Raw genomic sequence first — 56489 nt, forward strand, 5'->3', positions numbered from 1 at the left:
GGGGGCGGGGACGAGAGGGCAGGGGCGGGGGCTACTCGCGCCGGAAGACGGCCGGCCGCTTCTCCGCGAAGGCCCGCGCCCCCTCCTTGGCGTCCGCGGTCTCGAAGACGGTCCAGCCGCGCAGCAGTTCCGAGGCCAGGCCTTCCGTCTCCGTCAGCTCGGCGGTCTCGTAGACCGATGCCTTCACGGCCTCGACGGCCAGCGGCCCGCACGCGTTGATCTGCTCCGCGATCTCCAGGGCCTTGGCCAGGGCGCTCCCCTCGGGGACGACCTGTCCGACCAGTCCGATCCGCGCCGCCTCCTGCGCCGAGTACGGCCGGCCGGTGAGCAGCATCTCCAGGGCGTGCGTGCGCGGGATCTGCCGGGGCAGCCGGACCGTCGAGCCGCCGATCGGGAACAGGCCGCGTTTGACCTCGAACAGCCCGAAGGTGGCGCCCGCGCCCGCGACCCGGATGTCGGTGCCCTGCAGGATCTCGGTCCCGCCGGCCACGCAGTACCCCTCCACCGCCGCGATCACCGGCTTGCGCGGCCGGTGGTGGCGGAGCATCGCCTTCCAGTGCAGGTCGGGGTCGGCCTTGAGCCGGTCCCGGTACCGGTCGCCCGCCATCCCCTTCCCGGCCAGGGCCTTGAGGTCCATCCCGGCGCAGAAGTCCCCGCCCGCGCCCGTGAGGACCACCGAGCGGATCGTGTCGTCCGCGTCCGCCTCCAGCCAGCCGTCGTACAGCCCCACCAGCAGCGGCAGCGAAAGCGCGTTCTTCGCCTCCGGCCGGTTCATGGTGAGCACCAGCGTGGCGCCGTGGCGGTCCACGGTCAGGTGTTCCGTCCCACCCATTGCCGTCCTCCCGTCTCAAGACCTAGAACAGGTTGCAGGAGGGCCGGGTGCAGTTCAATAGTTTTCTGACACCCAGTCAGATTTTTTGGAGCGCGCCCTTCCCACTTGGGCTGAGCGGCGCTCTAATGACCGCCGCGGGTCGGCACGGCCATGGCCCGCAACCGGAAACACCGGGGGTGAGGAGGAACGGTGGAGTACAACCTTGCCGACCTGTTCGAGTCGGTCGTCGACGTGGTCCCGGACCGCGAGGCACTCGTGTACGTGGACCACCCCGGCACCGGCGCCGAGCGCCGCCTCACGTACGCGGAGCTGGACACCGCGGCGAACCGCATCGCGCACCACCTGCTGGACAGCGGCCTGAGGGCCGGCGAGCACCTGGGGCTGCACCTCTACAACGGCATCGAGTACCTCCAGACCGTCCTGGCCTGCCTCAAGGCCCGTCTCGTACCGGTGAACGTCAACTACCGGTACGTGGAGGAGGAACTGGTCTACCTGTACAACGACGCCGACCTCGCCGCACTCGTCTTCGAGGGCGAGTTCACCGAACGGGTGGCCGCCGCCCTCCCGCAAACGACGAGACTGCGCCACCTGATCCGGGTCGGGCCCGCCCCCGAGGGCGCACCGGAGCCCTCGATCGCGCCGGTCGCGTACGAGGACGCCGAGGCGGCCGGCTCACCGGGGCGCGGCTTCCCGCCCCGCTCCCCCGACGACCTGTTCATCATCTACACGGGCGGCACGACGGGCATGCCCAAGGGCGTCATGTGGCGCGCGGAGGACCTGTTCTTCGCGGGGCTCTTCGGCGGAGAACCCTCGGGCGAGCCGGTGAAGCGGCCCGAGGAGCTCGCCGAGCGGGTCGCGTCGAAGGGCGCCGGGCTGACCTTCTTCCCCGCGCCCCCGCTGATGCACGGCACCTCGACCCTGACCTCGTTCATCGCCTTCAACTACGGCCAGCGGGTGGTCATCCACCGCAAGTACGCGCCGGAGGAGGTGCTCCGTACGATCGAGAAGGAGAGGGTGTCGAGCGTGTCGCTGGTGGGCGACGCGATGCTCCGCCCGCTCATCGACGCCCTGAAGGGCCCGCTCCGGGGAACCGACCTGTCCTCGCTGTTCAGCGTCTCCTCGTCCGGGGCGATCATGTCGGAAACGGTGCGGGCGGAGTTCCAGCGGCTCGTGCCGAACGTGGTGCTGCTGAACAACTTCGGCTCCTCCGAGTCCGGTTCGAACGGCAGGGCGGCCGAGGACTCCGGCCCCGAGAAGGGGTTCCGGCTCGTGGTCAACGACCGCACCCAGGTGGTGGACCCGGTGACGCACGAGCCGGTTCCCGTGGGCGTGCCGGGGCGGCTCGCGCAGCGCGGCCACGTCCCGCTCGGCTACTACAACGACGCGGCGAAGACCGCCGAGACCTTCTTCCGCAGGGGCTCCGAGCGGTGGGTGCTCCTCGGGGACATGGCGACCGTGGACGAGGAGGGCATCGTCACCGTCCTCGGGCGGGGCTCGCAGTGCATCAACACGGGCGGCGAGAAGGTCTACCCGGAGGAGGTCGAGCAGGCGCTGAAGTCCCATCCGGACGTCTACGACGCCTTGGTCGCCGGGGTGCCCGACCCGAAGTGGGGCAGCCACGTGGCCGCGGTGGTGCAGGTGCGGGCGGGCGCGCCCGAGCCGACCCTGGACGAGATCCAGCGGCACTGCCGGACGCGGCTGGCGGGGTACAAGATCCCGCGCCAGCTGGTCGTGACGCCGGCCATCCAGCGCTCGCCGAGCGGCAAGGCGGACTACCGCTGGGCGAAGTCGGTGGCGACGGAGGCGGACGCGGCGCAGTGACGCGGCGCGGCACGGCACACTGACGGGGCGCGGCGCGACGCACTGACGGGGCGCGGCGCGACGCACTGACGGGGCGCGGCGCGGTCGCGGCGGCCGGGCGGGCGGCCCGGAGCCGGGTCCGCCGGTCAGGACCCGGTGGCCAGGAAGCGCTCCACGCGCGCCGCGAACCACCGCGGGTCGTCCAGCCACGGGAAGTGCGCGCCGCCCGGCTGGACGTCGGCGGTGCCCCGCGGGAAGAGCCCGGCGAGTTCGGCGGTGAGGGCGGCGGTGGGGTAGCTGTCCAGCTCTCCGGCCAGCACCAGCACCTCGCCGGTGAGGCGGCGCAGCGCGGCCCGGGTGGCGGGCGGGTCGAAGGCGCCGGGACCGGCGTAGGCGACGCCCGCCGCCGCGTTCTTCTCGCGGCCGCTCGCGTCGATGTGGGCGCGCACCCCCTCGTCCCAGCGTCCGTACGCGAGGGGCATCGCCCGGGTCCAGTCCGCCGGGGCAGGGGTGCCGCCGGCCGCCAGGACGTCGAGGATCCGCTCGTACGCGGCGATGGCCGTGTCGTACGGCTCGCCGCCGGCGCGTCCGCGGACCACCTCCAGGCGCTGCTCGGGGGTCGAGTCGAGGCCCACGGCCCAGCAGGTCGGGGTGACCAGGGCCAGGCGGCGCAGCCGGGCCGGGTGCGCCGCCGCGTAGAGCAGGGCGAGGTTGCCGGCGGCGGAGTGGGCCAGTACGTCCATGTGCTCCAGGCCGAGGTGGAGGCGCAGGGCCTCGACATCGGCGACCTGGCGGTCGACGCGGTACGTGGACTCGTCGGCCGGAACCTGCGAGTCGCCCGTACCCCGCAGGTCGAGGAGGACCAGCCGGCGTCCGGCGGTCAGCCCCCCGAGGTCGCCCAGGTAGGCGGAGGCTCGCATGGCGCCGCCCGGGAGGCAGACGAGCGGCTCGCCCTCACCCTTGACGTGGTAGGCGAGCTCGGTTCCGTCGTGAGAGGTGAAGATCGGCATGGGGGTCATCCCATCATGCGATCACTCGTTCGAGTCATTGATTTAGCCACCGGGCTGCGGCAATCTACCGAATGATCGGTCGGTTGATTCGCATACGACTTCGGTTCACGGCTCAGGATGAGGTGACGGCATGACGGCGCACGCGGATGTCCACGATGACGGCGAGCGGCTGAGCGGCGACGAGTTGGCCGCGCTCCAGCTGCAGCGGCTTCGCGCCACCCTGCACCACGCCTATGAGCGCGTGCCGCACTACCGGCAGGCCTTCGACAAGGCCGGGGTGCACCCCGACGACTGCCGCTCCCTGGCCGATCTCGCCCTCTTCCCCTTCACCGCCAAGGCCGACCTGCGCGACCAGTACCCCTTCGGCATGTTCGCCGTGCCGCGCTCCGAGGTGCGCCGCATCCACGCCTCCAGCGGCACCACGGGCCGCCCGACCGTCGTCGGGTACACCGACCGGGACCTCTCCACCTGGGCGGACGTGGTGGCCCGCTCCATCCGGGCGGCGGGCGGCAGACCGGGCCAGATGGTGCACGTCGCGTACGGGTACGGCCTGTTCACCGGCGGCCTCGGCGCGCACTACGGCGCGGAGCGGCTCGGCTGTACGGTCGTGCCCGCGTCCGGCGGGATGACCGACCGCCAGGTCCGGCTGATCCAGGACTTCCGGCCGGAGATCATCATGGTCACGCCCTCGTACATGCTCACGCTGCTGGACGAGATGGAGCGCCAGGGCATCGACCCGCGCACCACCTCGCTGCGGACGGGGATATTCGGCGCGGAGCCGTGGACCGAGGAGATGCGCCGGGAGATCGAGCAGCGGCTCGACGTCGACGCGGTGGACATCTACGGCCTGTCCGAGGTGATGGGCCCGGGCGTGGCGCAGGAGTGCGTCGAGACCAAGGACGGGCTGCACATCTGGGAGGACCACTTCTACCCGGAGGTGGTGGACCCGTTCACCGGCGAGGTGCTGCCGGAGGGAGCGTCCGGGGAGCTGGTGTTCACCTCGCTCACCAAGGAGGCCATGCCGATCGTCCGGTACCGGACCCGGGACCTGACCCGGCTGCTGCCGGGTACGGCCCGGCCGGCGTTCCGGCGGATGGAGAAGGTGACCGGCCGCAGCGACGACATGATCATCCTGCGCGGGGTCAACCTCTACCCGACGCAGATCGAGGAGATCCTGCTCCGCACGCCCGCCCTGGCCCCGCACTTCCAGCTGCGGCTGACCCGGGAGGGCCGGATGGACGCGCTGACGGTCCGGGTGGAGGCGCGCCGGGAGGCGGATGCGGGCCGGCGGAAGGCCGCGGCCGCCGCCGTGGTCCGCGCGGTCAAGGACGGCATCGGGGTCTCGGTGGCCGTCGAGGTGGTCGACCCGGAGACCCTGGAGCGGTCGGTGGGCAAGATCAAGCGAGTGACGGACCTCAGGGAGGCGCGGTAGCGGAGCCACCCGGCGAAGCCACCCCTTCGGGCCTACTTCGGGGGAGCCTGCGAGAACCCGCGGGTCCGTCCGGGTAATCCATGAGGCGTGACCTCGTTCTTCCGCCGGCTCCACGAGCGGCTCCACGCCTCTTCGGCCGGGCTGGCGTGGAGCCGGGGGCGGGAGATGGAGCTCATGCACCGGGCCATGGGCTTCGCCGCACTCGGCTTCCTGACCCTGGTGCCGCTGCTGGTGGTCGTCGCGGCCGCCGCCCCCGGCAGCGGCTCCGGTTTCGGGCGCTGGCTCGGCCAGGCCCTCGGCGTCACCGAGTCCTCGCGGGCCCGGGTCGAGATGCTGTTCGGCGCGGCCGACCTGGCGCTGGAGCGGACCACCGCGTTCGGACTCGCGGCCCTCGCCGTCTTCGGCCTGACCTTCGGCTCGGCCGTGCAGACCGGGTACGAGAAGGTCTGGGACCTGCCCACCGCCCGCTGGCACACCATGTGGCGGCACGTCGTCTGGCTGGCCCTGCTGGTCTGCTACCTCGCGCTGCTCGTCGGGATCCCCGCCCCCTCGAACGACGCCGTCGGCACCGTCCTCGGCACCACCGGCGATCTGCTCGGCACCATGCTCTTCTTCTGGGGCTCCCAGCGGCTGCTGCTGGGCGGCCGGGTCCGCTGGCGGGCCCTGCTGCCGGGGGCGGTGGCCACCAGCCTGGGCCTGCTCGGCCTGCGGCTCTTCTCCCAGCTGGTGTTCTCCCCGCTGATCGCGTCCAACGCCGTCACCTACGGCCCCTTCGGCACGCTGCTGGTCGTCCAGTCCTGGCTGGTCGGCGTGGGCTTCGTGGTCTACGGCGGCGCCCTGGTCGGACGCCTGGTCCACGAGCACCTCACCCTCCGCCGCCTCCGGGCCGGCGGCGGCCCGGGCGAATGACCCGCGGGCCCGGGGGCGTCCTGCCGATCAGGCCGGCTGTTCCTCCTGCCCGAAGCGGTCCCGCAGTTCGCGCTTGAGGATCTTGCCGCTGGCGTTGCGCGGGAGGGCGTCCACGAACAGCACCCGCTTCGGCGCCTTGAAGTGGGCCAGCCTCTCCCGGGCGTACGCCAGCAGCTCCGCCTCCGTGACCTCCCCGCGCGGCACCACGATCGCCGTGACCGCCTCGATCCACCGCTCGTCGGGCAGACCCACCACCGCGGCCTCGGCCACTCCCGGGTGGGTGTACAGCGCGTCTTCGACCTGCCGGGAGGCCACCAGCACGCCGCCCGAGTTGATGACGTCCTTCACCCGGTCGACGACGGTGAAGTACCCCTGCTCGTCCCGCACCGCCAGGTCCCCGGAGCGGAACCAGCCGTCCCGGAAGGCCTTCTCCGTCGCCTCCGGGTCGTTCCAGTAGCCGAGGCACAGCTGGGGCGAGCGGTACACCACCTCGCCCGCCGTGCCGTCCGGCACGTCCGCGCCGTCCTCGTCGACGACCTTCGCCTCGACGTGGCGCACGGGCCGCCCGCAGGACTCCATCCGCCCCTCGTGCTCCTCCGGGCCCAGCACGGTGGCCAGCGGTCCGATCTCGCTCTGGCCGAAGCAGTTGTAGAACCCGAGGCCTGGCAGCCGCCCCCGCAGCCGCTCCAGCACGGGCACCGGCATGATCGAGGCCCCGTAGTACGCCTTGCGCAGCGCACCCAGTTCGCGGCGCCCGAATTCCGGGTGGTTCGCGAGCCCGATCCACACCGTGGGCGGCGCGAACAGGCTGTCCGCCCGGCCCGCCTCCACCAGGTCGAAGACCTCCTCGGCGGCCGGGGCGTCCAGGATCGTGTTCCGCGCGCCCACCGCCAGGTACGGCAGCAGGAAGACGTGCATCTGCGCCGAGTGGTAGAGCGGCAGCGAGTGCACCGGCCGGTCCGCTTCGGCCAGGTCCAGCGCCTCGATCGCGCTCTCGTACTCGTGCACCAACGCCTGGTGCGTCATCATCGCGCCCTTGGGCAGGGCGGTGGTACCCGAGGTGTAGAGCAGCTGCGCCAAGGCGCGGGGATCGCGGTCGGCTGCGAAGGGCAGCGGATCGGCCAGCTCCGCCAGGAACGAGCCGGGCGCGTCGCGCAGCGGCCGTACGGCATGGCCCTCGGGGATCCGCGCGGCCAGGTCCGGGTCGGCGAGGACCAGCGCGCTCGTGCAGTCGTCCAGGATGTGCGCGAGGTCCTCGCCGGTCAGGTTCTGGTTGACCGGGACGTGGGTGAGCCCGGCGCGGGCGCAGGCGAGGAAGGCCAGCAGATAGGCGTCCGAGTTGTGGGCGAAGGTCGCGACCCGGTCGCCGTCGGCCAGCCCGTACCGCTCCCGCAGGACGGCGGCCCCGGTGGAGACGGCGGCGTCGAGTTCCGCGTACGTCCACGTCCGTTCGCGGTAGGTGACGGCCTGCCGGTCCGGGACGCGCAGCGCGCTGTCGCGCACCAGCCCGTCGACCGTGTTCCGCCGTACCGCCCGCGCCGCTGTCATGGCGCGATCCTCGTCGCCGGGCACAGCCGCGGTCAATGACCCGGGCCGGCGGGATACCGAACGGCATGCACCGGCTGGTGCCGGGGGGATGGCGGCTCCGGTGCGGCCCCGGACGGCGGTGACACCGGCGGGATCGCGCCCGTCCCCGCCCGCGGGCAGGTGCGCTCCATCGCTACTGCCGACGGTCGATGAATGAGCGTCAATTGCCGTGTCTCCCGGCACAGTTCCCTACGGGGTTGTTTCGAATTCCCGTGCCATTTGTGTCGGCGTGTATCGGGATCTTGTCCTTCCCGTGAAGAGGTGGGCGGCGAATCCGACATGAGCGAACCAACCATCACTTACGCCGCGTGACATGTCCACGGCCGCCTGAGAGTCTCCCTGCTCATCAAGGCATTCCTCCTTGCAGAGGTGGACGGCGATCCCGTCCAACTCCCCACGACCCTCTGGAGAATCCGCATGTTCTCGATCACCACCGCCGGCAGCAGGGCGCGCCGCCTCGCCCTCGTGTCCGGCGCGGCCGTCCTCACCGGCACCCTCCTCGCCGCCGGCACCACCGCCGCTTCGGCGGGTGCCGTCCCGGCGGCCGCCGAAGCCGGCGCCGCTGCGGCCACCGCGGCCTCGCTCGGCCTCGGCGGCGAGGAGCAGTTGATCGTCAAGGACGTCATCAAGGACGCCGACGGCACGGTCCACACCCGCTACGAGCGCACGTACGCCGGCCTTCCCGTCCTCGGAGGCGACCTCGTCGTCCACCGCAACGCCGGCGGTGCCGTCACGTCGGTCACCAAGGCCACCGAGGCCGACATCAAGGTCGCCTCGGTGACCCCGAAGCTGGCCCCGGCCGCCGCCCATTCCGCCGCGGTCCAGGCCGCCGAAGCCGCGAACACCACCGGCGCCTCCGCCGGCGACTCCCCGCGCAAGGTCATCTGGGCCGCCGACGGCAAGCCCGTCCTCGCCTACGAGACCGTCGTCACGGGCGTCCAGCGCGACGGTGTCACCCCGAGCCGACTGCGCGTCATCACCGACGCCGACACCGGCCGGAAACTGCACGAGGCCCAGCTCATCCTCGACATAGCCGGCGGCATCACCGCGAAGAGCGGAGCCGCGGCCGCCAAGCCCAGCGCCGCCGCGCCCGCCGCGGTCGGTACCGGCGCCAGCCAGTACAGCGGCAGCGTCTCCCTCAACACCACCAAGACGTCGTCGGGTTTCTCCCTCGTCGACAGCGTGCGCGGCGGCTCCAGCACCGTCGACCTCAAGCACAAGACGAGCGGCAACGGCACGGTCTTCACCGACGCGGACAACAAGTGGGGGAACGGCCTGCCCGGCAACAACCAGACGGCCGCCGTGGACGCCGCCTACGGCGCCGCCCAGACCTGGGACTTCTACAAGAACGTCCTGCACCGCAACGGCATCAAGAACGACGGGCGGGCTCCGGTCTCCCGGGTCCACTACGGCAGCGCCTACCAGAACGCTTTCTGGGACGACCAGTCCTTCACCATCACCTACGGCGACGGCGCCGGCAACCAGCACGCCCTGACCCAGCTCGACGTGGCCGGCCACGAGTTCAGCCACGGCGTGACCTCGGCCACCGCGGACCTGCAGTACTCCGGTGAGTCCGGCGGCCTGAACGAGGCCACCTCGGACATCTTCGGCACCGCGGTGGAGTGGAACGCGAACAACGCCCAGGACAAGGGCGACTACCTGCTCGGCGAGAAGATCGACATCTTCGGCAACGGCAAGCCGCTGCGCTACCAGGACAAGCCGAGCAAGGACGGCCGGGGCTCGGCCGACTACTGGAGCGCCGGCGTGGGCAACCTCGACGTGCACTACTCCTCCGGCGTCGCCAACCACTTCTTCTACCTGCTGTCCGAGGGCAGCGGCGCGAAGGACATCAACGGCGTGCACTACGACAGCCCGACCGTGGACGGCTCGACGGTCACCGGTATCGGCCGGGACAAGGCGGTCCAGATCTGGTACAAGGCGCTGACCGCGTACTTCACGTCCACCACCGACTACCACGGTGCCCGCGAGGCCACCCTGAAGGCAGCGGCCGACCTGTACGGCGCGAACAGCGCCGAGGCCAAGGCCGTGGCCGCCGCCTGGGCCGGGGTGAACGTCAAGCCCTGACCCCCGCAGCACGCACGGGGCGCCGCACCGAGGTCGAACCGGTGCGGCGCCGCCGTGCCCCGCCGGCGCCGTGCCCCACGGCGCCGGGCCCGCACCCGCACCCGCACCCGCACCCGCACCCGCACCCGCACCCGCACCCGAGGAGCAGTCCCCCATGCCCAGCCGCCGTACCTTCCTGGCCGCTTCGACCGCCACCCTCGGTCTGACCGCCGGCGCCGCCACCGCCGCCGGGTCGGCACAGGCGGTGTCCGCGGTGACGGTCCCGGACACGGCGGACGGCTCCGGCGCCCGGCTGCCGAACTTCGTCGTCGTCCTCGCCGACGACCTCGGCTACGGCGAACTCGGCGCGTACGGGCAGAAACTGATCACCACCCCCCGCCTGGACCGGCTCGCCACCGAGGGGCTCCGCTTCACCGACGCCTACTCCACCGCGGCCGTCTGCGCACCCTCCCGCTGCTCCCTGCTGACCGGACTGCACACCGGCCACGCCACGGTCCGCGCCAACCCTTCCTCCGGCGGTCAGGGCTCGCTCACCGCCACCGACACCACCTTCGCGCAGGTGCTGCGGGCGCGCGGCTACCGGACCGCCGTGGTCGGCAAGTGGGGCTTCGGACCGGAGGCGGCCGGCCAGGACAGCCATCCGGCCGCCCGCGGCTTCGAGGAGTTCCACGGCTACATCGACCACACCCACGCCCACGAGTACTACCCCGAGTACCTCTGGCACAACGCGGTCAAGGAGCCCATCCCCGCCAACGCCGGCGGCGCCAAGGCCGTGTACGCCCCCGACCTCCTCGCACAGCGCGCCCTGGAGTTCATCGACGCCCACGCCGCCGAGCCGTTCCTCCTCCTGCTCACCCCGAACGTCCCGCACGCGCCCAGCGACATCCCCGACACGACGGCCTACGCCGACCGGAGCTGGACGGCCGCGAACAAGGGGCACGCGGCCCAGGTGTCCTACTTCGACTCACTGGTCGGCAAGGTGGTCGACCGGCTGCGCTCCCTCGGCCTGGAGCAGGACACCGTCGTCCTCGTCACCAGCGACAACGGCCCGCACGAGGAGGGCGGGGTGAACCCCGACCTGTTCGACGCCAACGGTCCGCTGCGCGGCTACAAGCGCAACCTCTACGAAGGCGGCGTACGCGTCCCTCTCATCGCCTGGGGTCCCGGCCGGGTCCGGCAGGGCACCAGCGACCGCCCCACCCCCCTGACCGACGTCCTGCCCACCCTCGCCGAGCTCGGCGGTGCCCCCGCCCCCACCGACGTGGACGGGCTCTCCGCCGCTCCCCTGCTCGCCGGCAGCCCCGACTCGGCGCGCCACGGACACCTGTACTGGTTCCGCGACGAGCTGGGGGTCACCAGCCGGGCCGATGCCCAGGACAACAAGCGCGCGACCTGGCTCGCCGAGGCGGTGCGCCGAGAGAATTGGAAGGCCGTGCGCTTCGCCCCCGAGCGCGACCACAACCTTCCCGACGACAAGTGGCAGGTGGAGCTGTACGACCTGGCGGCCGATCCCGGCGAGACCCGCAACGTCCTCGACAAGAACCCCTCCAAGGCCGCGGAACTGGTGGCGCTGATGCGCTCCTCTTGGCGGGACACCTTCGCGCGCACCCCTTTCGGGGCCCGCCTGACCCTGCCCCGCCTGGCCGTCCCCGGCCAGGCGTTCACCGTGACCGCCACCCTGGACAACGGTTCCGCGCGGCCCTGGACCACCGCGTCGCTCGGCCTGCGCGCCCCGGCCGGATGGACCGTGGTCTCCACCTCCCCGACCACGGCGCAGGAGCTCGCCGTCGGCGCCCGGCTCACCGCCTCCTGGCAGGTCACCCCGCCCGCGGACGCTGCCCCCGCCACCCCTTGGAAGCTCACGGCCGAGGGTAGCGCCCTCACTGCGGCCGGCCCGGTCCGCTACGCGGCGGCGGGCACCGTCCCGACCCCGCCCCCCGCCCCCACGCGCGACTCCTACCTTTCCGACCTCACCTGGATCAGTGCCGCCAACGGCTGGGGACCGGTGGAACGCGACGCCTCCAACGGCAAGAACGCCGCCGGTGACGGTCCGCTGATCTCCTTCGGCGGTACGACGTATCCCAAGGGTCTGGGCGTCCACGCTCCCAGTGACATCGCCTACCACCTCGGCGGTGCCGCCGTGCGCTTCACTTCCCTCGTCGGCATCGACGACTTCTCCGCCAGGCAGAGCACCCTCGGCGCCACCCGCGCCAAGGTCTACGGCGACGACCGCCTGATCCTCACCACCCCCACTCTCACGGCGGCCACCGGCCCGGTCCCGGTCGACGTGGACGTACGGGGCGTCCGCGTGCTGCGTCTGGTGGTCGAGGACGCCAACAACCGCACGTCCTTCGACCACACCTCCTGGGCCCTGGCCCGGGTCACCGTGTCCTGACCCGGTCACCGTGTCCTGACCTCCAGCGCCCGGACGACGGACCGAGCTACGGGAGGTCGGCGGCCACACGGAACCCGATGTTGCCGGTCGAGCTGTCGGGCGTGTTCGAGCTGCGGGCCGCGACGCGGTAGCGGTTGCAGTAGGAGTCGTGGCAGAGGTACGAGCCTCCGCGCATGGCGCGGGACGTCTCCTCGCCGGGCGTGAACCAGTCCGCACACCACTCCCAGACGTTGCCGACCGTGTTGTACAGGCCGAAGCTGTTGGGCCGGAAGGATTTCACCGGGGCGGTGGAGACGTAGCCGTCGGCACCGGTGTTGAGTGCGGGGAACTCGCCCTGCCAGATGTTGCACATGTGACGGCCGTCGGGCGTGAGCTCGTCGCCCCAGGGGTATCGGCGCTGCTCCAGGCCGCCGCGTGCCGCGTACTCCCACTCGGCCTCGGTGGGCAGGCGGGTGCCGGACCAGGCGCAGTACGCCTGGGCGTCGTTCCAGGACACATGGACGACGGGGTGGTTCTGCCGGTCGGTGACGTGCGAACCGGGTCCTTCGGGGTGGCGCCAGCAGGCGCCCTCCACCGCCCGCCACCACGGGACGGCCGCCACGGGCGCGGAGACCGCGGCGACCTCGTCGGCGAGGAAGGCACCGAAGGTGAACGAGAAGCCGAAGCGCTCGGCCTCCGTCGTATGGCCGGTGGCCTTGGCGAAGGTGGCGAACTGGGCATTGGTCACGGCCGCGGCCGCGATCCGGAAGGGCTCCACGGCCACCTCGCGAACCGGCCCCTCGGCGTCCGCCGGAAAGCCCTCCGGGTCGTCGGTGCCCATGAGGAACGCGCCACCGGGCAGGGTGATCAGCTGCCGGGCCACCCGGGAGGCCGCGGCCGCAGGGGCCGCCGGGGGCGGTGGCGCGAGGGTGAGCATCGGGGCATGGTCGTGGCCGGGGGTGCAGCAGTCCAACATGGCGGCTCCGTCGGGACGGTGGGCGGCCGGGCGCCCGTACCTCGCGGTGCGGGCGCCCGGCCGGCGGTTCTGTGGGGGTGGGTCAGGCCACGCGGTCGGCGGCGAGCCGGGCGGCCAGGGCGGGGATGCCGAGGGCCTGCTCGTCGGCCGGAGTCGCCTGGTGGAGCTTGTTGGCCAGCTGGTGCGGGTCGTGCACCAGGTCGTAGTACTCGCGGAACTTGACCTGGCCGGTGCCGGACACCGTGCCGTTCGCGTCGGTCGTCAGGTCGTAGTACTCCGTATATTGCTCGTCCTTGGCGACGTACGAGGACCAGGTCGGCACACCGCCGGTGGCCGTGCCCTGCTTCCACCACTCCACCAGCAGGTGGTCGCGGCTGTAGGCGGAGAGCAGGGACCGGCCGTCCTGCGCCGCGGACGGGGTGATGCCGGCCGCGTCGAGGATGGTCGGCGCGATGTCGATGTTCGCGACGATGCGGTGGTCCACGCTCCCCGCCCCACGCCCGCCGGCCGGCCAGGAGAGGTAGAACGGCACCTCGTGAGCCGGCCGGTAGGGCACCGACTTGGCGGTCCAGCCGTGGTCGCCCCAGCTGAAGCCGTTGTCGCCGATGTAGATGACGAGGGTGTTGTCCAGCTGGCCCAAGGCCTGGAGCTTGTCCTTGAATGCCTGCACCGCGTCGTCGACGGAGAGCAGCGTGCGCAGCTGCTCTGCGCGGATGGTCTGGCCGTCGGCGAGGGTGCCGGTGGCGTTCTTGATGTAGGCCGGCTTGTCGCTGCGGTCGTTCTCGGGGACCGAGGGCCGGCCGTTCCAGTCCGGGACGGGGGTGTCCGCGTACTTCGCCTCGGGGGTCCGCGGGCCGTGGGAGGCGTAGGGGGTGACGTACGCGAACCAGGGCCGGGTGTCGGTCGCGGCCTTCTGGAGGAAGTTCAGCGTGCGGTTCTTGATGATGGTGGTGGTGTAGCCGTTGATCGTCTGGACGGTGCCGTTGACGTTCCACTGGGCGTCGACGTATCCGGGCCGCAGGAGAGCGAATTCCTCGAAGTGCGGCGGGTTGTCGGCCAGGGCCCATGAGTTGAGGTACTTGCCGAACAGGCCGGTGCGGTAGCCCGCGTCCCCCAGGTACTTCTGCACGGTGGTGCTCTGGTCGAGCGCGTACGGGGACTGGTTGTTGCGCACGCCGTGGTTGTGGGCGTGCCGGCCGGAGAACACACTCGACCGCGAGGGGGCGCACAAGGGGGTGGCGACGTGGCCGTTCGTGAACTTCACGCCCTGGTCGGCGAGCCAGGCGAGGGTCTTGGGCAGGGCCCATTCGGTCTGCTTCGGCTGGTCGTCGGTGACGATCAGCAGGATGTTCGGGCGGCCCGCGGCAGCGGCGGGGGTGGCTGCTGCGGCCTGCGCGAGGACGGGTACGGCGGTGGCTGCTGCCACGGCTGCGGCGCCGCCGAGGAAGCCGCGGCGGCTCACGGGGTGGCGTCTGTTCTCGGTGTTCTCGCTCGTTTCGCTGTTCTCGCTCATGATGTCCATTCCTCCTGGGCGCGTCGGCGCACGAGGGCATGGCAGACGAGCCGCTTCGAGTCGCCTGCTGTGGTGTGAAAGGGGGAGGAGACGGGAGCCAGGCGGGGCGCCAGGTGGGGATCCCGTGCGGGAGAAAGGCGCGTTCAGCGCGCCGGGGCGACCGTACACAGGGCGCTCGCCATACGCCCTTGGTCGACGTGGCGGCGCGCGCTGAGGATTCCTGCTGCCATGGCGACGAGCGTAGGTGAGGCGGAACCGCCGTTCCATGTACGGCAGATGAAAATGCAGGCGCCCCGATGTCCCGCTGCGACCGCGGCCCCGTCCACCGCCGGTGTGCGCGCAAGCCGCCCCCGGGGCGTCCTCACCTCGCCGCAGCTGAGATGGTCTGGCCGCGCGGGCGCCGCTGAACCGCGCCCTTGCCCGGTGGGGCCGGAAGGGTCCGGCCCCACCGGGGGCGGCTCACGGGCTGACGGCGAGGAAGAGGTACGCGGCGAGCAGGACGAGGTGCACGCCGCCCTGGAGCAGGGTCGCCCGGCCGGGCGCGATGGTGAGGGCGCTGACCACGACGGTCAGGGCGAGCAGCACCATGTGGATCGGCCCGAGGCCGAGCAGGAGCGGACCGGAGAGCCAGACGGTGGCGAGGGCGATGGCCGGGATGGTCAGGCCGATGCTGGCGATGGCGGAGCCGTAGCCCAGGTTGAGGCTGGTCTGGACGCGGTCGCGGCGGGCGGCGCGTACGGCGGCGAGGGTCTCGGGGGCCAGGACCAGCAGGGCGATGATCACACCGACGACGGCGTTGGGCAGGCCGGCGCCGGCGACGGCCCTCTCGATGGTCGGCGAGACGGCCTTGGCGTCGCCGACGACGGCGACGAGCGCGACCAGCAGCAGGCCCAGGCTGACCAGGGCGGCCCGGGAGGTGGGCGGCGCGGCGTGCTCCCCGTCGCCGTCCCGAGCGGCCCCGTCCCCGTCCCCAGCGGCCACGCCGCCGTCGCCGGCGGCCGCACCGCCCCGCCCCGCGGCCCCGTCGCCGCTCCCCACCGCGCCGGCTGCGGCGCCGGCCGCCCGCTCCGTAGCGGCCCCGGTGTCCACCGGCAGGAAGTAGTCCCGGTGACGGACCGTCTGGACGGCGATGAACAGCCCGTACAGGGCGAGCGAGGCGACGGCGGCGAAGGTCAGCTGGGCGGTGGAGAACTCCGGTCCCGGCTTGCTGGTGGTGAACGTCGGCAGGACCAGGCTGAGGACGGCCAGCGTCGCCACGGTGGCCAGGGCCGCGCCGGAGCCCTCCGCGTTGAAGACGGCGACCCGGTTGCGCAGGGCCCCGACGAGCAGGGACAGGCCGACGATGCCGTTGCAGGTGATCATGACGGCGGCGAACACCGTGTCCCGGGCCAGGGAGGCCGTCTTGTCCCCGCCATCGGCCATCAGGGTGACGATGAGGGCCACTTCGATGACGGTGACGGCCACGGCCAGGACCAGCGAGCCGAAGGGCTCGCCCACCCGGTGGGCGACGACCTCGGCGTGGTGCACGGCGGCGAGCACCGCGCCGCCGAGGCAGAGGGCGACCAGGCCCACGGCGAATCCGGGCAGATCGCGCCCCCAGCTGAAGACGAGCGCGAGGAGCGCCACCACGGGGACCACGACGGTCCAGTCGGTCAGGGGGAATCTGCGGGTAGCCGTACTCATATCAGCCAACTTGCCAGAAGTGTCCCCGATGTGCGGCGCAAGGGGCGCATCCGGGGCTCTGACGTGGCACTTCTCACGGAATGTCGGGCGTGGCGGAGCGGGGGCGGCAGCTCGGACCGCGCCGCCCGGACCGCGGGCCCGGATCCCGGTCCGCCACGCCCGGCGCGCTCACACGGCGCGTTCGCGGCCCTCCCAGTACGGATCGCGCAGCCGCCGCTTGTACAGCTTGCCGTTCGGGTCGCGCGGCATCACCTCGATGAAGTCGACCGACTTGGGCCGCTTGAAACCGGCGAGCCGGCGCTCGCAGTGGTGCAGGATCTCCGCGGCGAGGGCGTCCCCGGCGACGAAGCCCTCGGCCGGTTCGACGACCGCCTTGACCTCCTCGCCCCAGTCGGCGTGCGGTATCCCGAAGGCGGCGGCGTCGGCGACCCCCGGATGGGTGAGCAGGGCCGACTCGATCTCCGCCGGGTAGATGTTCACCCCACCCGAGATGATCATGTCGATCTTGCGGTCGCGCAGGAAGAGGTACCCGTCCTCGTCGATCAGCCCGAGGTCGCCCACGGTGAAGAAGTCGCCGATGCGGTTCTTCTTCGTCTTGCCCTCGTCCTTGTGGTAGCTGAAGCCGCCGGTGTTCATCTTCAGGTAGACGGTGCCGAGTTCCCCGGGCGGCAGCCGGTTCCCGTCGTCGTCGAAGACGGCGAGCTCGCTGATCGGCCAGGCCTTGCCGACCGTTCCCGGCTTCTTCAGCCAGTCCTCGGCGGTGGCGAACGCGCCGCCGCCCTCGCTGGCCGCGTAGTACTCCTCCACGCACGTGCCCCACCAGTCGATCATCGCCCGCTTGACGTGGTCCGGGCAGGGCGCGGCCCCGTGGATCGCGTGCCGCATCGAGGAGACGTCGTACGCGTCCTTCGTCTCCTGCGGGAGGGCGAGGAGCCGGTGGAACTGCGTCGGGACCATGTGGGTGTGCGTGCAGGCGTGGTGGTCGATGAGCCGCAGCATCTCCTGCGGGGTCCAGCGGTCCATCAGGACCAACGGGTGCCCGATGTGCAGGGCCGCGCCCGCGAATTGGAGGACGGCCGTGTGGTAGAGCGGCGAACAGACCAGGTGGACGTTGTCGTCGAACGGCCGGATGCCGAAGATCCCGAGGAAGCCGCCGAGGTACGTCTCTTCCGGGAGCTTGCCGGGCAGCGGCCGCCGGATGCCGCGCGGGCGCCCGGTGGTGCCGGAGGTGTAGTTCATGACCCAGCCGAGGGTGCGCCCCTCGGGCGGGGTCGCGGGCCGCCGATCGAGGAGTGCGGCGTACGGAGAGAAGCCCGCGACCTCTCCGACGCAGTAGCGGTGGCTCACGGGCAGGCCGGCCTCGTCGGCCGCGGCGGTGGCGGCCTCGGCGAAGCGCTCGTGGGCGATGAGGACCTTGGCGCCGGAGTCGGAGACGATCCAGGCGATCTCGGGGCCGACGAGGTGGTGGTTGACCGGGACCAGGTAGAAGCCGGCCTGCGAGGCGGCGAGGTAGGCGGTGAGGAACTCGACGCCGTTCGGCAGGACGACGGCGAAGACGTCGCCCTCCTCCAGTCCGGCGGCGCGCAGTCCGTGGACGAGGCGGTTGACGTCGGCGTGCAGCCGCCCGGCGCTCCATTCCTCCCCGTCGGGGGTGATGAGGACGGTGCGCCCGGGGTCGGCTGCGGCCTGCGCCCAGAATCCGTTGGGTCGTTGCTCACTCATGCTGATCACACCTCTCAGGCGCGGCCGGCGATGCGGTTGATGCGGTCGATGGCGCGCTCGAAGCCGCTGGTGAGGTCGTCGAAGACGGCTTGGACGCTGCGTTCGGAGTTCATCCGGCCGACGATCTGGCCGACGGGGGTGCCGAGCAGCGGCTGGACCTCGTACTTCTGGATGCGCGAGACGGCCTCGGCGACGAGCAGGCCCTGGAGCGGCATCGGCAGGGCCCCGGGGCCGGCCGGGTCGTCCCAGGCGTCGGTCCACTCGGTGCGCAGCTGGCGGGCGGGCTTGCCGGTGAGGGCGCGGGAGCGGACGGTGTCGCCCGAGCCGGCGGCCAGCAGTTTGGCGGTGAGGGCGCGGGAGTGCAGGTCGGCCTCGGTGGTGGTGAGCCACAGGGAGCCGAGCCAGGCGCCTTGGGCGCCGAGGGCGAGGCCGGCGGCGATCTGCTCGCCGCTGCCGATTCCGCCGGCGGCGAGCACGGGCAGCGGGGCGACCGCCTCGGCGATCTCGGGGACCAGCACCATCGTGGCGATGTCGCCGGTGTGGCCGCCGGCCTCGTAGCCCTGGGCGACGACGATGTCGATGCCGGCTTCGGCGTGGCGGCGGGCGTGTTTCGCGCTGCCGGCGAGGGCGGCGACGAGGATCCCGTGGTCGTGGGCGCGCCCGATGACGTCGGCGGGCGGGGAACCGAGGGCGTTGGCCAGGAGTTTGATGGGGTAGTCGAAGGCGACGTCGAGCTGGCCGCGGGCGACCTGCTCCATCCACCCGGTGATCCTCCAGCCGGAGGCCTCGCCCTCGGCCAGCTCGGGTACGTGGTGCTTGGCGAGGGTCTCGCGGACGAAGGCGCGGTGGGCGGCCGGGATCATCGCCTCGATGTCGGCCTCGCTGATGCCGTCGACGGCCTTCTTGGCGGGCATGACGACGTCGAGGCCGTACGGCTTGCCGCCGGTGTGCTCCTGCATCCAGTCGAGGTCGCGCTTGAGGTCGTCGGGGGCGGTGTAGCGGACGGCGCCGAGGACGCCGAATCCGCCGGCGTGGGTGATGGCCGCGGCGACCGCCGGAAAGGGCGTGAAGCCGAAGATGGCGTGCTCGACTCCCAGTTTCCTGCTCAGCTCCGTCTCCATGGGCGCCAGCTTGCCGCAGCCCGGCGACCGAGGGAAGAGGTTTCTGATGACTCGTCAGATTCTTTGCGGGCCGGTCGGTGCGGGGCCCGCCGCGCGGGCGGGCAGATACTTCGGGAGGGCGCGGTTCGGCGAACAGGAGGCCGCTGGTGGAGGAGCACACGGGGGACGGCAAGGCGTCCGGCGGCAGCCGGGCCGGGTCGGCGAAGCCGACCGCAGGCGGGGCTTCCGGGGCCGGGCTGAGCCGGCGGCGGCTCGGGGGGCGGCTGCTGGCGTTGGGCGGGGTGCTGCTCCTGCACGCCGCGCTGCCCGGGGCCGCGGGGGCCGCCGGCCATCCGGCCGAACGGCGGGCGCTCCAGGGGCTGCGCCTGCGGTACGGGTCCGCGCGCCAGGCGGGGCTGGTGGACAGGCACCTGGAGGCGGCGGCCGACGAGGCCCGGCGCTTCCTCGGCCCCTCTCCCGAGCACCCCTATTACGCGGGCGCCGTGGTGCTCGCCGGCCGGGGCCGCACGATCGCCCTGCACCGTGCGATGGGCGAGGCCGTGCGGTACGCGGACTACGACGGCCGCACCGACCGGGTGCGGGAGTTCCCCGCGGCGCAGCGCATCCCGATGGCCGAGGACACCGTCTTCGACCTGGCCTCGCTGACCAAGCTGTTCACCTCGCTGCTGGCCGTGCAGCAGATGGAGCGCGGGCGCCTGGAGCTGGAGGCTCCGGTGGACCGGTACCTGCCCGAGTTCACGGGCGGGGGCAAAGAGCTGATCACGGTGCGCCAGCTGCTCACCCACACCTCCGGGCTGCGCTCCTGGGCCCCCTTCTACCAGCAGCCGACGCGCGCGGGGCAGTTGAGGCTGCTGTGCGGGGTGCGCCCGCAGGACACCCCCGGGACGGTGTACCGGTACTCGGACCTCAACCTCATCGCGCTACAACTGCTTCTGGAACGGATCACCGGCCACACTCTGGATCTCCTGCTCCACGACGAGATCACCGCTCCACTCGGGATGCACCGCACGCGGTACAACCCGCCGCGCTCCTGGCGCCGGGTCACCGCCGCCACCGAGATCCAGCGGCCGCCGTGGTCCGGCCTGGACCGCGGGCTGGTCTGGGGCGAGGTCCACGACGAGAACGCGTACGCCCTCGGCGGCGTCGCCGGCCACGCCGGCGTCTTCGGCACCGCGTTCGACCTGGCCGTCCTCGCCCGCACCCTCCTCGACGGCGGGGTCTACGCCGGCAGGCGCATCCTGCGCCCGGCCTCCGTCGAACTGCTCTTCACCGACTTCAACACCGCGTTCCCCGGCGACGACCACGGCCTGGGCTTCGAGCTCTACCAGCACTGGTACATGGGCGCCATGGCCACCCCGCACTCCGCCGGCCACACCGGCTTCACCGGCACCTCCCTCGTCCTGGACCCCTCCACCGACTCCTTCCTCGTCCTGCTCGGCAACTCCGTCCACCCCGTGCGCACCTGGCGGGCCGGCAGCGCGCCGCGCGTCGCCGTCGGCAACCGCTTCGCCCGCGCCGTCCCGGTCCGTACGAAGCACGGCGGCCCTGCCTGGTACTCCGGCATGGAGACCGCCGGCTCCGGCACCCTCACCCTGCCGTCGCTGACCCCGGCGACGGCCTCGGCCCGGCTGCGCTGCGCCCTGTGGTGGGACACGGTCCCCGGCGAAGGCGCCTTCCACCTGGAGGCATCGGCCGACGGGCAGACGTGGGAGCCGCTGCCGTTCAGCACGCTGCGCTCCACGGGGGGAACCCCCGAACAGTGGCCGCACGGCAGCGCCGGCGGCTGGTCCGGCCGCATATGGCACCACCTGGAGGCCCCCCTCACCTCCTGGGCGGGCCGCCCGGTCCACCTCCGCCTGCGCCACTCCGCGACCGGCCGCTACGTCGGCCGCGGGGTGTACGTGGACCTCATCCGCGTGTCGGAGCCCGCCCGGCTCCTCTTCACGGAGGACCGCCCGGCCGACGCCTCCCGCATCCAGGCCACGGGCTGGACCCGCTCTGCGGACTGAGCCGGCCCCGGGGTACGGCAGCGCCCAAGGTGGCAGCGGGCCCGCGTCAGCCCTCGCGGACCAGGCAGAAGGGGTGACCGGCCGGGTCCGCGTACACGCGCCAGTCGTCGGGGACGGCGCCGGTGCGGGCGTCCAGGAGGGTGGCTCCGACGGCCAGCACCTGCTCCTGGGCCCGGTCCGGGTCCGGCACGGCGAAGTCCAGGTGGAACTGCTGCGGATGGGCGGGGTCCGGCCAGCGCGGCGGCCGGTGGCCCGCCACCCGCTGGAACGCGAGCACCTGGCCCGACGGGAGGTGCAGCGTCGCCCAGTGCTCGTCGAGCGACCAGCGCGGGTCCGGCCGGTTGACGGTCCCGCCCACCACCTCCCGGTAGAACTCGGCGAGTCGCAGCGGATCCGGGCAGTCCAGCACCACACACTGAAGTTCGGCGATCATGGCCTGATCTTAGGGGCGTGCCGTCAAAGTCCCCTCCGGTCGGCGCCACTTCGACGGCACTTCCCCGAGCACCTCCCGGCCCGGCACCGGCGCCGGGGGCATAAAACCGTGCCCGCCGCTGTTGGCGCTCGTTGAGTTCCGTTGAGTGTTCAACTCCCTGTTCGTTTTCCCGTTCGACCCCCGGTTCAACTCCCCTCCGACAGCTCGACAGCGAAGGCAGGTACAGGCACATGGCGACCACCGACATCGACTGGGACCACCCGAAGGACCCCAAGCAGGGCACCTGGCAGCTCGACCACGTCAAGCAGTACGTCGCGACGAACGGGGCCGAGGGCCACCACTGGAACGGCACCCAGACCCTGCTGCTCACCACCGTGGGCCGCGTCTCCGGCAATGCCGTGCGCACCCCGCTCATCTACGGCGAGGCCGACGGCCGCTACCTGATCGTCGCCTCCAAGGGCGGCGACGACGAGCACCCGCTCTGGTACAAGAACCTGACGGCCCACCCCGAGGTCCGCATCCAGGTCGGCCCCGAGGTCCTCCAGGGCACGGCCCGCACCGCGACCCCCGAGGAGCGCGCCGCGTACTGGCCGGTCATGGTGGGGCACTGGGCCGACTACGACGAGTACCAGCGCAAGACCGACCGCGAGATCCCGATCGTCGTCATCGAGCCCGCCGGGGCCGCCGCGTAACCGCGGTCAGTGCCCCAGGACGGCCATCGCCGCGTTGTGGCCGGGGACCCCGCTCACGCCGCCTCCGCGCACGGCGCCCGCGCCGCACAGCAGGACGTTGGCGTACGGGGTCCCCACCCCCCAGCGGCCCGCCGCGCCCTGGTCCTGCGCGTACGGCCACGACAGGTCCCGGTGGAAGATGTGCCCGCCGGGCAACCGCAGTTCGCGCTCCAGGTCCAGTGGGGTCTTCGCCTCGATGCAGGGCCGCCCGTCCGCGTCGAAGGCCAGGCAGTCGGTGATCGGCTCGGCCAGGTGCGCGTCCAGCTGTGCAAGCGTCCCGGTCAGCAGCACCTCGCGCGCCCCCTGGTTGTCGTGTCCGAACAGCCGGGCCGGGGTGTGCAGGCCGAACAGGGTCAGCGTCTGGTACCCCTGCGCCACGAGTTCCGGCCCGAGGATCGTCGGATCGGTCAGCGAGTGGCAGTAGATCTCCGAGGGCGGTACGGACGGCAGTTCGCCCGTGGCCGCCTCCGCGTACGCCCGCGCCAGCTCCGCGTAACCCTCCGCGACGTGGAACGTGCCGCCGAAGGCCTCCCGCGGATCCACCGAGGTGTCCCGCAGCCGCGGCAGCCGCCGCAGCAGCATGTTGACCTTGAGCTGCGCGCCTTCGACCGGCGCCGCCGGCCCCGTCTCGCCCAGCAGTTCGCCCAGGGTCCGCGGCGAGGCGTTGACCAGCACCGTCCGCCCGACGACCCGTCCCTCCCCCGTCGCCGTACGAAAGGTCACCTCGGCCGGCGCCCGCCCGTCCGGTTCGATGCGCAGCACCTCGTGCCCGGTCGCGATCTCGGCCCCGGCCGCCCGGGCCGCGGTCGCCAGCGCGTCGGTGAGCGCGCCCATCCCGCCGACCGGAACGTCCCAGTCCCCCGTGCCGCCGCCGATGACGTGGTACAGGAAGCAGCGGTTCTGTACGAGCGAGGCGTCGTGCGCGTCCGCGAACGTGCCGATCAGGGCGTCGGTGAGCACCACGCCCCGCACCAGGTCGTCGGCGAAGTGCTCCTCGACGGCCCGCCCGAGCGGCTCCTCGAACAGCATCCGCCAGGCCGTCTCGTCGTCGATCCGGGCCCGCAGCTCCGCCCGCGTGGGCAGCGGCTCGGTGAGCGTGGGGAAGACCTTCTCGGCAAGGCGCCCGGTCCGCCCGTGGAAGGCGCGCCAGCTCTCGTACTCCCGCTCCGAGCCGGTCAGCCGCGCGAACGACTCACGGGTGCGGGACTCCCCGCCGCCGACGAGGAGCCCGCCGGCCCGCCCGTCGCGCTCGACCGGCGTGTACGAGGAGACCGTCCGCTTGCGGACGGCGAACTCCAGCCCCAGGTCCCGCACGATCTTCGCCGGGAGCAGGGAGACGAGGTACGAGTAGCGCGAGAGCCGGGCGTCGACGCCGACGAAGGGGCGGGTGGAGATCGCGGCTCCGCCGGTGTTCCCGAGCCGCTCCAGGACCAGCACCGAACGGCCCGCCCGGGCCAGGTACGCGGCGGCGACCAGTCCGTTGTGCCCGCCGCCCACGATCACGTCGTCGTATACATCGTGCCCGAAGCTCGTCATGGCTCTTGGTAACACACCTGCCCGAGCCGCTCCAGACAGTGTGCTTCGTCGGCGTGGGCCGCCACCGTGTCCGGATGGTCGTCGCCGAGCGAGCGCTCGCGGATGCCGGAGAGGTCCCGGTAGAGGGGCAGGGCCTCGTCCCAGCGGCCCAGCCGGCCGAGCCCCACCGCGAGTTCGCGGCGGCTGACGAGGGTGTCGGGGTGTTCGGCGCCGAGCGCCGCGGCCCGGGCCGCGGCCACCTGCCGGGCCTCGGCCACCGCCTCCTCCCAGCGCTCCAGCCGGCCCAGGTTGACGCCGAGGACGTGCCGGGCGCGGAGCGTCTCGGGGTCGGCGGCGCCGTACGCGCGGGTGCGGTCGCGGACCAGGCCCCGGAACAGGTCCAGGGCCTGGGCTGCGTGGCCGGTCCGGCCGAGCGCGATGCCGGCCTCGTAGCGGGCGGCGAGGGTGTCCGGATGGTCCCGGCCCAGCACCCGTTCCCGTACGGCGGCGACGTGGCGGAACCCGTCCAGGGCCTCCTGCCAGCGGCCCAGGCGGCCCAGCGCGTACGCGACCTCGTAGCGGGTCAGGAGCGTGTCCGCGTGCTCGGCGCCCAGCACGGCCGCCCGGTCGGAGGCGACCTCGGCCGCCGTGCGGTGGGCTTCGGCGAACCGGCCCAGCGCGCCGAGGGCGCAGGCGAGGCTGTGCCGGCAGCGCAGGGTGCCGGGGTGGAGGGGGCCCGCGGCCCGCTCGCGGGCGACGAGCACCGCGCGGTAGACGTCGTGGGCCTCGCGGTGGCGTCCGAGCCGGCCCAGTTCGTACGCCGCCTCCTCACGGGCCGCGAGGGTGTCGGGGTGGTCGGCCCCGAGGACCCGGGTGCGCCCCTCGACGACGGCTTCGTACAGGGCCAGCGCTTCCTCGGGCCGGTCCGCGCGGCTGAGGGCGAGGGCCCGGGCGTGGTCGGCGGCGAGCGCTTCGGGGCCGGGATCCGTCGCGGGGCCGGGCGCGGCGGAGCGCGGGGCCGGGATCCCGTACGGCGCGGTCAGCCGGGGGTCCTCGGCGGGCGTGGGGCGCTGGATGCGGTGCTCGCCGCCGGGGCGCCCGGCGGTCCAGGAGCCGGTGAGCACGGCCCAGGCGCCGCTCGCGGGGCGGGCCACGGTGCCCGCCTTGCGGCCCGCGGTCATCCCGTGCGCCCACGCCGGGAGGGGCGCCTGGGCGCCGGGCAGGCCGCCGGGGCCGACGCGGCCCTCGACGAGCCGCCGGTGCAGGTGGCGGGCGTCGCCGGGGCGGTCCTCGGGGCGCTTGGCCAGCAGGTCCAGGACCACCCGCTCGAAGTACTCGGGCAGTTCGGGCCGGTGCTCGCGCAGCGGTACGGGCGCGTTGTCGCGATGGCCGACCAGTACCGACCAGGAGTCGCCGAGGTCGAAGGGCGGGGCGCCGGTGGCGATCTCGTAGAGGACGCAGCCGAGGGAGTAGAGGTCGCTGCGGTGGTCGACCTCGCCGCCCGCGATCTGCTCGGGCGACATGTAGTGCGGGGTGCCCATGGCCATGGCGCCGCCGGTGAGTTTGGCGGTGAAGCCGATGTCGTGGGCGAGGCGGGCGATGCCGAAGTCGCAGATCTTCACCGTGCCGTCGGTGAGCCGCATGATGTTGGCGGGTTTCAGATCGCGGTGGACCACGCCCTGGTCGTGGGTGTAGCCGAGGGCGGCGGCCAGTTGTTCGGCGGTGTCGACGACCACGTCCACGGGGAGCGGGCGCGTCTCGTTGTCGTCGAGGAGCTGGCTGAGGTTGCGGCCGTCGAGGAGCTCCATGACGAGGTAGAGGGGACCGCCCGCGGCGCTGTCGTCGCCGAAGTCGTGGACGACGGTGACCCCGCGGTGCTGGAGGGAAGCGGCGACGCGCGCCTCTCGGCGGAAGCGTTCGCGCAGGACCTGGGTGAAGTGGTTGTCCTGTTCGGGCCCGAGCGGTTTGAGGCATTTCACGGCGACCTGCCGGCCGAGCGACTCGTCCCGGGCGCGCCACACCTCGCCCATGCCGCCGCGCCCGATCAGATCGAGTGACCGGTAACGGCCCTGGATCAGTCTGGACTCCGCCATGTCTTAAAGCCGCCCCCGTTGTCGTACTCCGTCCTACGCCCTCCCCGGCCGGTCCAGTATGGCCGCTGGTGTACGCAGTGTGTACGCCGAGGGGCGGCTCCCGGGGCCCATGCGGCGCATCGCTTTCAAGATGTGACCTGGAGGCAGCTGCCACCGCAGACCTGCGGGAATGCTGCGCAGCAGGGTACCGGTGAGGCGCAGGCGACGGGTGATGACGGGCGCCGGCGGCGCCGGCCGCCCGTACAGCCGGTGCGCGTAGCCGGGGAGCGAACCGTAGGCCAGTTCCGCGATCGGGCGCCACAGCAGGTTTCGGCCAGGGACGAGGAGGGCGGGGGTGGGCGGGCTGCGCAGGAAGGCGACCACGGCGCGGGCGTCGGGTCCCGCGCAGAGCTCGGGGCGGACCTTCTCGAAGTACGCGGCGAGGGCGGCGGCGTCGGCCGGGACCTGCGCCGGGTCGAGCCCGACGAGGCGGGCGCCCGCCCGGTTCTCGTCGACGTAGCGGTCGGCCTGGGCGGCGGTGAGGCGGACCCCGGAGCGGCGCAGGACGTGCAGGAAGCTGTCGATCTGCGCGCAGTGCACCCAGAGCAGCAGCCCGGGGTCGTCGACGGGGAAACGTTCGCCGGTGGCGGGGTCGGTGGCGGACAGGGCCCGGTGGATGCGGCGGACGTGGGCGCCGGCGCGCTCGGCGGCCTCGGTGGTGCCGTAGGTGACGGTGCCGACGAAGTCGGCCGTGCGCAGGAGCCGGCCCCAGGCGTCGGAACGGAAGTCGCTGTTCTCCACGACCCCGCGGACCGCGCGGGGATGCAGGGCCTGGAGGTAGAGGGCGCGGACTCCGGCGATCCACATGATCGGGTCGCCGTGGCACTGCCAGGTGACGGAGGCGGGGCCGAAGAGTCCGGGGTCGGGGCCGGGCGGGGGCGGAACGGGTGCGGATGCGGTGTCTCGGGTCGCGGCCATTCCCGTACCTCCCGTAACTCCCCTACGGCTACCGGATCGCCCTCTGCTCCAGCCTACCGAGGGGCGGCGGGCCGGAGCAGGGGCGCGTGCCGGGTCAGCGGCAGCGGTCGACCTTGATCTGATTGGTGATCTTGTTGGCCGACACGAAGCCGCGGACGTAGGCCGGACGGCCCGAGAACGGGTTGTATCCGCCGCCCTCGACGTAGAACCAGCGGTTCGTGCCGTTGGCCCACGCCCCGTCGCGCCAGCAGCGCATGGTCACCGGCCAGCCGCCGAAGATGCCGCCGACGAGAGCCTGCGGGGCGAAGGGGCTGTCGTAGGCGGGCGTCAGGCTGGTGGTCTTGGGCGAGGCCGCGGCCCCGGCCGGAGTGGCGGCGGTCAGGGCCAGCAGGGCGCCGGCCGCGCCGACGGCCGCCGCGCGCCCCCAGCGCCGGAGCCGTCGCTCTTCGAGGATGGACTTCACGTGCGTGATTCCCCCTTGCCGTGGTGATGGTGCGGCGCAGGCCGAAAAGCGCCTGCGGGCGACCGATTCTGTCCTCCGGCCACCGGAGTGTCAGGGGGCCTGACCCCGGCGCGCGGAAGCGCGCCCGCCCCGCGCCGCACCACCGCGCGCGCCCCTCGGGGCGCGGCTACCCGGCCGCCGGCTTGCCGGGCTGGTCGTGCGTCGAGCAGTGGATGCCGCCGCCGCCGGATGCGATGGTGTCGATCTTCACGGGCACGATCTCCCGGTCGGGGAAGTGCTCCCGGAGGATCCCCTTCGCCCGGTCGTCCGCCCCGGCGTCCCCGAACCGCGGCATGAACACCGCGCCGTTGGCCACGTAGAAGTTGGCGTACGTGGACACGAACGCCTCCCCGCGGCCGGTGATCCTGTCGAGGTCGGGCTGGGGAAGGTCGATGACCTCCAGCCGCTTGCCGCGCGCGTCGGTCGCGTCCTTGAACACCGTCCTCGCCTGGTCGGCCGCGCGCGACCACACGTCGGGCGGCGAGCCGGGGAACGCCTGGTCCAGGAGGACGACACCGGGGGCGGCGAACCGCACGAGGCTGTCCACGTGCGCGTCGGTGATGTCCTGGCCGCGCACCCCGGCGAGCCAGATCACCTTCTTGACCCCGAGGGTGCTCTTCAGCTCCGCCTCGATCCGGTCCCGGCTCTTACCGGGGTTGCGGTTCTTGTTGACCACCGAGCTCTCCGTGACCAGCAAGGTGCCCTGGCCGTCAGTCTCGAAGGAGCCGCCCTCGGCGACGAGCGGTGCCTGCACGCGCTCGATGCCGTACCGGGCGAGCAGGACCCGGCCGACCTGGGCGTCGTTGCGGTGCTCCTGCTTGTTGCCCCACCCGCTGAAATTGAAGTCGATCCCGAGCGGCTTGTGCGGCTCCTCGACGAACACCGGCACGGTGTCGCGCGCCCACAGGTCGTCCACCGGGACCGCGATCACCTCGACCTCCGAGCCGCACGCCTTCTGCGCCGCCGCCTGCTGGTCGGGGCGGGCGAGCATCACGACGGGCTCGTACGCGGCGACCGCGCGGGCGACCCGCGCGATGTCCTCCCGTACCGCGGGCAGCTGCTCGTACCAGACCCGGTCCAGCGCGGGCCAGGACATGAAGGTGCGCGCGTGGCTCTCCCATTCGGCGGGGAACCTGCGCCCCGCGGCCGAGATCGTCCCGGGGCCGGGTGTCGTCGAGGCGTCGGTCCCGCCCTCGCCGGAATCGCCCGGGGCGCAGGCACCGGCTCCGAGGGCGAGCGCGCCGCCGATGCCGGCGAAGGTGCGCAGGGCGGTACGACGGGACAGGGAGGAAGAGGAGGTCATGGCTCCACTCTGGCACTGACTGAATATTCAGTCAATCCGCCGGGCGGGTCACCCGTCGCGCCGGTAGTAGTCCACCGACACCGTCACCGGGCCCTCGGCCGGGGCGGCCGTCAGCACGGTCATGATCCCGACGTCCCGGCCGTCCTGGCCGCGTACGCAGAAGGCCCGGCCCGCCCGCAGCGTGGTGAAGGGCAGTGCCGTGACGGGCCGGCTGTCGATGCCCTTGACGCAGTCGGCGAGCCCCCGCCGCCCGGTTGGCATGACGTAGGCGTCACTGCTCTCGGGGACGTAGAACTCGGTGGCGCTCCGGCCGACGTACCAGGAGACGGTCTCCCTGCGGGACGACCCGGCCCGCCTTGACGTCGAACTCGTAGCTCTGGTCGGGCGAGGTGAGTTCGGTGCCGGCGCGGACGGCGGTGTACGCCGGGGCCGCCTCGGACGGGGTCGGGGCCGACGCGGTCGCGGCGGTCGGGGTCGGCGTTGTCGGGGTGGGGGTCCCGGCGACGGCCCCGACCCGGTCGGCGGCGCCGTCGTCCCCTCCGCCGTCGGCGTACGGGTCGATCAGCGCGAGGCCCCCGGCGGCGCCGAGCAGCAGGGCGGCGGCGGCCACTGCCGCCGTACGGCCCCGCCGGCGCCCGGCCTCCGGAGCCCGTCTGCGCCCGCGCGGCCGCAGGTCCGGGGCCGGGCCGGGCGCGGGAACGGGTGCGGCACGCGGGGCGGTCACCGTGTCCGCCGCGTCGAGGGCGGTGGCGGGCGCGGCGCCCGCGCCGTCGGGCGGCGCCGCGGATGGGTAGGCACCGGCGTGGCGGCGGAGCTCGGTGGTGACCTGGTGCGGCAGCCAGTCGTCGCCGAAGCGCAGCTCCCCGCCGACCGCGGGGTGGGCGCGTACCGCCTCGATGACCTGGGCCGTGCTCGGCCGGTGCGCCGGGTCCTTGGCCAGGCAGTGCCACAGCAGCGGCCGCAGCTCGGCCGGGACCGCATCGAGGTCCGCCTCCTCGTGCACCACCCGGTACAGGGCCGCGGGCTCGGGGCCCGCGCCGAAGGGCGGCACGCCCCCGGCCACGTACGCGGCGAGCGCACCCAGTGCGAAGACGTCCGTGGCCGGGCCCGCCGGCCGGCCCAGCGCCTGCTCCGGGGCCATGAAGGCGGGCGTCCCCACGCGCAGTCCGGTGCCGGTCTGCGCGCCGGCGTCCGCGGCGCGCGCGATGCCGAAGTCGATGACGCGCGGTCCGTCCGCGGCGATCAGGACGTTGGCGGGCTTCAGGTCGCGGTGGACCACGCCCGCCCGGTGGATCTCCTGGAGCGCCTCGGCGATGCCGGCGACGAGCAGCAGCACGGTGCGCACGGGCAGCGGGCCGTACGCGTGCACCGCCTGCTGGAGCGAGGGGCCGGGGACGTACGCGGTGGCCAGCCACGGGGTGGGGGCGTCGGCGCCCGAGTCGAGGACCTGGGCGGTGAAGAGCCCGTGGATGCGCTGCGCGCTGGCCACCTCCCGGGCGAACCTGCGGCGGAACTCGGGGTTCCGCGAGTTCGGGCCGGACCACCTTCAGCGCCACCGGGCGGCCGCCGGGGGTGTGGGCGAGGTAGACGCGACCCATCCCGCCGACGCCGAGCCGCGCGACCACGCGGTAGCCGCCCACTTCCCGGGGATCGTCTTCGGCGGGCGCCCGGAGGTGACGCGGGGCGGTACCCGGGGGTGGTGTCGTCATGGTGGCTCTCCCGGGGACGGGGACGGGTGACGGGTGATGGATCGGCTGATGTGCGGTCGCCCGAACAGCCTCGGATGCTACCTGACTGTAATTTCCGTCAGGAATCGCGTCGTAGGTGTCATGCGCACCCAGGTAGGGTGTCGGCGTGGCGGACCGTCGAACAGCAATCATGGAAGGGGCCGCGCGGGTCATCGCCCGACGCGGCGTGCGCGGCCTGCGCGTGGAGGAGCTCGCCGCCGAGGCGGGCGTGTCCACGGCGTTGATCTACTACCACTTCAAGGACCGCGCCGGAATCCTGCGCGCGACCCTGGAGTTCATCAACGACCGGGCCGGACGCTACACCACGGAGCGGGAGCCCGACGCTCCCCCGCTGGACGCCCAGGGCGAGCTGGAGGAGACCCTCCTCCTCGAATTCCAGGACGGCCCCGAGGTACGGGAGAACAGCACGGCCTGGGGAGAGCTGCGGGCGACGGCCGTCTTCGATCCCGACCTGCGCGAGGACCTGGCCCGCGCCACGCTCGTCTGGGTACAGGAGGTGGGCGAGTTGCTGGGCCGGGTCCGGCCCATGGCGGGGGCCGCGGCGCTCGCCGGCGCAGCCGAGCGGCTGACGGCGCTGGTCGAGGGGCTGAGTTCGCGCTGGCTGAGCGGCAGCCTGCCCGTGGCGCACGCGCGCGAGCTGATGAGCACGGCCATCACGGCCGAGCTGCGGAACCTGGCGCAGCCGGGCGGGTGAGCCGCCCCGCCGTCCGAGCCGTCGAGCCCCCGCCTCCGGGCGGGGGCTTCTGTTCGCCCCGCGTCTTGACTGAATTTTCAGTCAATGACAGAGTCGGGCCATGAGCACCTCCCACGACCACAGCCGCTCCCTCCTCAGCCGCCTGTTCGGCTCCGCACAGCCCTCTCGCAGGCGCGTCCTCGGCGCCGCGGGCCTCGGAGCCGCGGGCGTGGCCCTGGGCTCCGTGGCGGCGGCCCCGCAGCGGGCGAGCGCGGCCACGCCGAGCCGCTGGGTGGACCGGGACGACGTACCGCACGCCCGTACCTGGATGTCCTGGCCGTCCCGGTCCTCCATCTGGGGCGGCCGGCGCCTGGCCGGGGTACAGCAGGACATCGCCCTGATCGCCCGGACCGTCGCCCGCTACGAGCCCGTGGTCCTGTGCGCCCCCGACGCGTACACCGCAGCCGGGGCCAGGTCCCTGTGCGGACCGGGGGTCACCGTGATCGACTCCATCCCCACGGACGACCTCTGGATGCGGGACATCGCACCGGTCTTCCGCCGTGACGGCCGCGGCGGGCTCGACGCCCTCGGCCTGGGCTTCAACGGGTGGGGCGGCAAGCAGACGCACGCCTACGACGCCGAGGTCGCCCGGCTCGTCGCCGACGACCTCGGCCTGCGCTTCAGCCGGGCGGAGTTCGTCGGCGAGGGCGGGGCGATCGAGACCGACGGCGACGGCACCGTCATGGCCACGGAGAGCAGCCTGGTCAACAAGAACCGCAACCGGGGCATGAGCAGGGCCGAGATCGAGGACGCCGTCCTGCACGCGTACGGCGCGGACAAGATGATCTGGGTCCCCGGCATAGAGGGCGAGGACATCACGGACGACCACATCGACGTGACCTCGCGCTTCGTGCGCCCGGGTGTGGTGATGGTGCAGGTTCCGCCCGCGGACCGCGACGACGTCTGGGCGCGGGACGCCCGCGAACAGTTCTCGATCCTCTCCCGCGCCACGGACGCCCGGGGGCGGCGGCTGCGGGTGATCCGGGTGGAGGGCCCCGACACGGTCCGCTCCAAGGACTCCCAGTTCGTGGACTCCTACCTCAACTTCCACGTGGTCAACGGAGCCGTCGTCGCGGCCCGGTTCGGTGACGCGGTGAAGGACGCGGCCGCCGTGCGCGCGCTGGCGGAGGCCTTTCCCGGGCGGGAGATCGTCCAGATCGACGTCGACCGGCTGATGGCGGGCGGCGGCGGGATCCACTGCTCCACGATGCACGAGCCGCTCCCGTAAGACCTCCGAGCACGGAAAGGGCGAGGCAGTATGCGACTGACACCGACCGAGCGGGACCGGCTGCTGATCTTCACCGCGGCGGAACCGGCCCGCGCCCGGCGCCGCCGGGGTGTGAAGCTCAACGTCCCCGAAGCGACCGCGCTCATCACGGACACCGTGTGCGAGGCGGCCCGGGACGGCCGCCGCCTCGCGGAGGCGATCGAGGCCGGGCGCGGTGTCCTCGATGCCGACGAGGTGCTGCCCGGCGTACCCGACGTGGTCACGGGCCTCCAGGTCGAGGCGGTGTTCGACGACGGGACGCGCCTGTGCGTCATCGACGACCCGTTCCGGCAGCGGGGTTCACTCGGCCTCGCCGCCCCCGGCGCGACCCTGCCCGGGGGCGGCGAGGGCTGCCGGGCCGCGGAACCGACGCTGCGCGTGCCGGTGCGCAACACCGCGACCGTGCCGATCAGCGTCTCCTCCCATTTCCACTCGCGGTGGAGCCCGCGGTCCTGGTGCTCGACGAGGCGGTGGCCGCGCTGGACGTCTCCGTACAGGCGCAGATCCTGAACCTGCTCGCCGACATCCGCGAACGGACGGGCATCGGCTACCTGTTCATCACGCACGACCTCGGGGTCGTGCGCTGCGTGACCGACGACGTCGTCGTCATGCGGCACGGCCGGATCGTCGAGGCGGGCCCGACCGCGCGGGTCCTGGCCTCGCCGGAGCATCCGTACACCCGGCTGCTGCTGGAGTCGGTGCCCCGGCCGGGCTGGGATCCGCGGGGCATCGCGGCGGCGCGCCGGGCGTTGTGAGGAGCCCGGTTCAGGGGTGGCGGCGTACGGCGGGCCCGGCGAGGCCCGCGACGAGGATGCGCACGGTCGCCTCCGGGTCGACTGCGGGGTCCAGGGACCGGAGCGCGGCGAGTCCGTCGGCGGCGGCCAGGGCCGTGCCCGGCGGGACGGGGTCGAAGGCCCCGGCGTGCTCGTCCGCCGGCACCTGGAACAGCCGTACGAAACACTGCCGCCGGCGCCGGTAGTCCCCGTCGACCGCGGCCCGGACCCGGTCGTCGTTCAGCGCGAACCAGTGGAGGGCGGAGTGCAGGCGTGAGAGGTCCTGGTCCTCGGGCTGCGTGAGGAGTCCGATCACGCGCTCGGCACGCTCGGCGAAGGAGCCGGGGCCGTCGACCGCGGCTTCCATCGGGCCGACCCACTCGGGGGCGATGTCCTCGACCACGCGCGCGCGGCGGGTCGCCGCCGCCCGCACCCTGCTCGCAGGCGAGGGTTTCGCCCGCTTCAGCACCTGCAACGTCAGCGCGCTCTGCGGGATCTCGCACGGAATGTGCCACTACCACTATCCACCCCTGGCCGATCGGAGAACGGTGATGAACGATCACGCTGCACCCAAGGCCCCTTCCCCCGGCAGAGCGCCGCGACGGACCCTGGACCGGCGCGGCTTCCTGACCGCGGCGGGCCTCGCGGCGGCGGGCGGCGAGGCCTTCGCGGCCGCTCGCCCCTCGGCACGGCCTGCGGCATCCGGCGGCTTCGCCGTCCCGCTCGACCCGGTCCGGCACACCCGTACATGGATGGCCTGGCCCGACGGCTCGGCCATCTGGGGACGGCAACTGGCGGGCGTTCAGGCCGACATCGCGCTCATCGCCAGGACCGTCGCCGCGTACGAGCCGGTGGTCGTCTGCGCCAACCCGGCGAGCGTCTCGAAGGCGAAGAGAGCCTGCGGGTCGGACGTCACGGTGATCGGCTCGATCCCCGTCGACGACTGCTGGATGCGCGACAGCGGGCCGGTGTTCCGTACGAACGGCGCGGGCCGACTCGACGCGGTCGGGCTGGGCTTCAACGGCTGGGGCAACCAGCAGACCCATGCGAAGGACGCCCTGGTCGCCTCGCGGATCGCGGCCTACGCCGGGGTCCCGTTCACCACCGCGTCCTTCGCGGGCGAGGGCGGCGCGGTGGAGACCGACGGTGCGGGACGCCAAGTCCACCCTCCAGCGGCTCTTTCCGGGGCGCACGGTCGAGCAGCTCGACATCGACCGCCTCGGCGGGGGCGGCGGCGGGCATCCACTGCGTGACCCAGCAACAGCCCGTGCCGTAACCCCGTCCAGGGCACGAGCCCGGGTGCCCCGGTCAAGAAATCACCGGGGCACCCCGCGGTGGGGCGCCGCACCGCGGCGACAAATCCACCTGCCGTCCCGCGCACCCCTTGTCATACTGCTCCGATGATCAACCTGCCTGCCGCCGCACTGGACTCGCTGTCCGGGCTCGCCTTCGGTGACGCCTTCGGGGACCGCTGGTTCGGGATCCTGCGGCGCGAGGGTCCGCAGGCGCTGGAGTCACGGATCCCGCCCCCGGAGCCGCTGTGGCGGTGGAGCGACGACACCGCTCAGGCGGTCGTCCTCGTACGGGAACTCGCCGAGGGCCGCGGCGCCGTCGACCAGGACCGCCTCGCCCTGCGCCTCGCCGAGGCCTACGCCGGCGACACCCACCGCGGCTACGGAGCCTCGATGCACGACGTGCTGCGCCGCATCGGCGCCGGCGAGCCCTGGCGGGAGGTGGTCGCCGGGCAGTTCGGGGGCCAGGGCTCCTGGGGCAACGGCGCGGCCATGCGCGTCGCCCCGCTCGGCGCCTGGCTCGCCGCCGACCTCGACGCCGTCGCCGAGCAGGCCGCCGCGCAGAGCGCGGTCTCGCACCACCACCCGGAAGCCGTCACCGGGGCCGTCGCGGTCGCCGTGGCCGCGGCACTGGCCGTCCGCAGCCGCGGCGGGGCCGCCCCGGCGCGACCGGAGTTCCTCGGGGCGGTCGCCGAGCGGCTCCCCGAGAGCGATGTCCGGTCCGGGGTGCGGATCGCCGCCCGGATGCGCCCGCACACCTCGGTCCGCCACGCCGCGCAGGTGCTGGGCTCCGGCTACCGGATGTCGGGGCCCGACACCGTCCCGTACGCCCTGTGGTGCGCGGCGGGGCACCTCGACGACCTGCGGGAGGGGCTGTGGCGTACCGTCGCCGGCCGCGGCGACATCGACACCACCTGCGCCATCGCGGGCGGGGTGATCGCCGCCCGCACGGGCGTCACCGGCCTCCCGCCCGCCTGGCGCGCCGCCCGCGAGCCCCTGCCCCCGGACATCCCGGAGCGGGAACCCGCCACGGGGCCGGCCGGCCTCCCGGGCGCGTAGGCCTGCGCCCCGGGGAGCCCGCGGTGCATTGCCCTTCATCCGGCGGGTGATGACCGCCTGCGCATCACCACGGCACCACGCCGGCGTCGTCGAAGAACGCGCCGGTCGGGCCGTCGTCGGGCAGGGTCGCCAGTTCGACGGCGATCGCCGCGCCCTGTTCGGGGGTGCGCACGCCCCGGAAGCCGTTGAGGTCGGTCGCGACGTAGCCGGGACAGGCGGCGTTGATCAGGATGTTCGTGCCGCTCAGCTCCAGGGCGTACTGGAGGGTGACGGCGTTCAGGAACGTCTTCGACGGCGCGTACGCCGCGGCCACCAGACCCGTCGTCCGCTCGGCATCGGCTCCCGACTGCCGGGCGAGGGAGCCGACGCTGCTGGACATGTTCACGATCCGCGGCGAGGCGGAGCGGCGCAGCAGCGGCAACATCGCGTTGGTGACGCGGATGACGCCGATCACGTTGGTCTCCACGACCGTCCGGATGACGGCGGGACCGACCCGGGTGGGGTCCTGCGGCATGGCGCCGGTGATGGCGGCGTTGTTGACGAGCACGTCGAGGCGCCCGGCCCGCTCCTCGACCAACCGTGCGGCGGCGGTGGCGCTCGCGTCGTCGGTCACGTCCAGCGGTACGCCGAACGCGTCGGCGCCGGCCGCGCGCAGTGCGTCCACCGCGGCCTCACGGCGCCGATCGTCGCGGGCGCCGACGCCGACGCTCCAGCCGAGGGCTCCCAGCCCCGCGGCGATCTCGTAGCCGATTCCCTTGTTCGCGCCGGTGACCAGCGCAATCGTCCGTTCGCTCATGGGGACGATGCTGCCCCGGGGACCGGTGGCGGGTCCAACACCCATCGGGTGGGCAGCGATACCGTCAGGGTATGGATCTGGAGTAGCGTGGCCGCATGGAGACGCGGGAACTGCGGTATTTCGTCGCCGTCGCCGAAGAGCTGCACTTCGGGCGCGCCGCGCAGCGGCTCGGGATCGCGCAGCCGCCGCTGTCCCGGGCGATCCGGCAACTCGAACGCCGGCTCAAGGCGGTGTTGCTGGATCGGACCAGCCGCACGGTCACGCTGACCGAGGCCGGCCGTGTGCTGTTGGTCGAGGGCCGGGCGGCCCTCGACGCGGTCGACGCCGCGGAGCGCCGCACCCGCCGCGCCGCCCTTTCCGCGACCGGCCGTCCCGGCCTGGTCCTGGTGACGAAGGCCAGCGCGTCCACGGAGCTGCTGGCGAAGCTGCTCGACGCGTACGCCGCCGAACCCGACGCGGTCCCCGTCGAGGTCATCCTGAGCGGCCCGGCCGAGCAGCGGCGCCTGCTGTGCGAGGGCCGGGCCGACGTGGCGCTGCTGCACCGGCCGTTCGACTCGGCGGCCGGCTTCCACACCGAAGAGCTCACAACGGAGGGCCAGGTCGTGGTCCTGCCGGCCGGGCATCCGCTCGCCGCCCGGGCCCATGTGCACATGGCGGACATCACCGGGCTGCCCGGCCTGCCCCTGCCCCGCTGGCCCGACCCCGACGGCACCTACCCGCCCGGCCCGGGCCCGCAGGTCCGCGATTTCGCCCAGTTGTTGCAGCTCGTCGCGCTCGGCCGTGCTTGCGCGGTCTCCCCGGAGTCGTGCCGGGCCCAACTGCACGGCGACCTCGCCGCCGTGCCCGTGCTGGACGCGCCGACCGTCACCACCGTGATCGCCTGGCCGCCGCACAGCCGGTCCAGAGCCGTAGCCGACCTCGTCCGGACCGCGACACGTCTCTCGTAGTCCCCACATCGAACGCCGGGCCGGGCAGGAGTGACGGTGACGTCGTCGGCCGCACGGTCCTCAGCGGCGGACCCGGGGCATTCCCAGGCCGATCCACGAGATGATCTCGCGCTGGATCTCGTTGTTGCCTCCGCCGAAGGTGAAGATGACCGCGCTGCGGTAGCCGCGTTCGAGTTCGCCGTGCAGGACCGCGCCCGCCGAGCCGTCCTTGAGGGAGCCGGCCGCGCCGACGACCTCCATCAGCCAGGCGTACGCGTCGCGGCGGGCCTCGGAGCCGTAGACCTTGACGGCGGAGGCGTCCTGCGGGGTGAGGGTGCCGTTCTGGACGGCGTTCACCATCTGCCAGTTGAGCAGCTTCATCGCGTCGAGGCGGGCGTGGGTGCGGGCCAGGCGGCCGCGGACCCAGCCGAGGTCGATGACCCGGCGGCCGTCGGCGAGCTTGGTCCGCGCGGCCCAGCGCTGGACGTCGTGCAGGGCCCGGATGGCCATGGTGCCGTGGGCGGCGAGGGTGACGCGCTCGTGGTTGAGCTGGTTGGTGATCAGGCGCCAGCCCTTGTTCTCCCGGCCGACGCGGCGGCTCGCCGGGACGCGGATGTCCTCGTAGTAGCTGGCGGTGGTGTCGTGCGAGGCGAGGGTGTTGATGAGGGTGCAGGAGTAGCCGGGGTCGTCGGTCGGCACGAGGAGCATGGTGATGCCCTTGTGCGCGGGGGCCTGCGGGTCGGTGCGGACGGCGAGCCAGACCCAGTCGGCGGTGTCCCCGTTGGTGGTCCAGATCTTCTGGCCGTTGACCACGTACGTGCCGGTCTCCTCGTCGCCCTCGCGGACGGCCTTGCACTTGAGGGCGGCGAGGTCGGTGCCCGCGTCCGGCTCGCTGTAGCCGATGGCGAAGTCGATCTCGCCGGAGAGGATGCGCGGGAGGAAGTACGCCTTCTGCTCGTCCGTGCCGAACTGCATGATGGTCGGCCCGACCGTGTTGAGCGCCATCAGCGGCAGCGGTACGACGGCCTGCGCGGCCTCGTCGAAGAAGATGAACTGGTCCATGGGCGACATCCCGCGGCCGCCGTACTCCTTCGGCCAGCCGACCCCGAGCCAGCCGTCCGAGCCCAGCTTGCGGATGGTCTCCCGGTAGAAGCGCTTCTGGGCGGCGGGGTCCTCGTAGCGGGCGTAGACGTCCTCCGGCACCAGCTCGGCGAAGTAGGCGCGCAGCTCGGTGCGCAACTGCTGCTGCTCAGGCGTGTATTCGAGGTGCACGGCCCCTCCGGGTGTCTCGCGGTCCAGCCGGTAGCTGTGGTGGCGGCGCACACAGTAGAACGTGTTCCAAGAAGGGGGAAGGGACCGCGGACGGGCGTTTGCGCCGACCGGCGGCGGGGCGGCGGTCCGCGACCCGCCCTCGGTGCGATGCCCTCGGTGCGATGCCCTCGGTCCGGCGCCGCCGTCCCGGCGCCCTCAGTCCAGCGCGGTGATCATCGCCGCGGCCGTCGCCGCCATCGCCGTGCGGGCCGCCGTCAGGTAGGGCCGGGGGTCGGCCGGGGTGAGGTGGGTGCGGATCGCCTCCGTCATGGCCACGTTCAGCGCCGTGCCGATGTTGACCTTGCGGATGCCGCCCGCCACCGCCGCCGCGAGCTCCGCGTCCGGCAGCCCCGAGGAGCCGTGCAGCACGAGCGGCACGTCCACGGTCTTGGCCAGCCTGGCCAGCAGGGCGTGGTCCAGCTCGGCGGTACGGCTGGTCATCGCGTGGCTGCTGCCGACCGCCACGGCCAGGGCGTCGACCCCCGAGTCGGCGACGAACCGCCGGGCCTCGTCCGGGTCCGTACGGGCCCCGGGCGCGTGCGGATCCAGCGGCGCGGCGCCGTTCTTCCCGCCCACCTCGCCGAGCTCCGCCTCGATCCACAGTCCGTTGGCGTGCGCCCAGTCGGCCGCGGAGCGGGTGGCCTCCAGGTTCTCCGCGTACGGGAGCTGTGCGGCGTCGTACATCACCGAGCTGAACCCGGCGTCCGCCGCCCGCCGGAGCAGGTCGGGGCTCTTGACGTGGTCCAGGTGCAGCCCGACCGGGACCGCGGCGGCCTCCGCGCACGCGGCGGCGGCCCGCGAGATGGGCAGCAGCTGCCCGCCGCGGAACTTCACCGCGTTCTCGCTGAGTTGGAGGATGACGGGCAGGCCCACCCGCTCCGCCCCGGCCACCACGGCCTCGGCGTGCTCCAGCGTGATGATGTTGAACGCGGCGACGGCGCGGCCCGCGGCGGCCGCGTCCAGCACGAGCGTGCCGGCGGAGACCAGGCTCATCGGACCGCCTCCTCGCCGGCGGTCAGGATCACCGAGCGGGTCAGGTTGCGCGGCTGGTCCGGATCGAGGTCCTGGTGCGCCGCGACCGCGATCGCCAGCCGGTGGACCCGTACGAGCTCGGCGAGCGGGTCGAGCCGCCCGGCCACCCACTGGCCTCCGGTGGCCCTCACCTGCTCCGCGAGTCCGGCGGGCGCCTCGCCCAGCGACCAGGTGAGGGTGCCGGGCCCGGTGACGCTGATCGGCCCGTGCCGGTACTCCATCGCCGGATACGACTCGGACCAGGACAGGGAGGCCTCGCGCATCTTCAGGGCGGCCTCGTGCGCGAGGCCCACGCTCCATCCCCGGCCCAGGAAGGTGAACTGGCCGCGGTTCGCCGACTGTTCGGGCAGCGGCTCGGTGAGCGCGGTCCGGGCGTCGGCGACGACGGCGGGGGTGTGCAGGCCGAAGTGGGCGCGCAGCAGGGTCAGGGCGGTGGTCGCGAAGCGCGTCTGCACGACGGACTGCTCGTCGGCGAAGTCGAGTACGACGAGTTCGTCGGCGAGGGTCATCACCGGGGTCGCCGGATCCCCGATGACGGCCGTCGTGCGCACCCCCGTGTCCCGCAGCCCTGACAGCAGGTCGAGCACCTCGGTGGTGGTGCCGGAGCGGGTGAGCGCGACGACCCGGTCGTAGCGGCGGTGCAGGGGGAACTCGGAGGCGGGGAAGGCGTCGGTCTCGCCCTGGCCCATCTCCTCGCGCAGGGCGGCGGCCGCCTGGGCCATGTAGTACGAGGTCCCGCACCCGACGATCGCGGTACGCTCCCCCGGCCGCGGCAGCGACGCCTTGTGGGCCGGGGCCAGTTCGGCGGCCCGCTCCCAGCACTCGGGCTGCGTGCCCAACTCGTACGCGACGTGGCTCATACCGGCTCCCTGGCGTGGTGGGTGCAGTTTCCTGCAAGGTATAGGCCCCTTTCACGCAACTTCAAGCACCCGGAGGGGTTGATCTCCTGGGCTAATGTCGACGCGTAGGCCGTTGGAGCACACCCGAGGGGGTCGATCGCCGTGGGGTCCATGACCCGCAAGGAGCGCTGGCAGACACTGCTGGACCTGCTGGTGGAGCGGGGCGAGCTGGAGGTGGAGCCGACGGCGGAGGCGCTCGGCGTGTCCGCCGCGACCATCCGCCGCGACCTCGACCAGCTGGCCGAGCAGCAGCTGCTGGTCCGCACGCGCGGCGGAGCGGTGGTGCACGGGGTCAGTTACGAACTCCCCCTGCGCTACCGCACCTCCCGCCGCGCCGCCGAGAAGCACCGGATCAGCGAGGCGGTGGCGCAGCTGATCGCCCCGGGCGAGGTGATCGGCCTGACGGGCGGTACGACGACCACGGAGGTGGCCCGGGCGCTGGCCGGCCGCCCGGACCTGGCGGCCGGCTCCCCGGCGCTGACGGTGGTCACCAATGCCCTCAACATCGCGGGTGAACTCGTCATCAGACCGCAGTTCAAGATCGTCCTGACGGGCGGGGTGGCCCGTCCCCAGTCGTACGAGCTGACGGGCCCGCTGGCGCAGCAGGTACTGGGACAGCTGACGATGGACACGGCGGTGGTCGGCGTGGACGCCTTCGACCCGGCGGACGGCGCGGCGACCCGCCACGAGGACGAGGCGGCGATGAACCGCCTGCTGTGCGAACGGGCCCGCCGGGGGGTGATCGCGGCGGACTCCAGCAAACTCGCGGTCCGTGCCTTCGCCCGCATCTGCCCGACCCGGTCGGTCGACGTCCTGGTCACGGACACGGGCCTGCCGGACCGGGTCGCGGCCGAGTTCGAGGCGGCAGGGGTGGAGGTACGGCGGGTCTGAGGGCCGGCCCTGGCCGCGTCCCTGCCCGAGACCGCGTCCCTGCCCGAGACCGCGTCCCTGCCCGTGACCGCGTCCCTGCCCGTGGCCGTGACCCCTCGGCCCGAGCCGCCCCTGGCCGTGCCCCTGGCCCTCAGTGCGTCGGAAGCCGCCCCGCCTCCCGCGCCAGGGCCGCCAGGATCGGTGCGATCAGGGGGTGGGACTCCGCCCCGCGGCGGGTGGCCGCGAAGACCCTGCGGGTGGGGGTCGCGCCCGACACCGGGCGGACCTGGACCTCCTTGAGGTCCATGCCGCGCAGCGCCGAACGCGGGACGAGGGCCACCCCCGCCCCGGCGCCCACGAGGGCCGTGACGGCGCGGAAATCGTCCGAGGAGTGCACGAACCGGGGCTGGAAGCCCGCCAGTTCGCAGGCGAGCAGGGTCACGTCGTGGCACGGGTTCCCGGGGTACTGCCCGACCCAGTCCGCGTCGCAGAGGTCCGCGAGCGGGACTTCGGGCAGGTCGGCCAGCGGGTGTCCCGAGGGGAGCACCGCGTCGAAGGGCTCCGCGTACAGCGGGAGCACCGACAGGCGGCCGTCGTCGGCGCCCGGGGCGCCGCGGTACTCGACGGCCAGCGCGAGGTCGGCCTCGCCGTCGAGCAGCAGCGGCAGGCTCTGGTCGCCCTCCGCGTCCCGTACGCGCAGGCGGATGCCGGGATGTTCACCGGCCAGCCGGGCGATCGCGGGGGCGAGCACCTCGGCGATGCCGGTCGCGAAGGCGGCCACCGTCACCTCGCCCGCCGCGCCTCCCGCGTAGGCGGCGAGTTCGGCCTCGGCGCGCTCCAGTTGGGCGAGGACCTCGTGGGCGTGGACGAGCAGGATCTCGCCGGCGGCCGTCAGCCGTACGCCGCGCCCGCTGCGGGTCAGCAGGGCGTGCCCGGTCTCCTGTTCCAGCGCCGCGAGCTGCTGGGAGACGGCGGAGGGGGTGAGGTACAGGGCTGCGGCCGCGGCGGTCACCGTACGGTGGTCCGCCACGGCCCGCAGGATGCGCAGCCGGCGGGGGTCGATCACCCCACCATTCTCGCAGGTGGAGTGAGTCGCCCCGGCCGCCCGGAGCCGCCGGGCGGCCGGGGCACGCCGGGTTCGGCGGCCCTCAGGCCTGCGTCGCCGCCAGGGCCGCACGGGCGTCGGCGAAGGCGGCCACCGCGCGCTCCACGTCCGCCGTCGAGTGGGCCGCCGAGAGCTGCACTCGGATGCGGGCCGCGCCCATCGGGACCACCGGGTAGGAGAAGCCGATCACGTAGACGCCGCGCTCCAGCAGCAGCTCCGCCATCTTCGCCGCCTCCGCCGCGTCGCCGATCATCACCGGGGCGATCGCGTGGTCGCCGGGGAGGATCTCGAAGCCGGCCTCGGTCATCTTCGTGCGGAAGAGCGCGGTGTTGGCGGCGAGCCGCTCGCGCAGGTCGCCCGCCGACTCCAGCAGGTCCAGGACCTTCAGGGAGGCGGCGGCGATGACCGGCGCGAGGGAGTTCGAGAAGAGGTACGGGCGCGAGCGCTGGCGCAGCAGCTCGACGATCTCGGCGCGGGCCGCGACGTAGCCGCCGGAGGCGCCGCCGAGGGCCTTGCCGAGGGTTCCGGTGATGATGTCGACGCGGTCCATGACCCCGTGCAGCTCCGGGGTGCCGCGGCCGCCGGGGCCGACGAAGCCCACCGCGTGCGAGTCGTCGACCATGACCATGGCGTCGTAGCGCTCGGCCAGGTCGCAGATCTCGGCCAGCGGGGCGACGTAGCCGTCCATGGAGAAGACGCCGTCGGTAACGATCAGCTTGCGCCGCGCGCCGCCCTCGGTGGCCTCCTTCAGACGGGCTTCGAGCTCGGCCATGTCGCGGTTGGCGTACCGGAAGCGGCGGGCCTTGCAGAGGCGGATGCCGTCGATGATCGAGGCGTGGTTGAGGGCGTCGGAGATCACCGCGTCCTCGGCGCCGAGCAGGGTCTCGAAGACGCCGCCGTTGGCGTCGAAGCAGGAGGAGTAGAGGATCGTGTCCTCCTGGCCGAGGAACGAGGACAGGCGCGCCTCCAGCTCCTTGTGCACCTCCTGCGTACCGCAGATGAAGCGTACCGAGGCCATGCCGTAGCCCCAGCGGTCGAGCGCGTCCTTCGCCGCGGCGACGACCTCGGGGTGGTCGGCCAGGCCCAGGTAGTTGTTGGCGCAGAAGTTGAGGACCTCACCGGGGGCGCCGCCCGCGGTGACCGCCACGGCCGCGTTCTGCGGGGTGCCGATGACGCGCTCGGGCTTGTGCAGGCCCGCGGCGCGGATCTCGTCGAGGGTGGTGCGGAGGTCTTCGCGTACGGACTCGAACATGGGGTTCGGCTTCTCCTTGTGCGGCGGAGTCGTGCGGCGGACGAAGGGGCCGGGCCCCGCGGAGGGGGGGGAGGGTGGGCGGGGCCCGGCCGGAGGGAGATGGTTCGGTGGGAGGGGGCGGGGGGCGGAGCGCCCTACGCCGTCCAGTCCAGGATGATCTTGCCGCTGCGGGCGGTGGCCGCCTCGTCGAACGCGGCCTCGAAGTCACGGTGCGAGTAGCGGCCGGTGATGACCGGGCTCAGGTCCAGCCCGCCCTCCAGCAGCACCGTCATCGCGTACCAGGTCTCGAACATCTCACGGCCGTAGATGCCCTTGATCGTGATCATCGAGGTGACGACCTTCGCCCAGTCCACCGGGAACTCCTGCGCCGGCAGGCCCAGCATGGCGATCCGCCCGCCGTGCGTCATGTTGTCGATCATGTCGCGCATGGCCTCGCCGCGGCCGGACATCTCCAGGCCGATGTCGAAGCCCTCGCGCAGGCCCAGCTGCGCCTGCGCGTCGGCGATCGTGGCCTTCGAGACGTCGAGTGCGAGCGTGGCGCCGGCCTTGCGGGCGATGTCCAGGCGCTCGGGGCTGACGTCGGTGATGACGACGTTGCGCGCGCCGGCGTGCTTGGCCACGGCCGCCGCCATGATGCCGATGGGGCCCGCGCCGGTGATCAGCACGTCCTCGCCGACCAGCGGGAACGACAGCGCCGTGTGCACGGCGTTGCCGAACGGGTCGAAGATCGCCGCGACGTCCAGGTCCACGGCGGTGCGGTGCACCCACACGTTCTGCGCGGGCAGGACCACGTACTCCGCGAAAGCGCCGTCGCGGCCGACGCCGAGGCCGACCGTGCTGCGGCACAGGTGGCGGCGTCCGGCCAGGCAGTTGCGGCACTTGCCGCACACCAGGTGGCCCTCGCCGCTGACCAGCGCGCCGAGCTCGATGTCCCGTACGTCGGCACCGACCGCGGCGACCTCGCCCACGAACTCGTGGCCGAGCACGAGCGGGGTCTTGACGGCGCCCTGCGCCCAGCCGTCCCAGGAGCGGATGTGCAGGTCAGTGCCGCAGATGCCGGTGCGCAGCACCTTGATCAGCACGTCGCCGGCGCCGTACTCGGGCTCGGGGACGTCCATGAGCCACAGCCCGGGCTCGGCCTTGTGCTTGACGAGTGCCTTCATGGGAGTGGCTCCAGGCATGCGGAGGGGACGCCGCAACCACGGATGCGGGTGCGACGGATCGACAGGCACCAATCTGCCGAGCGCGGAGGTGATCAGTCCATCGAGGATTTCTTAAGCGGGTCGACAGCCCAGCTTCACGCCTATGCTCCTCACGTGAAGGGCTGTGGCCTGGGCAGGGGCCCGCGGCCGGGGCAGGGAATGGGGAGGTGAGGGGCGTGCCGAGTCTGCGCAGCAGGGCGCTGTCGGTCGCGCTGGTCGCGGCGGGGCGGCGAAGACGGTTCGCGACGGCGGAGGCGGTGCGCGCACGGGTGGCGGAGACGGCCCGCCGGCCGGCCTCGCACCTGCCGCCGCGCTCGCTGGGCCGCGTCGCCGACGTCTCGCGCACCTTCGTCGGTGCCTGGCCGGTGTACGACGCCTCGCCGCGCGGGATCGAGCCCGCGGCCCAGGTGCTGTACGTGCACGGCGGCGGGTACATCAACGAACTGGTCCGGCCGCACTGGTCGATGATCCGGACCCTGGTGACGCAGGCGCGGGCCCGCGTCGTCGTACCGGCGTACATCCTGGCCCCGCGGGGAACCGCCGACCGGACGGTTCCGGTGGCCGCGGACCTGCTCAGCGGGCTGATCGCGAGCGGCGGAGCGGGCGGCACGGTCCTCGTCGGGGACGCCGCGGGCGCGGGGCTGGCGCTGGCCGCCGCCCAGCGCCTGCGCGACCGTACCGGGGACCAGCCCTCGCGGATCGTACTGATATCGCCCTGGCTGGACCTGACCATGAGCCACCCCGACCAGGCGGCGATCGAGGCGGCCGACCCGCTCCAGGCCCGGTCGGGGCTGCTGGAGGCGGGCCGCCTGTACGCGGGCACCCTGGCCACCGACGACCCGCGGGTGAGCCCCTTGCACGGATCGTTCGCGGCGCTGGCCCCGATGACCGTGTTCACGGGCACCCGGGACGTGCTGACCACCGACAGCCGGGAGCTGCTGCGCCGGGCCCGCGCGGACGGCGTCGAGGTGGAGTTCCACGAGGAGCCGGGGCTGCCGCACGGGTACCCGCTGCTGCCGGTGCCGGAGGGGCGGGCCGCCCGGGACCGGATCGTCGAGCTGATCAGGTCCGCCGCCGAGGAGTGACGCCGGGCCGCGGTGCCGGGGCGGACGCCGTCATGCCGTGCAGGTCATCAGCGAGCTGATCGGCCAGGCGCGGTACGCCGTCCAGTACGCCTCGTCGCGCGCGCCCTCCGCGGGCGGGGTCCGGTTCGGCTGCCAGCCGACCGTGGAGAACCCCGCCTCGACGGCGGCTTCGGCGAAGTCGGCGTGCGCCCACTCGCGGAACTCGAAGTCGGCCGGGGGCCGGGTCAGGAACTGCGCCTTGAGCAGCGGCGCATCGCCTTCCAGGACGCGGTCGACGATCCGGACCCCGTACGGCGACCAGTCGACGTGCGGGTACGCGCCGGCGTTCGGCACGATGGCCAGCAGCCGGCCGCCCTCGCGCAGGTTGGCGCGGATGGACCGGAACATGGCGTGCAGGACGGACCGGTCGGCGGCCTGGTTGAACAGGTAGACGGCGGTGGCCAGGTCGAAGGGGCCCATCTGCGGCAGCCGGGCCGCGTCGGCGACGACGTACTCGACGGCAGGGGCCGCCCCGGCGCCCTGACCGGCCCCTGATGCCGCGCCCCCGGCATCCCGCACGCCCTCCGTCACCGCCCCGCCCGCCGCACCGGCCGCGTCCGCCGCGCCCACCGGACGTACGGCGCCCACCGCGTCCTCCAGCGCGCCGACGCCGCCCCCGCCGATCACCCCGTGCGCGCGGGCCAGCCGGATCATCTCCTCCGACACGTCCACGCCGACGGCCCGGCGGGCCCCGCCGCGCGCCAGCAGCCGCGTGTTGTAGCCGTATCCGCAGGCCAGGTCGATGGTGTCGAGCCCGTGCACCCCGCCGAGCGCGTCGAGCGCTCCGAGCAGGGTGTGGGTGTCGGCCGCGGCGTAGGCCGCCGCGGTCCTCGCCTCCACGAAGCGCTCGCCGATGGTGTCGTAGTGGAACCGCATGCTCTGCCTTCCGTGGCGGGGTGGGACGCGTGCGTATCGTGCCCCGCACCGCCCCGGCCTGGGCAGGGTGGGACGGCCCGTCCCCCGGACGGGGGCGGCGTTCGGGTCAGTGCGTACGGCGTACGGGGTGCCCGGCGACCGGCGGGAGCAGCTCGCGGGCGCAGCCGCGCAGCCAGGCGTGCGCCGGGTCGGCGTCGTGGCGCGGGTGCCAGGCGAGGCCGAAGGACAGCGTCGGCAGGTCGAGCGGCACCTCGAAGGCCTCCAGCCCCAGCTCGGCGGCGAGCGGCCGCGCCTGGAAGGCGATCAGGCCGACGAGGTCGCTCTCGCGCAGGATGAAGAGGGAGGCGGGGTAGGAGCCGACGGTGCCCACGACCCGCCGGGACAGGCCCTGCCGGGCGAGGGCCGCGTCCACGGGGCCCTCCAGCCGGCCGCGGCGGGAGACGATGAGGTGCTCGGCGGCCGCGAATCGGCGGGCGGTCATCCGGCCGCGCAGCAGCGGGTGACCGGCCCGGGCCACGCCCACCATGCGCTCCTCGAAGAGGCTCTCGACGCGAACCTCGGGGGATCCGCCGTCCACCACGCCGACTTCGAGGTCGGCGACGCCCTCGCGCAGCGCCGGGGTGTCCACGTGGCTCTCCGACAGGAACCGCAGCCGTACGCCGGGCGCCTCCCGGGCGACCCGGGAGAAGAGGGTGGCCCCGAAGGTGGCGGCGAAGGAGTCGTGGGCCAGGACGGTGAAGGTGCGGGTGAGGGTGGGCAGGTCGACCTGGCCGCCGGTGAGGAACAGGGCCCGGGCCCGCTCCACGACGGCGCGGACCTCGCCGTGCACGGCGAGGGCGTGCGGGGTCGGGACCATGGTCCGTCCGGCGCGCACGAGCACGGGGTCGCCCAGAGCCTTGCGGATCCGGCCGAGGGTGCGGCTCATGGCGGGTTCGGAGAGGTGGAGCCGGGCGGCGGCGCGGGACACGCTCGCCTCCTCCAGGAGGACGTCGAGGGCGACGAGGAGATTGAGGTCCAGCCCGGATTGCGTCACACGCATTCATCCCTTGCACAACTTGCACTGGAAAGCAGGTCACCCCAACTCTACGGTGGAGCACGGGGGATGACGCCGACCCGGCCGGCCGACCGCGCTCCCGTCCCCCGTGGGTACCGGCATCACCGCCGGCACCGACACCGACACCCCCGCACCGTCACCGACTCCGAGGAGGAGCCGTGCTCCGCCATGCCCGCAAGCGGGATGCCACCCGGTCCGCCACCCGCCCCACCGACGATCTCGGCGGCGCCACCGCCACCGCCACCGCCACCGCAACCGCCACCGCGGCCCCTGCGCCCGCCGCCCTCACCCGGCCCGCGCTGCTCGTCCTGTGCGCCTGCGTGCTCGTCGCGCAGGCCATGGTGGCCGCCGTCAACCTGCTGATCCCGCAGCTCGCCGCCTCCACCCTGCACCCGACCGCCGGCCAGCTGGTCTGGGCGGTCGACGCCTACGTCATCGTCTTCGCCGCGCTGCTGATCCCGGCCGGGGCCCTCGGCGACCGGTACGGCCGCAAGGGCGCCCTGCTGGCCGGGCTCGGCCTGTTCGCCGCGGGCGCTACGGTCAGCGCGCTCGCCACGGCCCCGGCGGTCCTCATCGCCGGGCGGGGGCTGTGCGGGGCCGGCGCGGCCCTGATCATGCCCGCCACCATGTCCGTGCTCATCCACCTCACCCCGCCCGAGCGCCGCGGCCAGGCCCTGGCCACCTGGACGCTGTCCGCCGGCCTCGGGGGCCTGGCGGGCAACGTCGGGGGCGGTCTGGCCGGGGAGTTCCTGACCTGGCGGGCCCTGTTCTGGGCCGTCGTACCGCTCGGCGCGCTCCTCGCGCTCGCCGTCGCCCGTACGGTCCCCCGCACCGCGGCCCGCTCCGACGCCTCCGTCGACCCCCTGGGCGCGCTGCTGCTCGCCGGGGCACTGCTCGCGGTCGTGTACGGGATCATCGAGGGGCCCTCGTACGGCTGGACCTCGGCGGCGGTACTGACCGCCTTCGCCGCCGGAGCCGCGCTGCTCGCGGCCTTCACCGGTCACGCCCTGCGCGCCGCCCGCCCGCTGCTGGACCCGCGGATCTTCGCCTCGCGCAGGCTGCGGGCCGGCTCGCTCGGCATCGGCGCCGCCTTCTTCGGGCTCTTTTCCCTCTTCTTCGTCAACGCCCAGTACCTCCAGTACGCGAAGGGCTTCTCGCCCGCGCTCACCGGTCTGGCGATCGTCCCGCTGACCGTCGGCATGGCGCTCGTGCCGAAGCTGGGCGCCCGCCTGGCGGACCGGACGGGCCCGCGGCTGCCGGTCGGCGTCGGGCTCGGCCTGATCGGCGCCGGGCTGCTGCTGGTCTCCACCGTCGACGCGGGCACCCCGTACGCCCTGTACGCCTGCCATCTGCTCGTGCTGTCGGTCGGCACCGGCCTGTGCGCGCCCTCGCTGACCCTGACCGTGGTCGCCGAGCTGCCCGCGCACCAGGCCGGGCTGGGCTCCGGGCTGAACACCGCGGCCCGGGAGATCGGCGCCGCGCTGGGAGTGGCGGTGGTCGGCACGGTGCTGGCCTCCCGCTTCCACGGCGATCCGCGGGACGCGGCGCAGATCGGCGCCTTCACGGAGGCGATGGGGGTCGCGCTGCGCACGGTGGCCTCGGTGCTGCTGCTGGGGGCACTCGCGGTGGTGACCGGCTACCGGAAGGGCGCCGGAGCCCGGGATGCAGCGTCCGGCGTCGGCAGTGCATGCTGACTGTGTGACGGCGAGACCGGACAGCGGCTCCGCCACCGACGCCATGGCCCGGGTGCTCGCGCGGACCTGCGTCGATGCGGTGCAGGCCGTCGGTGGGTTTGCGGGCGGGATCTACCTGCGCTCGGGAGTCGAGGGGCTGCTGCTGCTGGCCGTGGTCTCGGGACTGCCCGGGCGGCTGTTCCGTCCCTGGTGGCGGATGCAGGTGAACCGCCCGTACCCGGTCGCCGAGGCCTTCCGCTCCGGACAGTCGGTGCACCTGCCGGACGCCGAGGTGGCCATGCGGCGCTTCCCGCAGCTGATGGCCGGGCTGCCCTTTCCCTTCGGGTCGTTCTACGAGCCGGTCATGGCCGGCCCGGAGCGGTTCGGGGTGCTGTTCGTCCTGCGCCCCGCCACCCCCGGAGTCCCCGTCGACGCCGCCGACCGGGAGCTGCTGCGCAGCGCCGCGGACGGGCTGGCCGGGGAGCTCGCCGCGCTGACCGGGGCCGGGGAGGCGGTGTCCTGGACGGGCGATCCGGTGGGCGTACCGCCCCCGGACACCGCGCAGGGCGCCCGCGAGGCGGTGGAGCGGCTGGCCCTCGCCCTCCTCTCCGTGGACCGCGGGGGCAGGATCCGCTACGTCAACCGGGCCGCCGCCGCGCTGCTGGGCATGGACGCGCCGGAGCTGCGCGGGCGGATGCTGTGGCAGGCCGTGCCCTGGCTCGGGCAGCCGGCGTACGAGGACCACTTCCGCGGGGCGTTCATGTCCGGGGAGCCGGTGCGCTTCCCGGCCCGTCTCGGCCGGCAGCCGGACGCGGGCTGGGTGGCGGTGGAGCTGTACCCGGGCCCGGACGGGGTGACCGTGACGATCGGCACCGCCGAGCCGCCCGGCTGCGCGCCGGAGACGGGGGCGCCCTCGCGGGCCGGGCCGGGCTCACCGGCCGACCGGGCCTCGGCGCTGTACCGGCCGGTGGCCCTGGCGATCGCGCTGACGGAGGCGGTCACGGCGCGGCAGGTGTCCGCGGTGGTCACGCAGGAGCTGCTTCCCGCCTTCGGTGGCCGTCAGCTGGCGATCTACCTGCTCAACGAGCGGCATCTGCACCTGGCGTGGGAGACCGGGTTCCCGCAGGGCTTCCTCGACCGCTTCGACGGGGTCGGGCTCGACGTGCGGCTGCCGGGTGTGGAGACGTTGACCAGCGGCCGGCCGATGTTCTTCGAGTCCATGGAGCACCTGGCCAAGGCCTATCCGGGGATCCCGCTGGACGCCCACGTCGGGGCCCGCGCCTTCCTGCCGCTGATCGCCTCGGGCCGGCCGGTGGGCTCCTGCATCCTCGGCTTCGACGCGCCGCGCGGGTTCAGCCCGGAGGAGCGCACGGTGCTGACCGCGCTGGCCGGGCTGATCGCGCAGGCGCTGGAGCGGGCGCAGCGCTACGACACCGAGGCGGCGCTCGCCCGCGGGCTGCAGGCGGCGCTGCTGCCGCACCGGCTGCCGGTGCGCGGGAACGTGGAGACGGTCGGCCGGTACCTGCCCGGCACCCAGGGCATGGACGTGGGGGGCGACTGGTACGACGTGGTCGAGACGGGCGACGGCTTGCTCGCGCTGGTGATCGGGGACGTCCAGGGCCACGGGGTGGCGGCCGCCGCCACGATGGGCCAACTGCGCAGCGCGGTACGGGCCTTCACGCTCGGCGGCAGTGCCCCGGAGCAGGTGGTGGCGGGCACCAACCGGCTGCTGATCGGCCTGGACCCCGGTCAGTTCGCCAGCTGCTGCTACGTACTGCTCGACCCGGTGTCGGGCCGGGCGCGGGCCGTCCGGGCGGGGCATCCCCAGCCTCTGCTGCGGCACGCGGACGGGCGGGCCGAGGTGCTGGACCTGCCGGGCGGGGTGGTGCTCGGCATCGACCCCGCGGCCACGTACCCGGTGACGGACCTGCGGCTGGCACCGGGTTCGGTGCTCGCCCTCTACACGGACGGGCTGGTCGAGCAGGCCGGGGAGGACATCGACCTCGGCGTGGAGCGGCTGCGTGCGGCGCTGGCCGCGGCCCGGCCCGCTCCGCTGACCGAGACGGCCGACCGGCTGATCGGCGGGGCCGGGGACAGCGCGGACCGGCCGGACGACATCGCCCTGCTGCTGGCCTCGCGCACCGGCGGCCGGGGCGCCGCGCAGACCTGAGGCCCCGCCCGGGGTGCCCACTCCGTGGGCAGCCGGTGTCGCTGCGGGCACATGTCGGCAAAGCGGAAGAAAATTTGCCCGCGCTCCGCTGCGGTTCCCGCACCCGCGCTCCGTGCAGCGTTTACGCGGTCTTAACGCTGCCGTGAGCCCGCCGCCGCGTCAGCCGACGATGGAATCCGCAGGAGAACTGCTCTTGACCTGCGAATCCCGCAGGGTTTCGATATCGGCCCGGGAGCCACCGAACCACCTTGCTCACCACCGCCCCGGAGGCGATACCGCTCCCGCACCTCAGTTCACCGCACCAGCCGATCGGAACCCCGCACCGATGTCTGAAACGATCAGTGCCCCTCAGGCCCTCGCCCCCGCCACCGGGCCCGTCCCCCAGAAGCTCAAGCGTTCCATCGGCGTCGTAGGCGGCACCTTGCTGACGCTCTCGTGCGTGACGCCCGCTTCGACCCTGTTCGTCGTCGTGCCCGACCTGTTCTCCAGCCTCGGCACGTGGACCGCCCTCACGATCGCCATCGGCTCGCTGCTCTGCATCGGCGTCGCGTTCTGCTACTCGGAGCTCGGCACCCTCATCCCCAGCGCCGGCGGCGAGTACGCGATGGTGTCGACCTTGTCGGGCCGGCTGGCCGGCTGGCTGGTGTTCGTCCTGTCCCTGCTGGTCGTGATGATCGTGCCGCCGGTGATCGCCATGGGCACGGCCGACTACCTCGCGCCGATCGTGCACATACCGGCCCCGGTCGCGGGCGGCGGCGTGATGCTGCTGGCCACCCTCGCCGGCCTCCTCGACCTGCGGGCCAACGCCTGGATCACCGGCATCTTCCTGGTGCTCGAAGTCGTCGCGGCCGCGCTGGTGGCCGTACTGGGCTTCGCCCACGGCGAGCGCGGCGCCGACGCGCTGGTGCACGGCACGGTCGCCGCCGAGGGCGGCGGCACGTCCACCGTGACCGCGATGATGGTGGTCTCCGGGCTCGCCATCGCCCTGTTCATCACCCAGGGCTTCTCGACCGCCGTCTACCTGTCGGAGGAGCTGGAGAACCCGCGGCGCAACGTCGCCCGCACGGTGCTCGCCACCCTCGCCATCTCCACGGCCGTCATCCTGATCCCGGTCGTCGCCATCACCGTCGGCGCCCCCGACCTCTCCGCGCTGGCCGAGGGCGACCTCGGCGGGATGGTCACCGCCTGGTCCAACTCGGCCGTCGGCACCTTCGTCAGCCTCTGCGTCGCGCTCGCCATCATCAACGCGGGCATCGTCATGGTGATCCAGAACTCGCGCGTGCTGTTCGCCTCCGCCCGCGACAAGGCCTGGCCCGAGCCGGTCAACCTCGCCCTGTCCAAGCTGGGCCGCTTCGGCTCCCCCTGGGTGGCCACGCTCCTCGTCGGCGTCCCGGGCGCGGCCCTGTGCTTCGTCAACCTCGACACCCTGTACGGGGTCACCGGCGTCTCGGTGACCGGCATGTACCTGCTGGTCGCGGTGGCCGCGCTGTTCGCCCGGCGCGGGGCGCACCGCGAGGTGGCCGCCTGGCGGATGCCGCTGTGGCCGGCCGTGCCGATCGGCCTGATCGCCGTACTCGCGTACATCCTGACGCAGCAGGAGACCCAGTACCTGCTGTGGACCGGCGGGATCGTGGCCGTGGCCACGCTGTACTGGGCGCTGTACCTGCGGCCGCGCCAGGACTCCCGCTGGCTGGTCAGCATCCCCGAGGACGACGAGCCCGCCGCCCTCTGATCCACGCTCCCCCGACGGGGCCGTACGGGTTCGCTCCCCGTCGGCCCCGTCCGTCGTGATGACGACCCTGCCGAAGGGGGCGTCCGCCGCGCACGCGTGACAGGCCCTGCGCGCCCGCTCGAAGGGGCGCACGCGACCGCCGACCACCCGCGACGCCGCGCGGCCACCGCGGCCCGAGCGGTCAGGGGGCGGGCGGGGCGACGGCGGTCGGATCGTGCGCGAGGCCCAGGGTGACGGCCGTGTTCACCAGGCCGACGTGGCTGAACGCCTGCGGGAAGTTGCCGAGTTGGCGGCCGGCCACCGGGTCGTACTCCTCGGCGAGCAGCCCCACGTCGTTGCGGACGGCCAGCAGCCGCTCGAACAGCTCCCGCGCCTCCTTGTCCCGGCCGGTCATGTGCAGCGCGTCGGCGAGCCAGAACGAGCAGGCCAGGAAGGCCCCTTCGCCGCCGGGCAGCCCGTCCACGGACGGCCCCTCGGTGCTGTAGCGGCGGACCAGGCCGCTGCTGCCCAGCTCGGCCCGGACCGCGTCGACGGTACCGATCACGCGCGGGTCCTCGGGCGGCAGGAAGCCGACCCGCGGGATGAGCAGGGTGGCCGCGTCGAGCTCATGGGAGCCGTAGTACTGCGTGAAGGTGCCGCGCACCGGGTCGAAGCCGTTGTCGATCACGTCCCGGTGGACCTCGTCCCGCATGGACCGCCACCGCTCCACCTCGCCCGGCAGAGAGGGGTCGCTCTCCATCGTGCGGACGGCCCGGTCCGCGGCGACCCAGGCCATGACCTTGGAGTGCACGAAGTGCCGGCGTGGACCGCGCACCTCCCACAGGCCCTCGTCCGGCCGCCGCCAGTTGCGCTCCAGGAAGTCCAGGAGGGCGAGCTGGATCCGCCACGCGTGCCGCTCCCCGGGCAGCCCGTTGGACCTGGCCAGGTAGAGGGAGTCGAGGACCTCCCCGTAGACGTCGAGCTGGAGCTGGTCCACGGCGGCGTTGCCGACCCGGACCGGGGCCGAGGAGGCGTAGCCGCGCAGCCACGGCAGGTCGAACTCGGGGATCCGCCGCTCGCCGCCGATGCCGTACATGATCTGGAGGTCGGCCGGGTCGCCCGCGATCGCGCGCAGCAGCCAGGCGCGCCAGGCACGGGCCTCCTCCAGGAAGCCGGTCTCCAGGAGGGAGCCGAGGGTCAGGGTGGAGTCGCGCAGCCAGCAGTAGCGGTAGTCCCAGTTGCGGACGCCTCCGATCTCCTCGGGCAGGGAGGTCGTGGCGGCGGCCGCGATGCCGCCGGTCGGGGCGTAGGTGAGGGCCTTGAGGGTGATCAGGGAGCGGGTGACGGCCTCCTCGTAGGGGCCCTCGTAAGTGCACTGGGCGGACCAGTCCCGCCAGTCGGCCAGGCTGGTGCGCAGTGCCTCGTACGGGTCGACGGGCTCGGGGCGCGGCTCGTGCGAGGCGTGCCAGGTGAGGACGAAGGCGACCCGCTCACCGGCGGTGAGGCTGAACTCGGAGCAGGTGCTGTTGGCCTCGCCCCAGGTGGGCACGGCCGGTTCACTGCGGAACCACGCGGAGTCGGGCCCGGCGACGGCGACCCGCTCACCGTCCACGCGCCGGACCCAGGGGACGACGTTCCCGTAGTCGAACCGCAGGCGCAGCACGCTGCGCACGGTGACCTCGCCGCTCAGGCACTCGACGACGCGCATCACGTCGGGGGCGTCGTCGCGCTGGGGCATGAAGTCGACGACCTTGAACGAGCCGCCGTCCGGGGTGTCCCAGTACGACTCCAGGACCAGTGAGCCGTCGACGTACGCGCGGCGGGTGCACTGCTCGTCATCGGGGGCCCCGGCGGGGGAGATGCGCCAGTGGCCGTTCTCCTTGTCACCGAGGAGCGCCGCGAAGCAGGCGGGCGAGTCGAAGCGCGGCAGGCACAGCCAGTCGAGGGACCCGTCGCGGCCGACGAGCCCGCTGGTCATGAGGTCGCCGATGAGTGCGTAGTCTTCGATGGGTTGTGTCATTTGTGCGCTGTTCCCGCGAATGCCCGGGCCCAATCAATCCGGGACCCGGGCACCCACGGACACCCTCGGAGACTCTTTCTCAGACGCCCTCGGGCGCGCGATCCGGGCGGGTGGATCAGTTGCGTACGAGGAGCAGCGCGCCCGCGATGACCACGGCGAGGGCGACGGCGAGGAGGCCGTGCGCGAGGCGGTGGGCGCGCACGACGGGCAGGAAGCGGTCGACGGCGTACTTGCCGGGGCCGGTCAGGGCCACGGCGGCCGCGGCGACGGTCAGCAGCAGCTCGTACTCGATGCCCTTGGGGGCGAAGAACGCGCCGGCGCCGTGGACGGCGATCGCGTTGATCATGGTGCCGACGACGGCGGCCCCGGCGAGCGGGGTGAGCAGTCCGAGGGCGAGGCCGAGGCCGCCGAGGGTCTCGGTGAGGCCGGCGACGACGGCCATGGCGTCGCCCGCGGGGTAGCCGCTGGCGGTGAAGAACTGGCCGGTGCCGCTGAGGCCGCCTCCGCCGAACCAGCCGAAGAGCTTCTGGGTGCCGTGGCCGGCCATGGTCAGTCCGAGGACGAGGCGCAGGAGGAGCAGGCCGGCGTCGTGGGCGGGGGTGGAGAAGGCGAGCGGGACGGCCGGGGCGGCTGCGGCCTGCGGCTTCGTCGTGGTGACGGAGGGGCTGGTCATGGGGGGATCCTTCCGGTCGGGCGGTCCGGGCGGGGACGAGGTTGCGGTGGAGCAGGTGGGGTGCAGGGTGCAGGGGTGGTGCAGGGATTGTTCAAATTCGAACCGCCAGCCCAGACCCTAACCACTGATTCAAATTGGAACAACCCGTGTAGGCTGGGCCCATGGCTGAAACGAGATGGCTGGACGAGCGCGAGATGCGCGCCTGGAGCGGCTTCCTGGCCGCTTCCGCTCTGGTGAACCGCCGTCTCGACCAGCAGCTCAAGGACGACTCCGGCCTCTCGCACCCGCAGTACGAGATCCTCGTGCGCCTCTCCGCGGCCCCGGACGGCGAGCTGC

At 73.6% G+C, this 56489-nt stretch carries 47 protein-coding genes and 1 pseudogene (1 of these 48 running past the window's edge); 20 read left to right on the forward strand and 28 right to left on the reverse strand.

The genetic code is table 11. The features are described from left to right. Positions 1–31: 31 nt before the first annotated feature. Positions 32–832 carry a crotonase/enoyl-CoA hydratase family protein gene (locus ACS04_RS29045; RefSeq protein ID WP_048479787.1) on the reverse strand — a complete coding sequence of 267 codons (801 nt, stop codon included), beginning with the start codon at positions 830–832 and terminating at the stop codon, positions 32–34. 189 nt (positions 833–1021) lie between these two features. On the opposite strand from ACS04_RS29045, the gene ACS04_RS29050 reads away from it, so the two are divergent. Continuing rightward, complete coding sequence (locus ACS04_RS29050) at positions 1022–2653, forward strand: acyl-CoA synthetase (protein ID WP_048479788.1); 1632 nt, start codon at positions 1022–1024, stop codon at positions 2651–2653. 125 nt (positions 2654–2778) lie between these two features. On the opposite strand, the gene ACS04_RS29055 is transcribed toward ACS04_RS29050, so the two are convergent. Next, a complete protein-coding gene (locus tag ACS04_RS29055; protein WP_342449574.1) occupies positions 2779–3651 on the reverse strand; it encodes an alpha/beta fold hydrolase in 873 nt (290 codons plus the stop codon). Between the two features lie 121 nt (positions 3652–3772). Here ACS04_RS29055 and paaK point away from each other — a divergent pair, with 121 nt between their 5' ends. Beyond that, positions 3773–5074, forward strand: a complete 1302-nt coding sequence (gene paaK / locus ACS04_RS29060; protein WP_048479790.1) for a phenylacetate--CoA ligase PaaK — start codon at positions 3773–3775, stop codon at positions 5072–5074. Between the two features lie 87 nt (positions 5075–5161). Continuing rightward, a complete protein-coding gene (locus ACS04_RS29065) occupies positions 5162–5983 on the forward strand; it encodes a YhjD/YihY/BrkB family envelope integrity protein (RefSeq protein WP_048479791.1) in 822 nt (273 codons plus the stop codon). 27 nt (positions 5984–6010) lie between these two features. Here ACS04_RS29065 and ACS04_RS29070 read toward each other — a convergent pair whose 3' ends face one another. After that, on the reverse strand, positions 6011–7531 hold the full coding sequence (locus ACS04_RS29070) for a fatty acyl-CoA synthetase (RefSeq protein WP_048479792.1): 1521 nt from the start codon (positions 7529–7531) through the stop codon (positions 6011–6013). Between the two features lie 456 nt (positions 7532–7987). On the opposite strand from ACS04_RS29070, the gene ACS04_RS29075 reads away from it, so the two are divergent. Both ACS04_RS29075 and ACS04_RS29080 read left to right on the forward strand, forming a co-directional pair. Beyond that, on the forward strand, positions 7988–9655 hold the full coding sequence (locus ACS04_RS29075) for a M4 family metallopeptidase (RefSeq protein ID WP_048479793.1): 1668 nt from the start codon (positions 7988–7990) through the stop codon (positions 9653–9655). Between the two features lie 154 nt (positions 9656–9809). After that, the gene (locus tag ACS04_RS29080; protein WP_048479794.1) at positions 9810–12050 is read left to right on the forward strand and encodes a sulfatase-like hydrolase/transferase; all 2241 of its coding nucleotides are present in this window, start codon (positions 9810–9812) and stop codon (positions 12048–12050) included. Between the two features lie 46 nt (positions 12051–12096). On the opposite strand, the gene ACS04_RS29085 is transcribed toward ACS04_RS29080, so the two are convergent. The 5 genes from ACS04_RS29085 to ACS04_RS29105 form a co-directional block, all read right to left on the reverse strand. After that, a complete protein-coding gene (locus ACS04_RS29085) occupies positions 12097–13005 on the reverse strand; it encodes a formylglycine-generating enzyme family protein (protein ID WP_078865479.1) in 909 nt (302 codons plus the stop codon). Between the two features lie 82 nt (positions 13006–13087). Continuing rightward, entirely contained in the window at positions 13088–14518 is a 1431-nt protein-coding gene (locus ACS04_RS29090; protein WP_048479839.1) for a sulfatase family protein, read from the reverse strand. A 459-nt stretch (positions 14519–14977) separates the two neighbouring features. Further along, positions 14978–16201 (reverse strand): calcium:cation antiporter, encoded by a 1224-nt coding sequence (locus ACS04_RS29095; RefSeq protein WP_048479795.1) that lies wholly within the window; start codon positions 16199–16201, stop codon positions 14978–14980. Between the two features lie 168 nt (positions 16202–16369). Beyond that, complete coding sequence (locus tag ACS04_RS29100; RefSeq protein WP_048479840.1) at positions 16370–17923, reverse strand: acyl-CoA synthetase; 1554 nt, start codon at positions 17921–17923, stop codon at positions 16370–16372. Between the two features lie 14 nt (positions 17924–17937). After that, on the reverse strand, positions 17938–19044 hold the full coding sequence (locus ACS04_RS29105) for a nitronate monooxygenase (protein WP_048479796.1): 1107 nt from the start codon (positions 19042–19044) through the stop codon (positions 17938–17940). 146 nt (positions 19045–19190) lie between these two features. Between ACS04_RS29105 and ACS04_RS29110 the strand changes: the two genes are divergently transcribed. Continuing rightward, positions 19191–21053 carry a serine hydrolase domain-containing protein gene (locus ACS04_RS29110; protein WP_078865481.1) on the forward strand — a complete coding sequence of 621 codons (1863 nt, stop codon included), beginning with the start codon at positions 19191–19193 and terminating at the stop codon, positions 21051–21053. Between the two features lie 46 nt (positions 21054–21099). On the opposite strand, the gene ACS04_RS29115 is transcribed toward ACS04_RS29110, so the two are convergent. Continuing rightward, positions 21100–21486 (reverse strand): VOC family protein, encoded by a 387-nt coding sequence (locus tag ACS04_RS29115; RefSeq protein WP_048479797.1) that lies wholly within the window; start codon positions 21484–21486, stop codon positions 21100–21102. Between the two features lie 230 nt (positions 21487–21716). On the opposite strand from ACS04_RS29115, the gene ACS04_RS29120 reads away from it, so the two are divergent. Further along, positions 21717–22178, forward strand: coding sequence for a nitroreductase family deazaflavin-dependent oxidoreductase (locus tag ACS04_RS29120; RefSeq protein ID WP_078865483.1), 462 nt, complete (start codon positions 21717–21719; stop codon positions 22176–22178). Positions 22179–22184: 6 nt separating this feature from the next. Here ACS04_RS29120 and ACS04_RS29125 read toward each other — a convergent pair whose 3' ends face one another. From ACS04_RS29125 to ACS04_RS40555, 7 genes are all read right to left on the reverse strand, one after another. Next, positions 22185–23753, reverse strand: coding sequence for a phytoene desaturase family protein (locus tag ACS04_RS29125; RefSeq protein WP_048479798.1), 1569 nt, complete (start codon positions 23751–23753; stop codon positions 22185–22187). After that, positions 23750–25825, reverse strand: a complete 2076-nt coding sequence (locus ACS04_RS29130; RefSeq protein WP_048479799.1) for a serine/threonine-protein kinase — start codon at positions 25823–25825, stop codon at positions 23750–23752. Before ACS04_RS29130 ends, ACS04_RS29125 begins: the two co-directional genes overlap by 4 nt. A 33-nt stretch (positions 25826–25858) precedes the next feature. Further along, entirely contained in the window at positions 25859–26782 is a 924-nt protein-coding gene (locus ACS04_RS29135) for an oxygenase MpaB family protein (RefSeq protein ID WP_048479800.1), read from the reverse strand. Positions 26783–26876: 94 nt separating this feature from the next. Next, complete coding sequence (locus ACS04_RS38430; RefSeq protein WP_048479801.1) at positions 26877–27245, reverse strand: hypothetical protein; 369 nt, start codon at positions 27243–27245, stop codon at positions 26877–26879. 166 nt (positions 27246–27411) lie between these two features. After that, positions 27412–28587, reverse strand: coding sequence for an agmatine deiminase family protein (locus ACS04_RS29145; protein WP_048479802.1), 1176 nt, complete (start codon positions 28585–28587; stop codon positions 27412–27414). A 48-nt stretch (positions 28588–28635) separates the two neighbouring features. Continuing rightward, positions 28636–28848 carry a hypothetical protein gene (locus tag ACS04_RS29150; RefSeq protein ID WP_048479803.1) on the reverse strand — a complete coding sequence of 71 codons (213 nt, stop codon included), beginning with the start codon at positions 28846–28848 and terminating at the stop codon, positions 28636–28638. A gap of 10 nt (positions 28849–28858) precedes the next feature. Next, positions 28859–30076: a protein kinase domain-containing protein gene (locus tag ACS04_RS40555; RefSeq protein ID WP_053081008.1), complete on the reverse strand. Its 1218-nt coding sequence runs from the start codon at positions 30074–30076 to the stop codon at positions 28859–28861. Positions 30077–30465: 389 nt separating this feature from the next. On the opposite strand from ACS04_RS40555, the gene ACS04_RS29160 reads away from it, so the two are divergent. The 4 genes and pseudogenes from ACS04_RS29160 to ACS04_RS29175 all read left to right on the forward strand — a co-directional run bounded on the left by ACS04_RS29160 (position 30466) and on the right by ACS04_RS29175 (position 33090). Further along, positions 30466–31029, forward strand: a complete 564-nt coding sequence (locus ACS04_RS29160) for a TetR/AcrR family transcriptional regulator (RefSeq protein WP_048479804.1) — start codon at positions 30466–30468, stop codon at positions 31027–31029. Between the two features lie 100 nt (positions 31030–31129). Further along, positions 31130–32296, forward strand: coding sequence for an agmatine deiminase family protein (locus ACS04_RS29165; protein WP_048479805.1), 1167 nt, complete (start codon positions 31130–31132; stop codon positions 32294–32296). A 30-nt stretch (positions 32297–32326) separates the two neighbouring features. Next, positions 32327–32767: pseudogene (gene ureA / locus ACS04_RS29170) on the forward strand (urease subunit gamma); the annotation flags it as partial. Positions 32768–32790: 23 nt separating this feature from the next. Continuing rightward, positions 32791–33090, forward strand: coding sequence for an ABC transporter ATP-binding protein (locus ACS04_RS29175; protein WP_398024062.1), 300 nt, complete (start codon positions 32791–32793; stop codon positions 33088–33090). A gap of 10 nt (positions 33091–33100) precedes the next feature. On the opposite strand, the gene ACS04_RS29180 is transcribed toward ACS04_RS29175, so the two are convergent. Next, positions 33101–33511 (reverse strand): hypothetical protein, encoded by a 411-nt coding sequence (locus tag ACS04_RS29180; RefSeq protein ID WP_158977628.1) that lies wholly within the window; start codon positions 33509–33511, stop codon positions 33101–33103. Here ACS04_RS29180 and ACS04_RS29185 point away from each other — a divergent pair. Continuing rightward, on the forward strand, positions 33498–34361 hold the full coding sequence (locus tag ACS04_RS29185) for an agmatine deiminase family protein (protein WP_245236595.1): 864 nt from the start codon (positions 33498–33500) through the stop codon (positions 34359–34361). The genes ACS04_RS29180 and ACS04_RS29185 overlap by 14 nt on opposite strands. A 147-nt stretch (positions 34362–34508) precedes the next feature. After that, on the forward strand, positions 34509–35459 hold the full coding sequence (locus ACS04_RS29190; protein WP_048479807.1) for an ADP-ribosylglycohydrolase family protein: 951 nt from the start codon (positions 34509–34511) through the stop codon (positions 35457–35459). A 64-nt stretch (positions 35460–35523) separates the two neighbouring features. Here ACS04_RS29190 and ACS04_RS29195 read toward each other — a convergent pair whose 3' ends face one another. Then, on the reverse strand, positions 35524–36255 hold the full coding sequence (locus ACS04_RS29195) for an SDR family NAD(P)-dependent oxidoreductase (RefSeq protein WP_048479808.1): 732 nt from the start codon (positions 36253–36255) through the stop codon (positions 35524–35526). A gap of 95 nt (positions 36256–36350) precedes the next feature. Between ACS04_RS29195 and ACS04_RS29200 the strand changes: the two genes are divergently transcribed. Beyond that, positions 36351–37202, forward strand: a complete 852-nt coding sequence (locus ACS04_RS29200) for a LysR family transcriptional regulator (RefSeq protein ID WP_048479809.1) — start codon at positions 36351–36353, stop codon at positions 37200–37202. Positions 37203–37262: 60 nt separating this feature from the next. On the opposite strand, the gene ACS04_RS29205 is transcribed toward ACS04_RS29200, so the two are convergent. The 3 genes from ACS04_RS29205 to ACS04_RS29215 all read right to left on the reverse strand — a co-directional run bounded on the left by ACS04_RS29205 (position 37263) and on the right by ACS04_RS29215 (position 40384). Beyond that, positions 37263–38453: an acyl-CoA dehydrogenase family protein gene (locus ACS04_RS29205; RefSeq protein WP_048479846.1), complete on the reverse strand. Its 1191-nt coding sequence runs from the start codon at positions 38451–38453 to the stop codon at positions 37263–37265. Between the two features lie 195 nt (positions 38454–38648). Then, the gene (locus tag ACS04_RS29210) at positions 38649–39485 is read right to left on the reverse strand and encodes a class II fructose-bisphosphate aldolase (RefSeq protein WP_048479810.1); all 837 of its coding nucleotides are present in this window, start codon (positions 39483–39485) and stop codon (positions 38649–38651) included. Then, positions 39482–40384, reverse strand: coding sequence for an SIS domain-containing protein (locus ACS04_RS29215; protein ID WP_048479811.1), 903 nt, complete (start codon positions 40382–40384; stop codon positions 39482–39484). Before ACS04_RS29215 ends, ACS04_RS29210 begins: the two co-directional genes overlap by 4 nt. Before the next feature lie 150 nt (positions 40385–40534). On the opposite strand from ACS04_RS29215, the gene ACS04_RS29220 reads away from it, so the two are divergent. After that, positions 40535–41314 (forward strand): DeoR/GlpR family DNA-binding transcription regulator, encoded by a 780-nt coding sequence (locus ACS04_RS29220; RefSeq protein ID WP_048479812.1) that lies wholly within the window; start codon positions 40535–40537, stop codon positions 41312–41314. 130 nt (positions 41315–41444) lie between these two features. Here the strand turns inward: ACS04_RS29220 and ACS04_RS29225 are convergent, their stop codons facing one another. From ACS04_RS29225 to tdh, 3 genes are all read right to left on the reverse strand, one after another. Beyond that, positions 41445–42359 (reverse strand): LysR family transcriptional regulator, encoded by a 915-nt coding sequence (locus ACS04_RS29225; RefSeq protein ID WP_048479813.1) that lies wholly within the window; start codon positions 42357–42359, stop codon positions 41445–41447. Between the two features lie 82 nt (positions 42360–42441). Then, positions 42442–43650 carry a glycine C-acetyltransferase gene (locus tag ACS04_RS29230; RefSeq protein WP_048479814.1) on the reverse strand — a complete coding sequence of 403 codons (1209 nt, stop codon included), beginning with the start codon at positions 43648–43650 and terminating at the stop codon, positions 42442–42444. A 134-nt stretch (positions 43651–43784) separates the two neighbouring features. Next, on the reverse strand, positions 43785–44813 hold the full coding sequence (gene tdh / locus ACS04_RS29235) for an L-threonine 3-dehydrogenase (protein WP_048479815.1): 1029 nt from the start codon (positions 44811–44813) through the stop codon (positions 43785–43787). Between the two features lie 215 nt (positions 44814–45028). Here tdh and ACS04_RS29240 point away from each other — a divergent pair, with 215 nt between their 5' ends. Then, positions 45029–45937 carry an alpha/beta hydrolase fold domain-containing protein gene (locus tag ACS04_RS29240; RefSeq protein WP_048479816.1) on the forward strand — a complete coding sequence of 303 codons (909 nt, stop codon included), beginning with the start codon at positions 45029–45031 and terminating at the stop codon, positions 45935–45937. 30 nt (positions 45938–45967) lie between these two features. On the opposite strand, the gene ACS04_RS36840 is transcribed toward ACS04_RS29240, so the two are convergent. Beyond that, the gene (locus ACS04_RS36840) at positions 45968–46852 is read right to left on the reverse strand and encodes a class I SAM-dependent methyltransferase (protein ID WP_048479817.1); all 885 of its coding nucleotides are present in this window, start codon (positions 46850–46852) and stop codon (positions 45968–45970) included. 106 nt (positions 46853–46958) lie between these two features. Next, complete coding sequence (locus ACS04_RS29250; RefSeq protein WP_048479818.1) at positions 46959–47891, reverse strand: LysR family transcriptional regulator; 933 nt, start codon at positions 47889–47891, stop codon at positions 46959–46961. Between the two features lie 314 nt (positions 47892–48205). Here ACS04_RS29250 and ACS04_RS29255 point away from each other — a divergent pair, with 314 nt between their 5' ends. The 3 genes from ACS04_RS29255 (at position 48206) to ACS04_RS29265 (ending at position 53481) form a co-directional block, all read left to right on the forward strand. After that, positions 48206–49600 (forward strand): MFS transporter, encoded by a 1395-nt coding sequence (locus ACS04_RS29255; protein WP_048479847.1) that lies wholly within the window; start codon positions 48206–48208, stop codon positions 49598–49600. A gap of 43 nt (positions 49601–49643) precedes the next feature. Then, complete coding sequence (locus tag ACS04_RS29260) at positions 49644–51749, forward strand: GAF domain-containing SpoIIE family protein phosphatase (protein ID WP_167352610.1); 2106 nt, start codon at positions 49644–49646, stop codon at positions 51747–51749. Between the two features lie 325 nt (positions 51750–52074). Continuing rightward, the gene (locus tag ACS04_RS29265; RefSeq protein WP_048479820.1) at positions 52075–53481 is read left to right on the forward strand and encodes an APC family permease; all 1407 of its coding nucleotides are present in this window, start codon (positions 52075–52077) and stop codon (positions 53479–53481) included. A 181-nt stretch (positions 53482–53662) separates the two neighbouring features. Here the strand turns inward: ACS04_RS29265 and ACS04_RS29270 are convergent, their stop codons facing one another. Further along, positions 53663–55480 (reverse strand): glycoside hydrolase family 15 protein, encoded by a 1818-nt coding sequence (locus tag ACS04_RS29270; RefSeq protein ID WP_048479821.1) that lies wholly within the window; start codon positions 55478–55480, stop codon positions 53663–53665. Positions 55481–55595: 115 nt separating this feature from the next. Continuing rightward, on the reverse strand, positions 55596–56153 hold the full coding sequence (locus ACS04_RS29275; protein WP_048479822.1) for a DoxX family membrane protein: 558 nt from the start codon (positions 56151–56153) through the stop codon (positions 55596–55598). A 161-nt stretch (positions 56154–56314) separates the two neighbouring features. On the opposite strand from ACS04_RS29275, the gene ACS04_RS29280 reads away from it, so the two are divergent. Then, positions 56315–56489 carry the 5' end (the start) of a MarR family winged helix-turn-helix transcriptional regulator gene (locus ACS04_RS29280; RefSeq protein WP_048479823.1) on the forward strand. It continues 290 nt past the right edge of the window, so only the first 175 of its 465 coding nucleotides appear in the window; the start codon lies at positions 56315–56317; the stop codon falls past the right edge of the window.

It is taken from the genome of Streptomyces roseus, assembly GCF_001044425.1.
Taxonomy (GTDB): domain Bacteria; phylum Actinomycetota; class Actinomycetes; order Streptomycetales; family Streptomycetaceae; genus Streptomyces; species Streptomyces roseus.

Bases quoted from the DNA above. Each gene is read 5' to 3' on its own strand.
- ACS04_RS29045 (WP_048479787.1), bottom strand. From the start codon at position 832: ATGGGTGGGACGGAACACCTGACCGTGGACCGCCACGGCGCCACGCTG.
- ACS04_RS29055 (WP_342449574.1), bottom strand. From the start codon at position 3,651: ATGACCCCCATGCCGATCTTCACCTCTCACGACGGAACCGAGCTCGCC.
- paaK (WP_048479790.1), top strand. From the start codon at position 3,773: ATGACGGCGCACGCGGATGTCCACGATGACGGCGAGCGGCTGAGCGGC.
- ACS04_RS29070 (WP_048479792.1), bottom strand. From the start codon at position 7,531: ATGACAGCGGCGCGGGCGGTACGGCGGAACACGGTCGACGGGCTGGTG.
- ACS04_RS29075 (WP_048479793.1), top strand. From the start codon at position 7,988: ATGTTCTCGATCACCACCGCCGGCAGCAGGGCGCGCCGCCTCGCCCTC.
- ACS04_RS29080 (WP_048479794.1), top strand. From the start codon at position 9,810: ATGCCCAGCCGCCGTACCTTCCTGGCCGCTTCGACCGCCACCCTCGGT.
- ACS04_RS29085 (WP_078865479.1), bottom strand. From the start codon at position 13,005: ATGTTGGACTGCTGCACCCCCGGCCACGACCATGCCCCGATGCTCACC.
- ACS04_RS29090 (WP_048479839.1), bottom strand. From the start codon at position 14,518: ATGAGCGAGAACAGCGAAACGAGCGAGAACACCGAGAACAGACGCCAC.
- ACS04_RS29095 (WP_048479795.1), bottom strand. From the start codon at position 16,201: ATGAGTACGGCTACCCGCAGATTCCCCCTGACCGACTGGACCGTCGTG.
- ACS04_RS29100 (WP_048479840.1), bottom strand. From the start codon at position 17,923: ATGAGTGAGCAACGACCCAACGGATTCTGGGCGCAGGCCGCAGCCGAC.
- ACS04_RS29105 (WP_048479796.1), bottom strand. From the start codon at position 19,044: ATGGAGACGGAGCTGAGCAGGAAACTGGGAGTCGAGCACGCCATCTTC.
- ACS04_RS29115 (WP_048479797.1), bottom strand. From the start codon at position 21,486: ATGATCGCCGAACTTCAGTGTGTGGTGCTGGACTGCCCGGATCCGCTG.
- ACS04_RS29120 (WP_078865483.1), top strand. From the start codon at position 21,717: ATGGCGACCACCGACATCGACTGGGACCACCCGAAGGACCCCAAGCAG.
- ACS04_RS29125 (WP_048479798.1), bottom strand. From the start codon at position 23,753: ATGACGAGCTTCGGGCACGATGTATACGACGACGTGATCGTGGGCGGC.
- ACS04_RS29130 (WP_048479799.1), bottom strand. From the start codon at position 25,825: ATGGCGGAGTCCAGACTGATCCAGGGCCGTTACCGGTCACTCGATCTG.
- ACS04_RS29135 (WP_048479800.1), bottom strand. From the start codon at position 26,782: ATGGCCGCGACCCGAGACACCGCATCCGCACCCGTTCCGCCCCCGCCC.
- ACS04_RS29145 (WP_048479802.1), bottom strand. From the start codon at position 28,587: ATGACCTCCTCTTCCTCCCTGTCCCGTCGTACCGCCCTGCGCACCTTC.
- ACS04_RS29150 (WP_048479803.1), bottom strand. From the start codon at position 28,848: ATGCCAACCGGGCGGCGGGGGCTCGCCGACTGCGTCAAGGGCATCGAC.
- ACS04_RS29160 (WP_048479804.1), top strand. From the start codon at position 30,466: ATGGAAGGGGCCGCGCGGGTCATCGCCCGACGCGGCGTGCGCGGCCTG.
- ACS04_RS29165 (WP_048479805.1), top strand. From the start codon at position 31,130: ATGAGCACCTCCCACGACCACAGCCGCTCCCTCCTCAGCCGCCTGTTC.
- ACS04_RS29185 (WP_245236595.1), top strand. From the start codon at position 33,498: ATGTCCTCGACCACGCGCGCGCGGCGGGTCGCCGCCGCCCGCACCCTG.
- ACS04_RS29190 (WP_048479807.1), top strand. From the start codon at position 34,509: ATGATCAACCTGCCTGCCGCCGCACTGGACTCGCTGTCCGGGCTCGCC.
- ACS04_RS29195 (WP_048479808.1), bottom strand. From the start codon at position 36,255: ATGAGCGAACGGACGATTGCGCTGGTCACCGGCGCGAACAAGGGAATC.
- ACS04_RS29200 (WP_048479809.1), top strand. From the start codon at position 36,351: ATGGAGACGCGGGAACTGCGGTATTTCGTCGCCGTCGCCGAAGAGCTG.
- ACS04_RS29210 (WP_048479810.1), bottom strand. From the start codon at position 39,485: ATGAGCCTGGTCTCCGCCGGCACGCTCGTGCTGGACGCGGCCGCCGCG.
- ACS04_RS29215 (WP_048479811.1), bottom strand. From the start codon at position 40,384: ATGAGCCACGTCGCGTACGAGTTGGGCACGCAGCCCGAGTGCTGGGAG.
- ACS04_RS29220 (WP_048479812.1), top strand. From the start codon at position 40,535: ATGACCCGCAAGGAGCGCTGGCAGACACTGCTGGACCTGCTGGTGGAG.
- ACS04_RS29230 (WP_048479814.1), bottom strand. From the start codon at position 43,650: ATGTTCGAGTCCGTACGCGAAGACCTCCGCACCACCCTCGACGAGATC.
- tdh (WP_048479815.1), bottom strand. From the start codon at position 44,813: ATGAAGGCACTCGTCAAGCACAAGGCCGAGCCCGGGCTGTGGCTCATG.
- ACS04_RS36840 (WP_048479817.1), bottom strand. From the start codon at position 46,852: ATGCGGTTCCACTACGACACCATCGGCGAGCGCTTCGTGGAGGCGAGG.
- ACS04_RS29250 (WP_048479818.1), bottom strand. From the start codon at position 47,891: ATGCGTGTGACGCAATCCGGGCTGGACCTCAATCTCCTCGTCGCCCTC.
- ACS04_RS29260 (WP_167352610.1), top strand. From the start codon at position 49,644: ATGGCCCGGGTGCTCGCGCGGACCTGCGTCGATGCGGTGCAGGCCGTC.
- ACS04_RS29265 (WP_048479820.1), top strand. From the start codon at position 52,075: ATGTCTGAAACGATCAGTGCCCCTCAGGCCCTCGCCCCCGCCACCGGG.
- ACS04_RS29270 (WP_048479821.1), bottom strand. From the start codon at position 55,480: ATGACACAACCCATCGAAGACTACGCACTCATCGGCGACCTCATGACC.
- ACS04_RS29275 (WP_048479822.1), bottom strand. From the start codon at position 56,153: ATGACCAGCCCCTCCGTCACCACGACGAAGCCGCAGGCCGCAGCCGCC.